Source organism: Pseudoxanthobacter sp. M-2 (genome assembly GCF_046156265.1).
In the GTDB taxonomy this organism is placed as follows: Bacteria; Pseudomonadota; Alphaproteobacteria; order Rhizobiales; family Segnochrobactraceae; genus CAMDHY01.
This window is the reverse complement of sequence record NZ_JAWDIR010000043.1, coordinates 1-56,442: the sequence shown is the minus strand read 5'-3', so window position 1 is coordinate 56,442 and position 56,442 is coordinate 1. Positions and strand designations below refer to the sequence as shown.

Annotated in this window: 55 protein-coding genes and 1 tRNA gene (1 of these 56 only partly in view); 35 read left to right on the top strand and 21 right to left on the bottom strand. The window is 69.1% G+C overall.

The features are described 5' to 3' along the window. Positions 1-295 carry the 5' end (the start) of a dihydrolipoyl dehydrogenase family protein gene (locus RUR49_RS17920; RefSeq protein ID WP_409147769.1) on the bottom strand. It extends 1,142 nt beyond the left edge of the window, so 295 of the gene's 1,437 nt are visible here — the first part of the coding sequence; its start codon is at positions 293-295; its stop codon lies off the left edge, out of view. A 134-nt stretch (positions 296-429) separates the two neighbouring features. Here RUR49_RS17920 and RUR49_RS17915 point away from each other — a divergent pair, with 134 nt between their 5' ends. The 19 genes from RUR49_RS17915 (at position 430) to RUR49_RS17825 (ending at position 21,105) form a co-directional block, all read left to right on the top strand. Then, positions 430-1,071: a TetR/AcrR family transcriptional regulator gene (locus tag RUR49_RS17915; protein WP_409147768.1), complete on the top strand. Its 642-nt coding sequence runs from the start codon at positions 430-432 to the stop codon at positions 1,069-1,071. Positions 1,072-1,135: 64 nt separating this feature from the next. Then, entirely contained in the window at positions 1,136-2,254 is a 1,119-nt protein-coding gene (locus RUR49_RS17910) for an FAD-dependent oxidoreductase (protein WP_409147767.1), read from the top strand. A 35-nt stretch (positions 2,255-2,289) separates the two neighbouring features. Beyond that, positions 2,290-3,516, top strand: a complete 1,227-nt coding sequence (locus tag RUR49_RS17905) for an ABC transporter substrate-binding protein (protein WP_409148125.1) — start codon at positions 2,290-2,292, stop codon at positions 3,514-3,516. Between the two features lie 149 nt (positions 3,517-3,665). Continuing rightward, positions 3,666-5,324, top strand: coding sequence for an ABC transporter permease (locus tag RUR49_RS17900; protein ID WP_409148124.1), 1,659 nt, complete (start codon positions 3,666-3,668; stop codon positions 5,322-5,324). Beyond that, on the top strand, positions 5,321-5,980 hold the full coding sequence (locus RUR49_RS17895) for an ATP-binding cassette domain-containing protein (protein ID WP_409147766.1): 660 nt from the start codon (positions 5,321-5,323) through the stop codon (positions 5,978-5,980). The genes RUR49_RS17900 and RUR49_RS17895 overlap by 4 nt, the downstream gene beginning before the upstream one ends. A gap of 626 nt (positions 5,981-6,606) precedes the next feature. Next, positions 6,607-8,277, top strand: coding sequence for an aromatic/alkene/methane monooxygenase hydroxylase/oxygenase subunit alpha (locus RUR49_RS17890; RefSeq protein ID WP_409147765.1), 1,671 nt, complete (start codon positions 6,607-6,609; stop codon positions 8,275-8,277). Between the two features lie 136 nt (positions 8,278-8,413). Further along, on the top strand, positions 8,414-9,451 hold the full coding sequence (locus RUR49_RS17885) for an FAD-binding oxidoreductase (protein ID WP_409147764.1): 1,038 nt from the start codon (positions 8,414-8,416) through the stop codon (positions 9,449-9,451). Positions 9,452-9,520: 69 nt separating this feature from the next. Further along, a complete protein-coding gene (locus RUR49_RS17880; protein WP_409147763.1) occupies positions 9,521-10,591 on the top strand; it encodes an aromatic/alkene monooxygenase hydroxylase subunit beta in 1,071 nt (356 codons plus the stop codon). Between the two features lie 6 nt (positions 10,592-10,597). Beyond that, positions 10,598-10,969: an MmoB/DmpM family protein gene (locus RUR49_RS17875; protein ID WP_409147762.1), complete on the top strand. Its 372-nt coding sequence runs from the start codon at positions 10,598-10,600 to the stop codon at positions 10,967-10,969. Between the two features lie 158 nt (positions 10,970-11,127). Then, the gene (locus RUR49_RS17870; RefSeq protein WP_409147761.1) at positions 11,128-12,150 is read left to right on the top strand and encodes an amidohydrolase family protein; all 1,023 of its coding nucleotides are present in this window, start codon (positions 11,128-11,130) and stop codon (positions 12,148-12,150) included. A 5-nt stretch (positions 12,151-12,155) separates the two neighbouring features. Continuing rightward, positions 12,156-12,980 carry a metal-sulfur cluster assembly factor gene (locus RUR49_RS17865; RefSeq protein WP_409147760.1) on the top strand — a complete coding sequence of 275 codons (825 nt, stop codon included), beginning with the start codon at positions 12,156-12,158 and terminating at the stop codon, positions 12,978-12,980. A gap of 133 nt (positions 12,981-13,113) precedes the next feature. Further along, a complete protein-coding gene (locus RUR49_RS17860; RefSeq protein WP_409147759.1) occupies positions 13,114-14,745 on the top strand; it encodes a molecular chaperone GroEL in 1,632 nt (543 codons plus the stop codon). A gap of 200 nt (positions 14,746-14,945) precedes the next feature. Further along, positions 14,946-15,386, top strand: coding sequence for a hypothetical protein (locus RUR49_RS17855; protein ID WP_409147758.1), 441 nt, complete (start codon positions 14,946-14,948; stop codon positions 15,384-15,386). 122 nt (positions 15,387-15,508) lie between these two features. Then, on the top strand, positions 15,509-17,614 hold the full coding sequence (locus tag RUR49_RS17850; RefSeq protein WP_409147757.1) for a sigma-54-dependent Fis family transcriptional regulator: 2,106 nt from the start codon (positions 15,509-15,511) through the stop codon (positions 17,612-17,614). A gap of 39 nt (positions 17,615-17,653) precedes the next feature. Next, on the top strand, positions 17,654-18,136 hold the full coding sequence (locus RUR49_RS17845; RefSeq protein WP_409147756.1) for a hypothetical protein: 483 nt from the start codon (positions 17,654-17,656) through the stop codon (positions 18,134-18,136). Positions 18,137-18,166: 30 nt separating this feature from the next. After that, positions 18,167-18,466: a hypothetical protein gene (locus tag RUR49_RS17840; protein ID WP_409147755.1), complete on the top strand. Its 300-nt coding sequence runs from the start codon at positions 18,167-18,169 to the stop codon at positions 18,464-18,466. A 58-nt stretch (positions 18,467-18,524) separates the two neighbouring features. After that, positions 18,525-19,646: a WD40 repeat domain-containing protein gene (locus RUR49_RS17835; protein ID WP_409147754.1), complete on the top strand. Its 1,122-nt coding sequence runs from the start codon at positions 18,525-18,527 to the stop codon at positions 19,644-19,646. A gap of 73 nt (positions 19,647-19,719) precedes the next feature. Then, positions 19,720-19,902, top strand: coding sequence for a hypothetical protein (locus tag RUR49_RS17830; RefSeq protein WP_409147753.1), 183 nt, complete (start codon positions 19,720-19,722; stop codon positions 19,900-19,902). A gap of 150 nt (positions 19,903-20,052) precedes the next feature. Continuing rightward, positions 20,053-21,105: an NAD(P)-dependent alcohol dehydrogenase gene (locus RUR49_RS17825; protein ID WP_409147752.1), complete on the top strand. Its 1,053-nt coding sequence runs from the start codon at positions 20,053-20,055 to the stop codon at positions 21,103-21,105. A gap of 43 nt (positions 21,106-21,148) precedes the next feature. On the opposite strand, the gene RUR49_RS17820 is transcribed toward RUR49_RS17825, so the two are convergent. The 4 genes from RUR49_RS17820 to RUR49_RS17805 are packed head-to-tail and all read right to left on the bottom strand — an operon-like array spanning position 21,149 to position 24,479. Continuing rightward, entirely contained in the window at positions 21,149-21,952 is an 804-nt protein-coding gene (locus tag RUR49_RS17820; protein WP_409147751.1) for an ABC transporter permease, read from the bottom strand. Beyond that, entirely contained in the window at positions 21,949-22,743 is a 795-nt protein-coding gene (locus RUR49_RS17815) for an ABC transporter ATP-binding protein (RefSeq protein WP_409147750.1), read from the bottom strand. Before RUR49_RS17815 ends, RUR49_RS17820 begins: the two co-directional genes overlap by 4 nt. A 13-nt stretch (positions 22,744-22,756) precedes the next feature. Beyond that, a complete protein-coding gene (locus RUR49_RS17810) occupies positions 22,757-23,473 on the bottom strand; it encodes a M24 family metallopeptidase (protein ID WP_409147749.1) in 717 nt (238 codons plus the stop codon). Between the two features lie 7 nt (positions 23,474-23,480). Further along, on the bottom strand, positions 23,481-24,479 hold the full coding sequence (locus tag RUR49_RS17805) for an ABC transporter substrate-binding protein (RefSeq protein WP_409147748.1): 999 nt from the start codon (positions 24,477-24,479) through the stop codon (positions 23,481-23,483). Between the two features lie 230 nt (positions 24,480-24,709). On the opposite strand from RUR49_RS17805, the gene RUR49_RS17800 reads away from it, so the two are divergent. The 8 genes from RUR49_RS17800 to RUR49_RS17765 all read left to right on the top strand — a co-directional run bounded on the left by RUR49_RS17800 (position 24,710) and on the right by RUR49_RS17765 (position 34,580). Further along, positions 24,710-25,318, top strand: coding sequence for a cupin domain-containing protein (locus tag RUR49_RS17800; RefSeq protein ID WP_409147747.1), 609 nt, complete (start codon positions 24,710-24,712; stop codon positions 25,316-25,318). Positions 25,319-25,361: 43 nt separating this feature from the next. Beyond that, entirely contained in the window at positions 25,362-26,246 is an 885-nt protein-coding gene (locus RUR49_RS17795; RefSeq protein ID WP_409147746.1) for a nitrilase family protein, read from the top strand. A 113-nt stretch (positions 26,247-26,359) separates the two neighbouring features. Next, positions 26,360-26,758, top strand: a complete 399-nt coding sequence (locus tag RUR49_RS17790; RefSeq protein WP_409147745.1) for a cupin domain-containing protein — start codon at positions 26,360-26,362, stop codon at positions 26,756-26,758. 218 nt (positions 26,759-26,976) lie between these two features. Next, complete coding sequence (locus RUR49_RS17785; protein ID WP_409147744.1) at positions 26,977-28,500, top strand: glucan biosynthesis protein; 1,524 nt, start codon at positions 26,977-26,979, stop codon at positions 28,498-28,500. After that, the gene (gene mdoH, locus RUR49_RS17780) at positions 28,488-30,686 is read left to right on the top strand and encodes a glucans biosynthesis glucosyltransferase MdoH (protein ID WP_409147743.1); all 2,199 of its coding nucleotides are present in this window, start codon (positions 28,488-28,490) and stop codon (positions 30,684-30,686) included. The genes RUR49_RS17785 and mdoH overlap by 13 nt, the downstream gene beginning before the upstream one ends. A 339-nt stretch (positions 30,687-31,025) precedes the next feature. After that, entirely contained in the window at positions 31,026-31,799 is a 774-nt protein-coding gene (locus RUR49_RS17775; RefSeq protein ID WP_409148123.1) for a crotonase/enoyl-CoA hydratase family protein, read from the top strand. A 103-nt stretch (positions 31,800-31,902) separates the two neighbouring features. Then, positions 31,903-33,678 carry an AMP-binding protein gene (locus RUR49_RS17770; RefSeq protein ID WP_409147742.1) on the top strand — a complete coding sequence of 592 codons (1,776 nt, stop codon included), beginning with the start codon at positions 31,903-31,905 and terminating at the stop codon, positions 33,676-33,678. 20 nt (positions 33,679-33,698) lie between these two features. After that, positions 33,699-34,580 (top strand): amidohydrolase family protein, encoded by an 882-nt coding sequence (locus RUR49_RS17765; protein WP_409147741.1) that lies wholly within the window; start codon positions 33,699-33,701, stop codon positions 34,578-34,580. Positions 34,581-34,599: 19 nt separating this feature from the next. On the opposite strand, the gene RUR49_RS17760 is transcribed toward RUR49_RS17765, so the two are convergent. The 4 genes from RUR49_RS17760 to RUR49_RS17745 all read right to left on the bottom strand — a co-directional run bounded on the left by RUR49_RS17760 (position 34,600) and on the right by RUR49_RS17745 (position 38,042). After that, entirely contained in the window at positions 34,600-35,070 is a 471-nt protein-coding gene (locus RUR49_RS17760; RefSeq protein WP_409147740.1) for a MarR family winged helix-turn-helix transcriptional regulator, read from the bottom strand. Between the two features lie 19 nt (positions 35,071-35,089). Continuing rightward, positions 35,090-36,403: a TRAP transporter large permease gene (locus RUR49_RS17755; protein ID WP_409147739.1), complete on the bottom strand. Its 1,314-nt coding sequence runs from the start codon at positions 36,401-36,403 to the stop codon at positions 35,090-35,092. Then, positions 36,400-36,924 (bottom strand): TRAP transporter small permease, encoded by a 525-nt coding sequence (locus RUR49_RS17750; RefSeq protein WP_409147738.1) that lies wholly within the window; start codon positions 36,922-36,924, stop codon positions 36,400-36,402. Before RUR49_RS17750 ends, RUR49_RS17755 begins: the two co-directional genes overlap by 4 nt. A 62-nt stretch (positions 36,925-36,986) precedes the next feature. Continuing rightward, positions 36,987-38,042: a TRAP transporter substrate-binding protein gene (locus RUR49_RS17745; protein ID WP_409147737.1), complete on the bottom strand. Its 1,056-nt coding sequence runs from the start codon at positions 38,040-38,042 to the stop codon at positions 36,987-36,989. A 377-nt stretch (positions 38,043-38,419) separates the two neighbouring features. On the opposite strand from RUR49_RS17745, the gene RUR49_RS17740 reads away from it, so the two are divergent. Next, positions 38,420-38,800: a TIGR02300 family protein gene (locus RUR49_RS17740; RefSeq protein ID WP_409147736.1), complete on the top strand. Its 381-nt coding sequence runs from the start codon at positions 38,420-38,422 to the stop codon at positions 38,798-38,800. A 125-nt stretch (positions 38,801-38,925) separates the two neighbouring features. Here the strand turns inward: RUR49_RS17740 and RUR49_RS17735 are convergent, their stop codons facing one another. Both RUR49_RS17735 and RUR49_RS17730 read right to left on the bottom strand, forming a co-directional pair. Next, on the bottom strand, positions 38,926-39,654 hold the full coding sequence (locus tag RUR49_RS17735) for a phosphatase PAP2 family protein (protein WP_409147735.1): 729 nt from the start codon (positions 39,652-39,654) through the stop codon (positions 38,926-38,928). Then, on the bottom strand, positions 39,651-40,154 hold the full coding sequence (locus RUR49_RS17730) for a GreA/GreB family elongation factor (protein WP_409147734.1): 504 nt from the start codon (positions 40,152-40,154) through the stop codon (positions 39,651-39,653). Before RUR49_RS17730 ends, RUR49_RS17735 begins: the two co-directional genes overlap by 4 nt. Before the next feature lie 138 nt (positions 40,155-40,292). Between RUR49_RS17730 and RUR49_RS17725 the strand changes: the two genes are divergently transcribed. Continuing rightward, positions 40,293-40,369, top strand: a tRNA-Arg gene (locus RUR49_RS17725). A 212-nt stretch (positions 40,370-40,581) separates the two neighbouring features. Here RUR49_RS17725 and RUR49_RS17720 read toward each other — a convergent pair. The 4 genes from RUR49_RS17720 to RUR49_RS17705 all read right to left on the bottom strand — a co-directional run bounded on the left by RUR49_RS17720 (position 40,582) and on the right by RUR49_RS17705 (position 44,786). Further along, positions 40,582-40,962, bottom strand: coding sequence for a PRC-barrel domain-containing protein (locus RUR49_RS17720; protein WP_409147733.1), 381 nt, complete (start codon positions 40,960-40,962; stop codon positions 40,582-40,584). A 241-nt stretch (positions 40,963-41,203) separates the two neighbouring features. Next, positions 41,204-42,121 carry a hypothetical protein gene (locus tag RUR49_RS17715; RefSeq protein WP_409147732.1) on the bottom strand — a complete coding sequence of 306 codons (918 nt, stop codon included), beginning with the start codon at positions 42,119-42,121 and terminating at the stop codon, positions 41,204-41,206. Positions 42,122-42,459: 338 nt separating this feature from the next. Then, a complete protein-coding gene (locus tag RUR49_RS17710; RefSeq protein ID WP_409147731.1) occupies positions 42,460-43,464 on the bottom strand; it encodes a serine hydrolase in 1,005 nt (334 codons plus the stop codon). 215 nt (positions 43,465-43,679) lie between these two features. Further along, positions 43,680-44,786, bottom strand: a complete 1,107-nt coding sequence (locus RUR49_RS17705) for a serine hydrolase domain-containing protein (protein WP_409147730.1) — start codon at positions 44,784-44,786, stop codon at positions 43,680-43,682. Positions 44,787-45,001: 215 nt separating this feature from the next. Here RUR49_RS17705 and RUR49_RS17700 point away from each other — a divergent pair, with 215 nt between their 5' ends. After that, the gene (locus RUR49_RS17700) at positions 45,002-46,090 is read left to right on the top strand and encodes a carbon-nitrogen hydrolase family protein (protein WP_409147729.1); all 1,089 of its coding nucleotides are present in this window, start codon (positions 45,002-45,004) and stop codon (positions 46,088-46,090) included. Positions 46,091-46,153: 63 nt separating this feature from the next. Here the strand turns inward: RUR49_RS17700 and RUR49_RS17695 are convergent, their stop codons facing one another. From RUR49_RS17695 to RUR49_RS17685, 3 genes are all read right to left on the bottom strand, one after another. Further along, positions 46,154-47,446, bottom strand: a complete 1,293-nt coding sequence (locus tag RUR49_RS17695) for an MFS transporter (protein ID WP_409147728.1) — start codon at positions 47,444-47,446, stop codon at positions 46,154-46,156. Positions 47,447-47,470: 24 nt separating this feature from the next. Beyond that, a complete protein-coding gene (locus RUR49_RS17690; protein WP_409147727.1) occupies positions 47,471-47,992 on the bottom strand; it encodes a flavin reductase family protein in 522 nt (173 codons plus the stop codon). A gap of 167 nt (positions 47,993-48,159) precedes the next feature. Next, the gene (locus RUR49_RS17685) at positions 48,160-49,530 is read right to left on the bottom strand and encodes an NtaA/DmoA family FMN-dependent monooxygenase (protein ID WP_409147726.1); all 1,371 of its coding nucleotides are present in this window, start codon (positions 49,528-49,530) and stop codon (positions 48,160-48,162) included. Between the two features lie 272 nt (positions 49,531-49,802). Here RUR49_RS17685 and RUR49_RS17680 point away from each other — a divergent pair, with 272 nt between their 5' ends. The 3 genes from RUR49_RS17680 (at position 49,803) to RUR49_RS17670 (ending at position 52,691) form a co-directional block, all read left to right on the top strand. Next, on the top strand, positions 49,803-50,408 hold the full coding sequence (locus RUR49_RS17680; RefSeq protein WP_409147725.1) for a peroxidase-related enzyme: 606 nt from the start codon (positions 49,803-49,805) through the stop codon (positions 50,406-50,408). Positions 50,409-50,436: 28 nt separating this feature from the next. Then, positions 50,437-51,393 carry a LysR substrate-binding domain-containing protein gene (locus RUR49_RS17675; protein WP_409147724.1) on the top strand — a complete coding sequence of 319 codons (957 nt, stop codon included), beginning with the start codon at positions 50,437-50,439 and terminating at the stop codon, positions 51,391-51,393. A gap of 353 nt (positions 51,394-51,746) precedes the next feature. Beyond that, entirely contained in the window at positions 51,747-52,691 is a 945-nt protein-coding gene (locus RUR49_RS17670) for an alpha/beta fold hydrolase (protein ID WP_409147723.1), read from the top strand. 117 nt (positions 52,692-52,808) lie between these two features. On the opposite strand, the gene RUR49_RS17665 is transcribed toward RUR49_RS17670, so the two are convergent. Further along, entirely contained in the window at positions 52,809-53,300 is a 492-nt protein-coding gene (locus RUR49_RS17665; RefSeq protein WP_409147722.1) for a ferritin-like domain-containing protein, read from the bottom strand. A gap of 291 nt (positions 53,301-53,591) precedes the next feature. On the opposite strand from RUR49_RS17665, the gene RUR49_RS17660 reads away from it, so the two are divergent. Continuing rightward, positions 53,592-54,779 carry an alpha/beta hydrolase family esterase gene (locus RUR49_RS17660; RefSeq protein WP_409147721.1) on the top strand — a complete coding sequence of 396 codons (1,188 nt, stop codon included), beginning with the start codon at positions 53,592-53,594 and terminating at the stop codon, positions 54,777-54,779. 119 nt (positions 54,780-54,898) lie between these two features. Beyond that, positions 54,899-55,231 carry a hypothetical protein gene (locus RUR49_RS17655; protein ID WP_409147720.1) on the top strand — a complete coding sequence of 111 codons (333 nt, stop codon included), beginning with the start codon at positions 54,899-54,901 and terminating at the stop codon, positions 55,229-55,231. Positions 55,232-55,329: 98 nt separating this feature from the next. Here the strand turns inward: RUR49_RS17655 and RUR49_RS17650 are convergent, their stop codons facing one another. Both RUR49_RS17650 and RUR49_RS17645 read right to left on the bottom strand, forming a co-directional pair. Then, positions 55,330-55,791: a hypothetical protein gene (locus RUR49_RS17650; protein WP_409147719.1), complete on the bottom strand. Its 462-nt coding sequence runs from the start codon at positions 55,789-55,791 to the stop codon at positions 55,330-55,332. Positions 55,792-55,993: 202 nt separating this feature from the next. Next, positions 55,994-56,442: hypothetical protein (locus tag RUR49_RS17645; protein ID WP_409147718.1), on the bottom strand; the 449-nt coding region annotated here is incomplete at its 5' end.

Sequence of the window (56,442 nt, the reverse complement as noted above, 5' to 3'; positions counted from 1 at the left end):
GCGGTGCGATCGTCGCGATGGTACCGCGGATGTGGGCGTTGACGGCGGCGCGGTCGGTGACGAAGGCGTGCGGCGGCACGCCGGCGAGCGTCGGGTGGCGATGCGCGTGCATCAGCTTGGCCGCCGCCAGCAGCGCCTTCGACGGCACGCAGCCGGTGTTGAGGCAGTCGCCCCCCATGCGGCCGGCCTCGACCAGCACCGTCGAGAGCCCGAGCTGCGCGACGCCGGCGGCGACGGACAGACCAGCCGAGCCGGCGCCGATGATGCAGACGTCACACTTCCGCTCGCCGCCCATCCCGATCTTCCGGCTCGCCCCACGCCGCAGAGACATCCGCATCTGGAGCTTGGATTTTGCAGCACTCGTTCTAGAATAACAATGGCCTGTCGGCAGCGGCGTCGACGATGAGGTCGCCACGGGATTGTCCGGAGATGGGACGTAACAAGAGCTTCGACGAAACCGAAGTGCTGGACAGGGTGGTCCAGCGCTTCTGGACCCGTGGCTACAAGGCGACGTCGGTGCGCGATCTCGAACAGGCGACGGGTCTGACGACCGCCAGCCTCTACAACGCCTTCGGCGACAAGAAATCGCTCTTTCGCAGCGCCCTGCAGCGCTATCTCGACCTCTCGACCCGGCGGCGCATCGCGGCGCTGGAAACGAGCCCGCAGCCGCTGGCCGCAATCGAGACGTTCCTGCGCTCGGTGGTCGAGCTGTCGGCGTCGAGCAGCGATGGCTGCTTCCTGGTCAACTCCGCCGTCGAGGTGGCGGCGCACGACGTCGACATCGGCGCGGACGTCGCGGCGGCGCTCCGCGACGTCGAGGCCGCGCTGCTGGTTGCGATCCGCCGCGGCCAGGCGGACGGTTCGATCACGGCCGACGTGGAGGCGAGCCGGCTCGCGACCTCGGTGATGGGGACAATCGTCGCCATCCGCGTCATGTCCCGCCTGCCGGTCGAGCGACACACACTCGAGGTGCTGGCGGAGAATCAGTTGGCTTCCCTGCACAGCGGCGCGGGTGCACCGCTCGCCGCGGGCGGCGACGCTCCGGTGGCGGCCGCGCGGCCGTCTCGGTGATCCCGGCCGGCGCACGGGCGTATGGTGTCGGGACGTGGCGGCGGGTGCCGGCATGAGGACGAGGATGCTGCTCGTGGGCGGAGGGCACAGTCACATCGAGGTCGTCCGCCGCTTCGGCCTGACGCCGCCGGCCGGCATCGACCTCACCCTCGTGTCGCGCGAGGCGACGGCGCCGTATTCGGGCATGCTGCCGGGCCACGTCGCCGGTCTCTACCCGCTCGATGCGATCGGCATCGACCTCGCCGCGCTCTGCCGGATGGCGGCGGCGCGGGGCGCCGCGGTGCGCTTCGAAGCCGCTGCCGTCGAGCGGATCGACCCCGACGCGAAGACCGTTCGCACCGCCGACGGCCGGACCCTCGCCTACGACATCCTGTCTCTCAACCTCGGCTCCACCCCGAGCCGGCCCGGCGCCGTCGGGCTGGCGGTGAAGCCGATCCCGGACTTCCTCGTCGCGCTGGAGGCGCTGCGGGAGCGCGTCGCTGCTGCCTCGCGTCCGCTCCGGCTCGCCGTCGTGGGGGCCGGCCCGGCCGGCGTCGAGCTCGCCCTGGGGCTGCAGCATCGCCTCGCCAAGATGCCGGCTGGCGACGGCGCGGCGGTACAGATCACGCTGGTGGCGGCGTCTCCGGAGCTGCTGCCGGGACGGAGCGCGCGGACGCGCCGCCTGATCGACGCCACCCTGCGCCGCCGGGGCATCGACGTGGAGCTGTCGTTCGAGGTTGCCGCCTTCCGCGACGGAGCCCTCGTCGACGCCGATGGTCACAGCCTGCTGGCCGACGAGGTCGTCTGGGCCACCAACGCCACGGCACCGAAATGGCTTCGGGAGACCGGCCTCGCTCTCGACGAGCACGGCTTCGTGCGCGTCGACGCGACACTCCGCTCCCTATCGCATCCGTCGGTATTCGCCGCCGGCGATGTCGCCTCGCCTCCGGGCCGCGTGTCGAAGGCCGGCGTCTTCGCCGTGCGTCAGGGGCCGGTGCTCGCCCACAATCTCAGGCGGGCGGCGACGGGCGGACGGCTTCGCCGCTACCGGCCGCAGCGCCATTGGCTCGCCCTGATCTCGACGGCCGACGGCCGGGCGGTCGCCGACAAGTTCGGGCTGTCGGTGAGCGGCCGGTGGGTCTGGCACTGGAAGGACTGGAGCGACCGTCGCTTCGTCCGGCGCTACGGCGCCGGGCGTCCGTGACGGCGCCCGAGGAAGGAACCGTGATGTTCGGATCGATCGGAAGGCGTGCCGTTGCTCTCGCCGCATCCTCGCTGCTCATCGCCGGGATCATCGGCCCCGTCACGGCGGCCGACCCGGACCCGGCGGACTGGCCGGCAGTGCTCGCGGCCGCGCAGGGCCAGCATGTCTACTTCCACGCCTGGGGTGGCTCGCAGTCGGTCAACGACTACATCGCCTGGGTCGGCAGCCAGACCGAGGCGCGCTTCGGCGTCACCCTCAGCCACGTCAAGCTCGCCGACACGGCGGACGCCGTCGCGACCGTGGTGGCGGAGAAGGCGGCGGGCCGCGACGCCGGCGGCGCCGTCGACCTCATCTGGATCAACGGCGAGAACTTCGCCTCGATGAAGGACCGGGGCCTGCTGCTGACGCCGGGCTTTGCGACCAGGCTGCCGAACTGGCGCTATGTCGATACCGACAACCCGAGCGTCACCGTCGATTTCACCGTCCCGACCGACGGTCAGGAATCCCCCTGGGGCGGTGCGAAGCTCGTCTTCTTTGCCGACACCGCGCGCACCGGCGACATCGCGGCGATGCCGAAGTCCGCGACCGAGCTGCTCGCGTGGGCGAAGGCCAATCCCGGCCGCTTCACCTATCCGGCGCCGCCGGACTTCACCGGCTCGAGCTTCCTGAAGCAGGTGCTGATCGAGACGATCGCGGATCCCGAGATCCTCTCCAGCTCTGTCGACGAAACGACGTTCATGGAGGTCACCGCGCCGCTGTGGGCCTGGCTCGACGAGATCCAGCCGTTGCTGTGGCGGCAGGGGCGCGACTTCCCGAAGTCCTACCCGCAGATGAAGCAGATGCTCGCCGACGGCGAGCTCGGCATCATCTTCGCCTTCAATCCGGCCGAAGCCTCGGCGGCGATCGCCACCGGCGAGCTGCCGGACACCGTCAGGTCGTTCGTGTTCTCCGGCGGCACGCTCGGCAACACGCACTTCGTCGCCATCCCCTACAACGCCGCCAACAAGGCCGGCGCGATGGTGGTGGCCGACTTCCTGATCTCGCCGGAGGCGCAGCTGCGCAAGGAGAACCCGGCCGTGTGGGGCGATCCCACCGTGCTGGCGATGGACAGGCTGGCACCGGACGAGCGCGCCGCCTTCGCGGCCGTGGACCGCGGCGTCGCCACGCTGCCGCCCTCAGAGCTCGGCCCGGTGCTGGCGGAGCCGGATGCGTCGTGGATGACGCGCATCGAGACGGAGTGGCGGGCGCGCTACGGCAGCTGACCGCCCTGCCCCGCCGCACGCCCGTGCCGACCACCCCTGCCGCCACGCCAGCGCCGTCCACAGGCCCAGGCCCGGCGGTCCGCCTCCTTTCGCCCGGTCCGGCGCGGTCGGCGGCACTGGTGCCCTGGGCGATCGCCGTCCTCCTGGCGATGCCGGTCGCGGTCGGCCTCGCTGGCGCGGCCCTGCCGGCCTTCGGCTACCTGCCGGCGCTGGGCGGCACCGATCCGTCGCTGGAGCCGTTCCGACGCCTCTTGGCCGAGCCGGGCATCGCCGGCTCGCTCGCGCTCTCCGTCGCGGCCGGACTGGTGACGACGGCGTTCTCGCTCGGCAGCGTCGTGCTGTTCGTTGCCGCCTTCGCCGGAACCCGCGCCTTCGCGCTGGCGCGCCACGGGCTCGGGCCGCTGCTCGCGGTGCCGCACGCGGCCGCCGCCTTCGGCTTCGCCTTCCTGATCGCGCCCTCGGGGCTGCTCTTCCGCTTCGCCGCGCAAGCCTCGGGGGAGACGCTACCGCCAGACCTCCTCGTCATCGGTGACCCGCTCGGCCTCGCGATGATGGCCGGGCTCGTCGTCAAGGAGATCCCGTTCCTCCTCCTCGTCGTCTTCGCGGCGCTGCCGCAGGCCGACGGTGCGCGCCGACTGCAGCTCGCCCGGTCACTCGGCTACGGCCGCATCGCCGGCTTCGCTCTCGGCGTCTGGCCGGCGGTCTACCGGCAGATTCGCCTGCCGGTGCTGGCCGTCGCCGCCTATGCCTCGTCGGTCGTCGACGTCGCCCTGATCCTCGGGCCGTCGATGCCCGCGCCGCTCGCCGTGCGGGTGGTGGAATGGGCGGGCGACCCCGACCTGACGGTGCGCTTTCTCGCCTCGGCGGGGGCGATCCTGCAGGTGGGCGTGACCCTCGTCGTCCTCGCCGCCTGGATCGGCCTCGAGCGGATCGGCCACGGACTCTGCCGGACGCTCGCTGCGGGTGGGTGGCGCTTCCAGTCCGATGCCGCGCTGCGGGCGGTGGCGCCGATCGGCGTGATGGTCGCCGGCGTCGCCGTTTTCGCCGGCCTCGCCATGCTGGCACTGTGGTCGGTCTCCGGCCTCTGGAGCTTCCCGGCGGTCCTGCCGTCGAGCTTGGAGCTCTCGACGTGGCAGCGCGCGCTGGCGGGCACCGCCGGGGCGATGACGACGACCCTCATCGTCGCGGCGGCGGCCGCCGCTGTCGCTTGCCTCGCCGTCGTCGCCCTGCTCGAGGGCCGTCGCCGCTCGGCCGGTGGCGGGAGGTCAAGCGACCGCGTGCGGTTGCAGCCGGCGATCGCCGGCCTCCTCTATGTGCCGCTGATCGTGCCGCAGGTCTCCTTCGTGTTCGGCCTGCAGGTTCTGATCCTGTCGGTCGGGCTGTCGCCGTCGCTGTGGCTCCTGACCGCCGCCCACCTCGTCTTCGTCGCCCCCTACGTAGCGCTTGCGCTGGCCGACCCGTGGTTCGCCCTCGACCCGCGCTATGAGCGCATGGCAGCGAGCCTCGGCCACGCCCGTGTCGCAACCTTCCTCCGGGTCCGCGTGCGAATGCTGACGGGGCCGATCCTGATCGCCGTCGCCATCGGCTTCGCGACGTCCGTCGGCCTCTATCTGCCGACCCTGTTGATTGGCGCCGGCCGATTGCCGACGATCACCACCGAAGCCGTGGCGCTCGCCTCGGGCGGCAACAACCGGACGATCGGGGCCTATGCGCTGCTGCAGACCGCCTTGCCGTTCCTAGCGTTCGCGCTCGCGAGCCTCGTGCCGGCCCTTCTCGCCCGCAATCGCCGCGCCATGAGGCCCGGATGAACGACGGAACGGGGCTGCGGCTCGATACGATCGCCATCCGCCACGGCCAACGGCACCTGCTCGCCGTCGATGCGCACGTCCGCCCCGGCGAGGTCCTCACCGTCATGGGGCCCTCCGGCTCGGGCAAGTCGACCTTGCTCGCGCTGGTCGCCGGCTTTCTCGACCCAGCCTTCGCCGCGACCGGCCGTGTCGTCCTCAACGGGCGGGACCTGTCCGGCCTCAGGCCGGAACAGCGGCGCATCGGCCTCCTGTTTCAGGACGCCCTGCTCTATCCGCATCTCTCGGTCGGCGGGAACCTGCTGTTCGGCCTCGTGGCCGACGTGTGCGGCCGCGCCCTTCGCCGTCGCACGGCAGAAGAAGCGCTGCGTGAAGTCGGCCTGGAGGGCTGCTTCGACCGCGACCCGGCGACCCTCTCCGGTGGCGAGCAGGCGCGCGTCGCGTTGGCGCGAACCCTGCTGTCGCGCCCGGAGGCACTGTTGCTCGACGAGCCGTTCTCGCGCCTCGACGCCGACCGGAGGCAGGCCGTCCGGACGCTGGTGTTCGGTCTCGTGCGCGAGCGGGGAGTTCCCGCCATGCTGGTGACGCACGACCGGGCCGACGCAGACGCTGCCGGAGGGCCGGTGATCGAGATCGGCGCCATGACGCCGTTGCCTTGAGATCGAGGCCGTGCCCGCGGCGGCGCGGCCGGCGGTGCGTCTTTCAGCCGTAAGCAGTGCACCACACAATCGACGTAGCAGCAGGACGTCGTGATACGTCAGAACTACTGACATAAGTCGTTCATGAGCATTCGCTGTCGTGCGGCGGCGTCACCCGAGCAGAACGCGCCCGGACAATCTCATTTTGCATCACTGTCGCATTTTGCGTCTGACAGATCGTCCCGCAGCAACTTGCCAACGCGCGCTCCTGCAGTGATCCCAGCGATTGCGCACGGTTTCTGAACTGGCACACCGCTTGCAACGAGTATCGTCAGAATAATGATGACTGGTCCATGCGGACGAGCCACGACAAGAACGAAGGGGGAGGTCCTGGAAACGCCGCGTCTTCGTAAGGCGCGCGGCCAGTGGATTGGGGCGGGCGAGAGCCATCCCAGGCGTTCGAATCCACGACGCTGCGCAGGTTTCGGCGCTTCCTGAACATCCACAACCTTTGCCGATGCCAAACGCCGGTCGTCACGCGATCGGCGCTTGACCGTCGCCTCGCATCACCGCGGCCGAGCGACCGCTGGGGATGTCTGCAGCGCGGAAATCGAAGTGGGCTCCGACTCCAGAAGAGGATCGAATACATGGCTAGCACACTGACGCTCAACAAGATAACGGCGCAGAAGGGGATCGCCGTCGGCGATGCGGCACGCAAGATCGCCGATCTCGGCTGGAACCCGTCCTACGTCCAGGAAGCGATGACGTTCCCGACCGACTACAAGATCGTGAAGACGCCGAAGGATCCGATGAAGCAGGTCCTGCGGTCGTACTTCCCGATGCAGGAAGAGAAGGACAACCGCGTCTACGGTGCGCTTGACGCGGCGCTTCGCGGCGACATGTTCCGCAATGTGGAGCCGCGCTGGGTCGAGTGGATGAAGCTGTTCCTGGCGATCATCCCCTTCCCGGAGATCTCGGCGGCCCGCTCGATGGCGATGGTCGCCCGCCTGACCCCCGGCGAGGAGCTGCGCACCGGCTTCACGATGCAGATGGTGGACGAGTTCCGGCACTCGACCATCCAGATGAATCTGAAGAAGTGGTACATGGAGAACTACATCGATCCCGCCGGGTTCGACATCACCGAAGAAGCGTTCGGCAAGTGCTACGCCACCACCATCGGCCGCCAGTTCGGTGAAGGCTTCCTCACCGGCGACGCGATCACCGCGGCGAGCATCTACCTGACGATCGTCGCCGAGACGGCGTTCACCAACACGCTGTTCGTGGCGATGCCGTCGGAAGCCGCCCGCAACGGCGACTACGCCCTGCCGACCGTGTTTCTCTCGGTGCAGTCCGACGAGAGCCGTCACATCGGCAACGGCCACTCGATGCTGATGTCGATGCTGAAGGAGCCGGAGAACCATCTCCTGCTCGAGCGCGACATGCGCTACGCCTTCTGGCAGAACCACGGCATCGTCGACGCCGCGATCGGCACCTTCATCGAGTACGGCACCACCAACCGCGACAAGAACAAAGAGTCCTACGCGGAGATGTGGCATCGCTGGATCTTCGAGGACTACTATCGCACCTACATGCTGCCGCTTGAGAAGTACGGCATCAAGATCCACCACGATGACGTGCAGGAAGCCTGGAACCGCCTGACAAAGAAGTTCTACGTGCACAAGGTCGGGCAGTTCTTCGCCGTCGGCTGGCCGTTCAACTTCTGGCGGATCGAAGCCCAGACGGACAAGGACTTCGAGTGGTTCGAGCACAAGTATCCGGGCTGGTATGCCGAGTTCGGCGACTTCTGGAAGTGGTACGAGAAGCTGTCGCACCGTGGCCAGACGGTCATCCCGTTCAACGCCGACGTCGGCTACGTCTATCCGCACCGCTGCTGGTCGACGCTGGTGCCCTGCCTGATCCGCGAGGACATCGTCACCGACGAGATCGACGGCCAGATCCACACCTTCTCGCACGAGATCGATCGGTGGACGGCTGTCGAGGCGTTCGCCGGCGAGTACCAGGGCCGTCCGACGCCGGCCATGGGCCGGTTCAGCGGCCGTCGCGAATGGGAAGGCTGCTACCACGACTGGGATCTGGTCGACTGCCTGAAGGACCTGAACTTCATCCGGTCCGACGGCAAGACGCTGGTGCCGCAGCCGCACCTGCGCTTCGAGCAGGACGAGATGTGGACGGTGGACGACATCCGCGGCCACACGATCAAGAGCCCGCTGCAGATCCTGCGTGGCATGTCCCCGGCCGAGCGCGAGAAGCACCTCGCCGAGTACCGCGCCGGCTTCAAGATCAACCCCTGCAACTGAGCTGCAGCGGTTGAGCTGAACGACACGTGACCGGAGGGACGGGGCCGATCGATCTCGGCTCCGCCCCTCCACCCCGGCGAGATCCCGCCGGCGGGTACTGCCCCTTCATCCTTCGTCGTTCCAGGAGCCACGCCCAATGAGCGGGACGTTCACCGTTCGCCTGCAGCCGGTCGGCGTCGAATTCGAAGTCGAGGAGAACGAGACCGTTCTCAACGCCGCCTTTCGCCAGGGCATCGCGCTGCCGCACGGCTGCAAGGAGGGTCAATGCGCCGCCTGCAAGAGCGTGCTGACTGAAGGCGAGATCGAACTCATGAAGTATTCGACCTTCGCGCTGAACGAGATGGAGCGCGGCCAGGACCACATTCTCCTGTGCCGGACGCTCGCGCTCTCGGACATCGAAGTCGAGCTGCTGAACTATGACGAGGAACTGCTCGCCAAGGCCATCCCGGTCAAGCAGTTCGAGGGCACCGTCACCGGCGTGACCGAGCTGACGCACGACATCCGCCGCCTCGACGTCGCGCTCGAGCAACCGTTGAAGTTCTGGGCAGGGCAGTATGTCGACATCACGCTCCCGGGGGCGGAGGCGATTACTCGCTCGTTTTCCATGGCAAATACGCCGGGCGAAGCCAAAAACCTCTCGTTCATCATCAAGAAATACCCCAATGGACGCTTCTCCTCCCGCCTCGACGGAGACTTGCCCGTCGGAACCACCGTCGGAGTCAAAGGACCCTACGGCACCTGCTTCCGACGGGAAGACCGGGACGGTGCCGTGATCATGGTGGGGGGCGGCTCAGGCATGTCGCCGCTTTGGTCGATCCTGCACGACCACGTCGCCAGCGGCGAGGAGCGTCCGGTCTACTTCTTCTACGGCGCGCGAACGCGCAACGACCTGTTCTATCTCGACGCATTCGCCCGGATATCTTCGGAGACCGAGAACTTCACCTTCGTGCCGGTGCTGTCGCATGCGGGCGACGATGCCGAATGGGGGGGCGAGCGCGGCTTCGTCCACGAAGTCGTCGGCGCTCACCTGCGCCGGCTCGGGCTCGGCGAGGCCGTCGACGTCTACGCCTGCGGGCCCGCACCGATGATCGAGGCGCTGACGCCGATCCTCTACATGAACAACATCGAGTCCGATCGCGTGTACTTCGACAAGTTCACGCCGGCCAGCAACTGACGTGGGCGGCCGCTCCGGCCCGCCATCGCGCCAGGATACTTTGCAGAACAATCAGTGGGAGGAAAAACAATGGCACTGGCAGAGAACGTGGCGGTGAAATCGGGAGCGGCGGGATCCGCTATCTTTCCGGGCTCCGACAGCCGTCACTACAACTACTTCGATCCGAAGGGAAAGCGTGCCACGCACTACGAGGACGTGACGGTCGATGTGCAGCCGGACCCGGAGCGGTATCTGCTGCAGAACTGGATCATCGCATTCCCGGATGGCCGCGGTGCCTACTTCAAGGACGCGACGGCGGCGCTGAGCTCCAACTGGCATGCCTTCCGTGCGCCCGACCAGGAGTGGGAGCGCACCCACTACCAGCGCCAGTCGAAGATCGAGGCGATGGTGCAGAACGTCATCATCAACGGCCGAAAGGCCGGTGCCCCGAAGGCCTTCGACAAGGCGTGGGTGAAGGTCCTGCAGAACCATCTCGGGGCGTGGAAACATGCCGAGTTCGGCCTCGGCACGTCGCTGATGCAGGCGCAGCGCTACGGCTACACCCAGATGATCAACAACGCGACGCTGACGAACTCCTCGTACAAGCTTCGCCTGGCCCAGGACCTGACGCTCTACCTCGCCGAAATCGGCATGGACATCCCGGGCTTCGACGACGAGGCGGGCAAGCGCGCCTGGGTCGGTGATCCGATCTGGCAGGGGACGCGCGAGGCGGTCGAGTCGATCATGGGCGCGACGGACTATCTCGAGCAGTACTTCGCCACCAACATCGTGTTCGAGCCGCTGGTCGGCGAGTTGTTTCGCTCCGGATTCATGATGCAGTCCGCCGCTGCCAACGGCGACTTCATCACACCATCCGTGGTGTCGGCAGCCGAGGCAGACTACGAGCGTAACCTCGCCAACGCCATCGACCTGTTCCACCTGCTGGTGAGCGACCCGCACCACGGCGTCCACAACGCCGCGCTGTTCCAGGGCTGGGTGCGCAAGCACGCCGCGCTGGGGGCGAAGGCCGCTGCCGGCCTGCAGCCGATCTGGTCGCAGGCGCACTCCAAGCCCGTGCAGTTCGCCGACGCCAAGGCGCATTCGATCGAGCGGATCACCAAGATCCTCGGCGAACTCGGCCTGAACCTTCCCAAGGAGTGAGTGGACATGTCCGTCGCATCGAGAACTGCCGAGCACCAGAACATCTTCCACAAGATGAGCGACATCGTCTTCGACCAGACGATCTCGCATCAGTGCGGCGTCACCATGAACGACAGCGTCGAGGCTCGCGCCATCGCCGAGTTCATGGGAACGAAGCCGAACGTCACCATCACCTATCAGCCCGCACTCATCCGCATCGACGGCGAGGGCGAGCTCGTCTTCAAGATGGACGAGATCAGCGAGATCCTCGGCAAGGACATGACCGCCGAGACCTTCGAGGTGAATACGTCCACGCACTACGGGCGGATGGTCCGCGTCGACGACAACACGGTGACGTTGTTCGGCGACATGGATGCCATGCGCAAGTACATCGAGTAATCGCGCGCCGGTCGATGGTTCGGCACGGGACGGCGCGTCTTCGCGATCGGCTCCCGTGCCGACCTTTCGGGCGGACGGTGCAACGCCGCGTGCTGGGACACGGGCTGGGCAAACGGAAGCGGACCGCTTCGGGTCGCGCAACGGATCGGGGACTCCACATGTTCAAGACACCCTCGGGCGAAGAAATCTTCGTCGTCGACGGCCACACCCACTTCTGGGACGGCAGCCCGGAGAACCAGAGTAACATCCACGGCAAGCAGTTCATCGACTGCTTCTACGCCTACCACTCGGCCCTGAGTCCGAAGGACAATCTCTGGCCAAAGGCGAAATTCGAAAAATACAGTGCTGAAGACATGTACCACGACCTGTTTGTCGACGGCCCCGACGACGTGGCGATCGTGCAGTCGACATATCTCCTGGACTTCTACAAGAACGGCTTCAATACCATTGAGCGGAACGCCGAGATGGCGAAGCGGTACAAGAACCGCTTCATCCTGAACGGCTCGTTCGACCCGCGTGACGGCGAGAAGGCGATCGAATACATCCACTATCTGAAGGAGACTTTCGGCGTGAAGGGCGTCAAGCTCTACACGGCCGAGTGGAACGGCGCCTCGCGCGGCTGGAAGCTCACGGATCCGGCAGCCTATCGCTGCCTCGAACTCTGCCAGAGCCTCGGCATCACCAACATCCACGTCCACAAGGGGCCGACGATCGTCCCGCTCGACAAGGACGCGTTCGACGTCCACGACGTCGACCACGCCGCGACCGACTTCCAGGGGCTCAACTTCATCGTCGAGCACTGCGGGCTGCCGCGCCTCGACGACTTCTGCTGGATCGCCGTTCAGGAGACGAACGTCTATGGCGGTCTGGCGGTGGCGCTGCCGTTCATCCACAGCCGGCCCCGTTACTTCGCCGAAGTGATCAGCGAGCTCCTGTTCTGGGTCGGCGAGGACAAGATCCTGTTCGGGAGCGACTACGCCATCTGGACGCCGCGCTGGCTCGTGGAGAAGTTCTGGAACTTCGAGATCCCGGAGGACATCAAGGCCGAGCACGGCGTCGACCTGACACCGGACGCCAAGCGCAAGATCCTCGGCCTCAACGCAGCACGGCTCTACGGCATCGACATCGAGGCGCAGCGGGCGAAGCTGCGCAACGAGGCCGTTGCCGAGGCGGCGGAGTGACCGCGATGGGCACGGCAGCACCGCGCGCTTCCACGGTCGGGCCCTCCGGTGACGACCGCGAGCGGATCGACGAGGTGTGGGCGCGCCTCGCCCACGTCACCGATCCGGAGCTCGACGAGCCGATGACCGAGCTCGGCTTCATCGAGGGCGTCGAGCTCGACGCCGGCGGCGGGGTGGACGTAACCTTCCGCCTGCCGACCTACTGGTGCTCGCCGAACTTCGCCTACCTGATGGCCGACGACATCGGCCGGGCGGTTCGCGCCCTGCCGTGGGTGGTCGACGTCCGCCCGCAGCTCCAGGACCACATGAGTGCGGAGGAGGTGAACGAGGGCATTCGGCACGGCCTGCCGTTCGCCGAGGCGTTCAAGGCGTTCGAGGTGAAGGGGACGCTCGACGAGCTGCGGGAGAACTTCCGCCGCAAGGCGTTCCAGCGGCGACAGGAGGCGGTGCTCGTCGCTCTGCGTGCCGCCGGCTTCGATCCGGCCACGATTGTCGCGATGGATCTCGCCTGCTTCGACCGCACCATCATCCTCGACGACGAGGGCGCGCGGCAGAAGCCGCGCTATCGGGAGATCCTCGTCGAACGCGGCCTCGCGGCGGGCCCGCGCGACCTCGCCTTCGTCACGCTCGAGGGCCAGCCGATCGAGGCGGACGCGCTCGCGGCGCACGTGCGCGGGCTGCGCTCAGTCCGCATCAACATGGAAGCGAACGGAGCGATCTGCAGAGGCCTTCTGCAGGCGCGCTACCGGGAGTTCGATCCGGCGACCGACGAGCCGACGCTCGCCGACTTCATGCTCGACCGGGTGCCACCGCCCCGCCCGGTCGCCTGAGATCGCGGCCGCGACGGGAGCGGACGCGCCGAGCGAAGACAGGACGCGCCCGTCAAGAGGCGTGCCGGACACCAACGTGCCGAACACCAAGAGGCGGGAACCGCCAGGCCGAAACCGGGAGTGAGTGCCCACCATGGCAAAGCAGATCATCCACGATGCGGAAGCGAGGCGGGCACTTGCGCGCGGCGTCGGCAAGCTCGCTGCAGCGGTTGAAGCCACCCTGGGTCCGCGCGGCATGAACGCGATGGTCGACCGACCGATCGGCACGCCGATCGTGTCGCGCGACGGCGTCACCATCGCCAGCGAGATCGAGCTCTTCGATCGCTTCGAGAACATGGGCGCGCAGGTCGTCCGAGAGGTCTCGATGCAGACCAACGAGGTGGCCGGCGACGGCACCACCACCGCGATGGTGCTCGCCAACGGCCTGATCCAGAACGGCATCGCCGCGCTCGAGCGCGGCGTGAAGCCCGTCGACCTCTGCCGCGGCATCGACCAGGCCGTTGAGGTCGTCGTCGACGCCCTGAAGGCATCGGCGATACCGGCAAAGGACCGCCGCGCTCTGGAGGCTGTAGCGACAATCGCCGCCACCTGTCCCCGCCTCGGCGGCCTGGTCGCCCAGGCGCTGGAACAGGTGGGCGTCAACGGCATCGTCAGCTCCCAGTACGGTCTCACCATCGAGACGACCCTCGACGTCGTCGAGGGCATGTCGTTCGACCGCGGCTACATCTCCCATCACATGGTGACCGACGTCGAGAAGATGGAAGTCGTGCTCGACGAGCCGCTGATCCTGCTCACGGACCTGAAGATCCGCCAGCCGGAGGAGCTGGCGTCGATTCGCGCCGCAGTCGCGAAGACCGGGCGGCCGCTGGTCATCGTCGCCGAGGAAATCTCGCCGGAAGTGGTCGTGACGCTTCTCGGCGACGGCAACCGCGGCCGGGTGCTGGTGGTCCATCCGCCGGAATACGGCCATTGGCGCAAGGCGATGATGGACGACCTCGGCATCATCACCGGCGGCCGCGTGATCGCCCGCGATCTCGGCGGCCGGCTGGATGACGTCACCCTCGACGATCTCGGAAGCGCTCGCCAGGTTCGCACCAGCGCCCGCGAGACCGTCGTCATCCGCGGCGCCGGCGACCCGGTCGAGATCGCCGCGCGTCGCGCGCAGGTCGCCCGCCAGTATGACCTCGCCCCGCCGAACATCGAGCAGGACAAGCTGAAGGAGCGGCTGGCGAAGCTGTCCGGCGGCACCGCGGTGATCTACGCCGGCGGCGTCACGCCGGTCGAACAGAAACGCACCATCCAGTTGATCGACGACGCTCTGAACGCGACGCGGGCGGCGGCCGAAGAAGGCGTCGTCCCAGGCGGCGGCACGGCCCTCGCGCATTGCACCTCTGTCGTCAGGGCGAAGCTCGGAAACATCAACGGCGACATCGGCGAGGGCATTCGCCTGGTGCGCGAGACGCTGACGCGGCCGGCGGCCTTCATCGCTCGCAACGCCGGCTACGATCCCGACCGCATCGTCGGCGAGTTGCTCGAGGCCACCGCCGGCACCGGCTTCGACGCGGCGAAGGGCGAGATGACCGACATGGTTACGGCAGGCATCGTCGACCCGGTGCGGGTCACCTACACGGCGCTGCGCAACGCCGCCTCGGTCGCGACACTCGTTCTCACCACCAACACCCTGATCGCCGACATGCCCGTCGACTTCGATCCGACGGCTGGTCCGGCTCTCGGAGGCGGCGCCGAGAAGCTCGGGCGGGCGTAGTCGTCATGCTCCGCCAGTGACAAATCAGTGACCGTTGATCTCATTGTTGATACAGTTCCAGAAAAGTCGCTGACCGACAGATTTCCATAGCTGAAGTATGGCTGGGAACAAATCGTCGGAACAGTTGCGGGAGGGAAAACGTGGTTCACATCATCTCAAAGCGAGACGGACCCCGACGTGAAGACGTCGAGGCAAGACGATTGATCCAGCAGAACCGCGGGACGATCGAGAAGCTCGCGAACCATTTGAGCGCCGGGCGTTTCGGCGAGATGCGTCGGGCTGCGCAACAGCCCGCCGCACCGGATGTCTTCGAGAAGTCTTCGCAGTCCGGCTATACGCCGGGAAGCCAGGCGGTCGAATTGCGTCCCTACGTACGCATCAGCCCCAACAACCGCGTCGTCGTCGCCGATTTGGTGTCCGGCCGACAGCTGCACTATCTGGGCGAGCTTCGCGGACCACGCAGCGCCCGGCGGTTCAGGCTGGCGACCCGTGAGAACGGCTTCTACGTCCCGCTGGAAAGCGATCTCGTCGAGCGTCTCGCAGACCTCGATGGCCGCGACATGGCGGCAGACGATGCCGACGACCTGCTGAAGCGCGACATCGCGGATCGCCTCGACATCGACCACGACGACGACCGCTGACGCACGCACGCGAGCTTCCGAGTGACGGACGGTCGGGCGGACATCGCCCGTGACGGCCCCGACCCGCCGGCCATCGCCGGCACGCACGATCGGTAGGTTCCCAGATGCAGACGGATGCGCCGATGCCCAAGTCGTCCGATCCGTTCGATCCGCCGCCCGGCTTCCGCTCGCTGGCATCGGCCGAGGGCGATCGCGACGACCTCGACCGCTACGACGAGCGCGCCACCCGCATGGCGTGGGAGCGGTTCGTCACCTCCGGCGCCGCAGCCGCCTCGCCTTCGCGGGCGCTGGTGCGACGCGTCATCGAGCGGTCGTGGATGCGCAGCATCGAGGTGGGGGTCGACGCGCGTGGCCGCGGGAGTCCCGAGAGCGCGCCTCCCGACCTCCTGCACGAGTTGCGGCAGCGAAATCGCGGCCTTCTGTCGGCGACGCGCCCCACCTTCGAGCGCATCGGCGAGATTCTCGGCGAAACGGCGACGATGGTGGTGATCACCGACGACACCGGTGTGATCCTCGATGTCGGCGGCGACCGCGCCACCATAGATGCGGGCCACGACATCCGCCTCGAAGTCGGCGCGAGCTGGGGCGAATCCGTCACCGGCACCAACGGGATCGGAACCGCCCTCGTCACCGGCCAGCCCGTCTACGTGCATGCAGCCGAGCACTTCTGCGAAGGCGTGAAGGCGTGGACCTGTGTCGGCGCGCCGATCCGCAGCCCGATCGACGGCAGCATCGTCGGCATCATCGACTTCTCCGGCCCGGAGGACATCTTCCATCGCCACAACATCGCCCTCGGCATGGTGGCGGCCAACCACATCGAACTGGCGCTCGCCGAGCAGGCGCGCATCGAGCGGATGAGGCTCCTCGAGGCGTGTCTCTCGAAAGTGCGCAGCTTCTCCGGTGGCGACGGGCTCATCGTGCTCGACGGCTTCGGTCGCATCATCCATCTGAGCGACACGGCGCCGATGCGATGGCGATCGCTCGATCAGGCGACGGAGTTGCAGGTCGGCCGCCAGATCATCGATTTCGGTCCGGACGGCGTCCGGGGCGACCTCGCCGGTCACCTGCCGGAGGCGCTGCGCGGCCAGAGCCTCGAACCGCTCGTCGTCGACGGGACCGTCTCTGGCGCCGTTCTCGTGCTCGGGCCTCGGCCGCGCCCGGCCGTCTCGGCCAGCCGCAGCGCGCTCATGCCGGTGCCGGTCGCGGTGGATGCTCTGACGGCGGCGAAACTGGCCATCGTCGGACAGAGCGCGCCGCTGCTGGACGCGATCGATCGTGCCGAGCGGGCCGCGAACGGCAAGTGCGCGATCCTGCTCGAAGGAGAGACCGGGGTCGGCAAGGAATTGTTCGCCCGGCTCATCCACGCGGCCGGGATGCAGACCGGCAAGGAACCGTTCGTCGCCTTCAACTGCGGCGCTGTCTCCAAGGATTTGATCGGCGGCGAACTGTTCGGCCACGCCGCCGGCGCCTTCACGGGGGCCACACGCGATGGCCGCCAGGGCCGCTTCGAGACTGCCCAGGGCGGCGTGCTCAGCCTCGACGAGATCGGCGAGATGCCGCTCGACCTGCAGCCCTACCTGCTGCGCGTGCTGGAAGAGCGGATGGTCTACCGTCTCGGCGACAGCAAGCCGAGGCCGGTCGACGTTCATCTCATCGCCTCGACCAACCGCAACCTGCGCAAGGACGTCGCCGAGGGACGCTTCCGCAAGGATCTCTATTTCCGGATCGGCGCCGTCAGGATCACCATTCCACCCTTACGCGACCGGCAAGGCGACGTGGAGCTGCTCGTCTATCACTTCAACCGCCAGATATCCGAAACATACGGCATGGAACCGCTGCGCTTCCGCGACAGCGTCATCGATCTTCTTCAGACTTACGACTGGCCGGGCAATGTGCGCGAGCTGCGCAATCTGATCGAGAACCTGGCGTTGATGTCGACGAGCCGGGTCGTCGGTGTCGAGGATTTCCCGGAAGATTTCGTCGAGGACCTCAAGCCGCGCCGGGATGCGGCACATCCCGAGCCCGAGCGCGCCGCCCTCGGCAAGTCGGTGCAATTCGGCGCCTCGACCGGTCCCGACGAAATCTCGCGTCTGGACGAGACCGAGCGCCGCGTCATCCAGCAGGCGGTCGCGGCATCCGGCGGCAACATGTCCGTCGCCGCCGAGAGGCTCGGCGTTTCGCGGAGCACGCTCTACCGAAAGCTGCAGCACTACAAGGCGGAAGACTGAGCGGGCCCACTCCGGGTCGGGAAGGAAGAGGAACGCGCCGTGGCGAATTTCGCGCCTGAAGGTCGGGGCGTCGGTGGAGCACCATCCAGCGCGACGACTGTCGCCTCGGCGATGCTCGAGCACGCCGACCGCGACATCGCGTTCGTCATGCGCTTCGTCGGCGAAAGCCAATACTTGCTGAACCGGCATTTCCAGCAGGTGATCGAAGCCGAGCTTGGCCGGCGGACCGTCGTCTACGGGGACCACCCCTTTCTGCGCATCTTCGTCGAGACGCACGCGCGCGAGCTGACCGACTTCGTGCTGAGCAACGTCGCCCTGAAGCACCAGTTCGGATTGCAGGCGTTCGAGCGGCTGGCGGGCGATCCAATGCGGCTGCTGCGCGCCGACGTCTGGGACACGCTGCGCTCGACGATCGAGAGCGCGGAGGCGCACTTCGTCTCCAACCTCGGCGGGCTCGGCGAGATCCTGGCCGAAGTGGCGATAGCGCGGGCTTCACCGTCGGAGGGGTTCCGCGATGGCTGAGACCACGAGCAATCGGCAGGGAGCTCTCCGGTGACGAACGCCTCCCCCGCCATCCACGAGCTGTTCATGCTGCGCATGCAGATCGTCCAGGAGATCTCCCGCCTGAATTCGCGGCATCTCTACGACCGGCAGGTGTTCGGTGGCTGCGAAATGGAGGTGTTGCGCTGCGAGCGCGACGCGTCGCCGGACGGGTCGTTCGCCGCCGAGGCGCTCGCCACCGCGCGCGAGCGCTTCGAGACGGCACGTCTGGCGCTGCGGGTCTGCGACGAGGAACTGGCGGACTGGCACGCACGCCTGGACGAACTGGATAGCAGGATCGCCGGAAGCTGAGGCCGGCGCTCGGGCGCGGTGTCGCCAGGCAGGTCTCCGTGGGAGAGGATTGAGGATCATGGCCGTCGCAGAAGCGCAAGCGCCGTCGCTGTTCGGGCTGATCGGCCGGCAATGGGCCGCGGGCGCCGCGGTCGAGAGGTGTGCCTACGACGCCTCCGGCGCCGCGGCCGCCTTCGCGCTCGCCAACGGTTCGGTCGCCCTCGCGCCGATCGCGGACGCGGAATCGACGGTGAGCCGGTTCCGCGTCTCGGTCGAGAGTGGTCGAGCGACGATCAGCCCGCGGGCCAAGCCCGTGCCGCCGATGGTGCAGGTCCCGATCGGCGACGCCCCCGTGCGGATCGCGGCCTTCGGTGCGAGCGGCTTCGTCGCCGGCAGCGCCTGTGGGCGGCTCGTGCGCATCACGCCGACCGGCTTCCTCCTGCCGATGGCGGCCGATGGCGACGGACCCGTCGAAGCTATCGCCGCTCTGGCGGACGGCGGCGTCCTCGTCGCCTCTGGTGGCGCCGTCGCCCACCATGCGGCTGACGGCGCGCCGGCGCAGCACCTCTTCGAGACGGGGGCCGCGACCACTGCCCTCGCCGTTGCACGCGACGGCCGCCAGATCGCCGGCGCGACCGCCACCCGCCTGACGGTGCGGGACACCGACGCACCCGGCGCAGCAGTGCTCACGATCGAGCTCGCCGGCATCAACCGACTCGCCTGGAGCCCAGACGGCGCACACGTCGCCGCCGCACTGTCATCGGGCGGCATCGCGCTCGTCGACAGCGAGACGGGTGCCGTGGTTCGCCATGCGGACTATCCGGCGCCGGTGGGTTCGCTCTCGTGGAGCCGCGACGGCCGCCGGCTCGTGACCTCCGGTGCCTTTCGCGTCGTCGCCTGGCCGGTGGGGGATGGGCACGACGCGGACGGCGGCCGGCGCAGCGTCGAGACCGGCCGTCCGAGCCTCGTTGCCGTGTCCGCCGTCGACGTCCGGGGCGACCGGCCGCTCGTCGCCGCCGGCTACGAGAACGGCATGGTGCTGGTGAGCGAGATCGGTCGCCGTGACGAGCTGCTGGTGAAGGCCTCCGGCGACGGTGCCGTCCAGGATCTGCGCTGGTCGCGCGACGGCCGCCACCTTGCCTTCGGCACCAGTGCCGGCACTGCCGCGCTCGTCGAGTTTCCGCCGCACCTGTTCAAGTAGCCGGGCCCCCTGCCCCGCGCCGGCTCCGGCAGGCTCGTCCGATCGATCCGTCAAAGTCACGACAGGAGTTCCCATGGAAGCCAAGCTCACCCCCGAAGAAGAGAGCAAGGATCGCTTCTTCCAGGAGATCGCTGCCCTGTCGGCGCGCATGGTGCAGGCGCACGGCAAGGACTTCTCGATGGGCGCGCTCGTGCTGGCGGCGCGCTTCATCGCCGAGAACAAGCCGTTCGCTGCGGCGGCCAAGGTCGACCACTGAACGATCCGTAGCGCCACCCTCCGGTGGCGAATGCGGTGTTGACGCGACCGGCGCTCATCCGCGCCGGCCGCGAAGGCGGACGTGTGTGAATTGCAACGGTGCGCTCCGGGACGACGCGAAAGACGTCCGGCGACAACGAGGGAGAGACGTATGAAGGCCCAGGTGCTGCGGCGCTACGACGAGAGCCTGACCGGAAGCGGATGGGTGAGCGAAGAAGAGGTGCCCGATCCCAGGATCACGAAGTCGACCGACGTCATCGTCCGCATCGGCGGCGCCGGGGTCTGCCGGACAGACCTGCACATCATTGAGGGGGTGTGGAAGCCGCACATCGACCCGACCGGTGACAAGCTGCTGCCGCTCATCATGGGTCACGAGAATGCCGGCTGGGTGGAGGAGGTCGGCAAGGAGGTCGAGGGCATCAAGGTCGGCGATCCGGTCATCGTCCACCCGAAGATCACCGGCGGCACCTGCCTCGCCTGCCGGCGCGGCTTCGACATGCACGGTCCGGGCAAGTTTCCCGGTCTCGACTGCAACGGCGGCTATGCCGAGTTCCTCTGCACCTCGGAGCGCAACATCGTGGCGCTGCCGCGCACGCTGGCACCGAAGGACGTCGCCCCTTACGCCGACGCCGGCCTCACCGCCTACCGGGCCGTCAAGAAGGCGACACGCCACCTCCTGCCGGGCGAGAGCTGCGTGGTGATCGGCGCCGGTGGTCTCGGCCACATCGGCATCCAGTGCCTGAAGGCGATGTGCGCCGCCGACATCATAGTCGTCGACAAGTCCGACGCCTCGCTGGCGCTCGCCAAGAAGAGCGGCGCGGACCACCTCGTCAAGGCCGATGGCGACGAGGTCGAGGCCGTGCTCGCGCTCACCGGCGGCGCCGGCGCCGAAGCGGTGATCGACTTCGTCGGCGAGAAGGGCACCACCGGAAAGGGCCTCGCCATGACGCGCGGCATGGGCAGCTACTACGTCGTCGGCTACGGCGAAGACATCCGCGTGCCAACCGTCGACCTCGTCATCACCGAGAAGAACATCATCGGCAATCTGGTCGGCACCTGGGCGGAGCTCAACGAGTTGATGGCGCTCGCCGACCGCGGCCTGGTCGATCTCGCCGTCGTCGAGTACCCGCTCGCCAAGGCCGACCAGGCGCTGCACGACCTCCACCACGGCAAGATCCACGGCAGAGCCGTGCTGATCCCGTAGGGTCCCTGAGGCGACCGACGGCCCCGCGCAGCCCCTCCCGCCGCTATCCGCGCCAGTAGGCGCGCGACCAGCGGCGGGCGGTGGAGGAGGTGCGCCACGGCGTCAGAAGGCGCTCGGTCAGCACGACGAGCAGGAAGGCGACGACGCCGAGGGCCGCGAGGAAGGCGATGGCCGCGAAGGTGCCGGAGGTGTTGAGGCGCGAGTTCGCCTGCAGCAGGTAGGCGCCGATGCCGCCACTGGTCGAGGCCGTCCACTCGGCGATCACCGCGCCGGTGACGCTGAACGTCGCCGACAGCTTGAGCGCCGAGAACAGCGGCGAGTAGGTCGCCGGCAGCTTGACGTGTCGGAACACCTGCAGCTTCGAGGCGCCCATGGCGCGGACGAGCTTCAGGAGGTCGGCGTCCACCGAGGCGAGACCGTCGAGGACGTTGACGACGACGGGAAAGAACACCACCAGCGCGACGATGACGAGCTTCGGCGCCAGCCCGAAGCCGAGCCAGATCGTCAGGGCGGCGGCGATCGCAACGATCGGGATCGCCTGGCTGACGATCAGGATCGGATAGAGGATGCCGCGCACCGGCTGCGCCGCGTCCATCAGCACGGCGAAGACGAAGCCCGCGCCCGCCCCGAGCACGAACCCGAGCAGGAACTCGATGAAGGTGACGCCGAATCCCTTCATCAGCGCCGGCCAGTCGTCGGCGATGTGGAGCGCGACGTCGTGCGGCGCTGGGAGCACGTAGCGCGGGATCTGGTAGTAGGCGACGGCGAGGTGCCAGACCACGATCACCAGCAGTAGCGCCAGCAGCGGATAGACGACCTTGAGGACGAGTGCGCCGCGGCCGTTCATGCGCCGGTCTCCTGCGGCACGCCTTCGATCGTCGGCGGCGCCTCGTAGATGATGTCGAGGATCTCGCGCTTGATCGCCGCGAACTCCGGCGTCGTCAGGCACGACACCGGCCGCGGTCGCGGGATCGGCACCTCGAGGATCCGCCGGATGCGGCCCGGCCGCGGCGACATCACCACCACCCGGTCCGACAGGAACACCGACTCGTCGATGTCGTGGGTGACGAAGACGATGGTGCGCCCTTCCCGCTCCCAGACGCTGAGCAGCCACTGCTGCATGGCAAAGCGCGTCTGCGAATCGAGCGCGCCGAACGGCTCGTCGAGCAGAAGCACGTCGCGGTGCATGGCGAGCGTGCGCATCAGGGCGACGCGCTGGCGCATGCCGCCCGACAGCGCCGCCGGATAGTGGTTGACGAAATCGCCGAGGCCGTAGCGGCGGGCGAGCGCCACACCCTCCTCGCGCTCCTTGCGGCTCGCCCCGCCCTTTAGCGTGGCGCCGAGCACGATGTTCTCGAGCACCGTGCGCCAGGGCAGCAAGAGGTCCTTCTGCAGCATGTAGCCGACCTCGCCAGCCCGGCCGGTGACGTCCCGGCCGTCGACGGAGACGCGACCGCCGGTCGGCGACAGCACGCCGGCGATGATGTTGAACATCGTGCTCTTGCCGCAGCCCGACGGGCCGACGACCGAGACGAACTCGCCCGGCGCAATGGTGAGATCCGTCGGCGCCAGCGCGACGGTCTCGCCGAAGCGGTGGGAGACGCCGGAGAGCGCGAGCTTGGCGGGTGCGGTGGTCACGGCAGCGGCCGGCTCAGAGGACGGTGCAGGCGTCACGGCCGAACCAGACGAGGTCTTCCACCTTCACGGCGACGTCGCCGCGCGCCGCGAAAGGCTCGATCGCCCAGGCGCCCCACATCGGCGTGGCGTTGCCGGCGTCGATGAAGTTGTGGAGGTAAGCCGCTCCGGCCGTTAAGGAATGCCCGATATTGCCGAGCAGGTCGAGGAGCTCGAAGCCCTCGGCGATCAGACGCCGCTGCGATTCTCCGAACAGCTCCTGCGCCGGCATTCCCGGCCGGCAGAGCGCGAGGGTATCGCGGTGGATGCGCTCGAGGTCGGCCAGCGCCTCGGTCGCCTCCGGCCAGTCGCCGATGACGCGGCAGCGGGTGCAGTCGCCCCACGAGCCGTCGGCGGTGATCGGGTGGACGTCGATCATCGCGACATCGCGCTCGGCGGCGGCGAGCGTCGTCGGCGGGTTGGTCGGGAAGCAGACGCGGGTGTTGGCGCCGACGCCGACATTGGTGATCGTCCAGACGTGCGCGACGCCGGCGCCCGCCAGGTACGCCGAGACGGCGCGCTCGATGTCCTGCTCGGTGGCCCCGGCGACCGCGGCCGCGACACCGGCAGCGGCCGCGCCCTTTGCAATCTTCTGCGCCGCCACCAGGCCGGGTGGCGGGGCGAAGGCGACGTCCGGCCCGGGACGATAGTCCCAGGCCGGCGCGATGCGTGTCACGGAGTGCTGAGCCGTCATCGGCCCGTCACTGCGCGAGGTAGGCGTTGGTGAAGTAGCTGTCGGGCGCCTCGACGGAGTTCACCACATTGAACTTGACGAGCGCGTCCAGGAGCTCCGCCCACGGGGCCGGGTCGTTGACCATCAGGTCGTCGGACATCGCGCCGAACAGCGGGATGGTGTCCTTCCACTGCTGGGTGATGAACTTCTCGTCGTAGGCCTTGGCATAGAGCTCCTGGAAGGCGGCGATGCCCTCGTCCGGGTGCTCGGTGGCGTAGCCGATGCTCTTGCGCGTCGCGCGCAGGAAGGCCTTGGCGAGGTCGGGATTGGCCTTCAGCCATTCCTCGTTGCCGGCGAGCATGAAGATCGGCGTGTTCGGCACGCCGTGTTCGATCGCCGGCAGGAACTCCGGCGTCTGGCCGCCGGTGGTCGCCATGCCGGTGCCCTCGGCGTTGGTGATGCCGGTGATGGCGTCGACGCGCTCCTGCAGCAGAAGCGGCACGGTGTCGTCGGCGGCGGCAACCATCTCGACGTCATCGAGCGTCAGCTGCGCGTCGGCGAGCATCATCTCGAGCTGCGCCTTCGTCCACGCGTCGTTGTAGATGCCGATGCGCTTGCCCTTCAGCTCCGCCACCGTCAGCGGCTTGCCCTCGGCCGACAGGATGCCCCAGTTGTTGGCGCGGCCGTAGCGGGCGATGGCCACCACCGGCGCCTGCTCGCCGCGGGCGAAGATCACGTCCATCACCGTCGTGAAGGCGACGTCGGCGCGGCCGGTGCCGAGGAACTTCATGGTGTCGGCCACCGTCGGCGGTACGACGATCTCGATCTCGATACCCTCCTCCGCATAGAAGCCCTTCTTCGAGCCGAGGATCCAGGGGATCCAGAAGCCATCCGGAACCGGCCATTCCTGCACGAAGGTGATCTTTTTCAGCTCCGCCGCCGCCGCGGGTGCGGGCAGCATCGGGGCGATCAGGCAGGTCGCGGCGGCGAGGCCTGCGAGAAGGGTGCGGCGCGTCAGGTCGAGCATCGGGTTCCGTCCTCTGGTTCTGCGTGTCGGGGCGTGTGGTCGAGTGGGGATGCGGTGCGGCGCCCGCCGTCAGCCGGCGGAGGCGTTCGCCTCGGCAGGCCCCCCGTGCGGTCGCACGCCACGCCGCGATGGCCAGCACTTTTCAAGAGACTTGAATGGATGTCAATGTTATTGAAGAGTCCTGTCGACACCGGTGCGGATCGCCGCCCGGGCGTGGGCCGAGGAGCGCGATGGCCGTCGTGAAGCAGCCGAAGACGAGCGAGGACGCGGCCGCCGCGGCAGCGAGCCGTCTCGGCACGCGGCTGAAGCTCGCCCGGCAGACGCGCGGACTGACGCTGAAGGCGCTCGCCGATCACGCCGCCTGCTCGGAAAGCCTCTTGTCGAAGATCGAGAACGGCAAGGCCTCCCCGTCCCTGCCGATGCTGCACCGCCTCGTCGAGGTGCTGCAGACCAACATCGGCTGGATGTTCGAGGAGGTCGACGGCGAGGAGGGCATCATCTTCCGCCAGGGAGCCCGGCCGCTGATCGCCCTCGATTCGCTCCGCCGCGGCGACCGCATCACGCTGGAGCGGGTGATCCCCTACTCCGCCGGCCATCTCCTGCAGTGCAACATCCACCACATCGACAAGGGCGGCGAGAGCGCCGGCCCGATCCGCCACGTCGGCGAGGAGGTCGGCTACGTCATCGCGGGCGAGGTCGATCTGACGGTCGGCGAGCGCACCTTCCGGCTCGGCGCCGGCGACGCCTTCGTCTTCGATTCCGACATCCCGCACCACTACCGCAATCCCGGCAGCGAGCGCGCCAGCATCTTCTGGGTGAACACGCCGCCGACATTCTGATCACTCGGTGCGTGCCCGCCGGGTCGCGCGGAAGGGAGAGGCCGTGACTGACGCAGAGCGCAAGCCCGAGGCGGCCGTGACGGTCGCGAGCATCCAGATGGAGCCGCGCATCGGCGAGGTCGAGCGCAACCTCGCCCGCTCGATCGCCCTCATCGAGGAGGCCGCCGGCCGGGGCGCCGAGCTCGTCGTGCTGCCGGAGCTCTGCAACACCGGCTACGTCTTCGAGAGCCGCCAGGAGGCGCGGTCCCTCGCCGAGGAGATCCCCGATGGCCCGTCGACGCGCCGCTGGCTCGAGGCAGCCGCCCGCCTCGGCGTCCACATCGTCGCCGGCATCACCGAGCGTGACGGCGATCGCCTCTACAACTCCGCCGTCATCCTCGGGCCGCAGGGCTTCATCGGGCGCTTCCGCAAGGTGCACCTGTGGGCCGACGAGGCGCTCTACTTCACCCCCGGCGACCTCGGCTTCCCCGTCTTCGACACGCCGCTCGGCCGGCTCGGCTGCCACATCTGCTACGACTGCTGGTTCCCCGAGAGCTTCCGCCTCGCCGCCCTGCAGGGCGCGGAGGTCGTCTGCGTGCCGACCAACTGGGTGCCGATCCCCGGCCAGGACCCGAGCCGCGAGGCGATGGCGAACATCGTCGTGATGGGCGCCGCCCACTGCAACTCGGTCTTCGTCGTCTGCGCCGACCGCGTCGGCACCGAGCGCGGCCAGCCCTTCATCGGCCAGAGCCTGATCGTCTCGCAGACCGGCTGGCCCGTCGCTGGCCCCGCGAGCTACGACCGCGAGGAGGTTCTGGTGGCGACGCTCAATCTCGCCGACGCCCGCCGCAAGCGGAACTGGAACGACTTCAACCAGCCTTTGCGAGACCGCCGCGACGACGTCTACGGCACCATGCTCGGCAGCACCGCCAAGCCCGGCTGGCGCTGAGGCGGCGGGCGGACGCCTCCCCCCCTGTCCGCCCGCCGCAGCGCCGCCCTGCCCGATTTCCCGCCGCCGTGGTGGTGATAGGGTGCCGCCGGGACGATCCCGGAGGAATCACGATGGACCTGAAACGAAACGGCTCGCGGCCCTCGGCCCGGGCATCGAACGAGTACTTCACCGGCACGGTGTGGCGCGACAACCCCTTCGACGCCCCCGATCCCGCCCGCGTCTCCGGCTCGACCGTCACCTTCGAGCCCGGCGCCCGCACCCACTGGCACACGCATCCGCTCGGCCAGACCCTCGTCGTCACCGCCGGCCTCGGCTGGGCGCAGCGGGAGGGCGGCGAGCGGATGGAGATCCGGCCGGGCGACGTCGTCTGGTTCGCCCCCGGCGAGCGCCACTGGCACGGCGGTACCGCCACCACCAGCGTCACCCACGTCGCCATCGCCGAGCGCCTCGACGGCCGCCACATCGACTGGGCCGAGCCGGTGGCGGAGAAGGACTACCTCGGCGGCTGACCGCCGCCAGCCCCTCGGGCCGGAACCCGGACCGGCCTGAGGGGTTGTCCCCCGCGCTCGGCCGCTGGCCACGCGCTCTCGTCTGCCCGTTCGCGGCGCGGCCCACGCCACCGCGACCAACGGCTTAGTCCCGTCTCTGGAACTCCGCCCGCTCTCGAACATTGAGAGCGAGGCGCGGGCCTCCTGCCCGCTGTGGTGGCGCGGGAGCCGAGGGGACAATGCGAAGGCGCGATTTCATCGGGCTCGTGGGCGGCATGGCCGTTGCGGGGCTGCCGGCCTGGGCGCTGACGAGGGGCGCGGCGACGGCCCAGGACGACAGCATCCCGTTCGACGCTGCGAGCGTCCGCACGCTGGCGCGCGAGCTGGCGGGGAAGGACTACGTCGTCCCCGACCGAAGCCTGCCGCCGCAGCTCGACAAGCTCTCCTACGACGACTACCGCAACATCCGCTTCAACCGGGACCGTGCGCTCTGGCACGGCACCGGCTCGCGCTTCGAGATGCAGCTGTTCTCGCGCGGCTTCCTGTTCCGCGACCGGGTCGACGTCTACATCGTCAGCAACGGCCGCTCCCGGGCCCTCGCCTACGATCCGGAGATGTTCCGCTACGAGAACGGCGTCGCCGCGCCCGATCCGCGCCTCGACCTCGCCTTCTCCGGCCTGCGGCTGCATGGGCCGATGAACCGGGCCGACACGTTCGACGAGATCGCCGCCTTCCAGGGCGCGAGCTATTTCCGCGGCATCGGCCGCGACCAGATCTACGGCACCTCGGCCCGCGGCCTGGCGATCGACACCGCCGCTCCGGGCGGCGAGGAGTTTCCGCTCTTCAAGGCATTCTGGGTGGAGGAGCCGCGCGAGGGGGCGGAGACGATCGTCGTACACGCGCTCTTGGACAGCCCGAGTTGCACCGGCGCCTACCGCTTCACCATCCGCCCCGGTGAGAGCACCAACATGGCGGTGGAGATGACGCTCTACCCGCGCCGCGACATCGAGAAGCCGGGCCTCGCCCCCCTCACCAGCATGTTCATGTTCGGGCCGAACGACCGTGACGGCATCGACGACTACCGGCCCGCCGCCGGTGACGCCGACGGCCTCGCTATCGCCACCGCGCGCGACGAGATCATTTGGCGCCCCCTCGTCAATCCGCGGGAACTGCAGATCAGCGTCTTCAGCGACGCCGGTCCCCGCGGCTTCGGGCTGATGCAGCGGCGACGGTCCTTCTTCGACTACCAGGACCTGGAGGCCCGCTACGAGCGCCGCCCGAGCGTCTGGGTGGAACCGATCGGCGACTGGGGGCCGGGCGCCGTCCATCTCGTCGAGATTCCGACGACGGAGGAGATCCACGACAACATCGTCGCCTTCTGGCGCCCGCGCGAGACGCTTTCTCGGGGTGGCGAATACTCCTACACCTACCGCCTCCACTGGGGCTGGGACCGGCCCGGCGACAAGCCGGCGATCGTCGTCGGACAGACGCGGGTCGGCAACCGCCAGGGCACCCGCCACTTCGTCCTCGATCTCATCGGCGAAGGCGCGCGGCCGGATGCGCTGGAGGGCCTGACGGCCGACGTCAGCGCCAGCGCCGGCGAGATACGCAACCTCGTACTCTATCCCAATCCCGAGATCGGCGGGCTCCGGCTCGCCTTCGACCTGGCGGTCGATGGGGTGGCCCTCTCGGAGCTGCGCGCCACGGTGATGCGCGGCGACCGCCGAGTGTCCGAAGTCTGGCTTTACCGATGGACGCCGTAGCGCTCCACCGGCTCGAGCCGAGCCCCTCTGATCCGGCGCCGTCGCTGCCGCCGGAGGCGCCTCTGGTCATGCCGGTGCAGTCGCTGGCGAGCGCACCGGGTGGCACCGGCCGGCCCCAGACCTCGCCCCTCAGCATGCCGGTGCGGCGGGCGCTCCTGCTCGTCACCGCCATCGGCCTGACCGCGGCCTTCGCCTACGAGATGTACCGGGTGCTCGACGTCGGCGGGCTGACCGGCCTCGAGATCACGGTCCTCGTCCTGTTCGTGGCTCTTTCCGGCTGGATCGCCTTCTCGTTCACCAGCGCGCTCGCCGGCATTCCAGGGCTGCTGCGGCACGGGCGCGGCGTGACGCTCGGCATCGACCCGCGCGGCCCATTGCCCGATGTTTCGATCCGGACGGCGCTGCTGCTGCCGACCTACAACGAAGACCCCCGACGCGTCTTCGCCGGCCTTGCCGCGACCCTGCGCTCCCTCGAGGTGACAGGACGCGGAGGCCGGTTCGACGCCTTCATCCTCAGTGACACCACCAACGCCGACGTCTGGATCGCGGAGGCGGATGCATACCGGCAGCTGCTGCGGGAAGCAGGCTTCAGTGGCGGGCTCTACTATCGGCGACGCCTGCACAACATCGACCGCAAGGCCGGCAACATCGCCGAATGGGTCTGCCGCTTCGGCGGCGCCTACGAGGCGATGATCGTGCTCGATGCCGACAGCGTGATGCGCGGCGAGGCGATGGTGCGGATGGCTGCGGCGATGGAGGCGCACTCCCGCGTCGGGCTGATCCAGACGTTGCCGGCGATCGTGCGCGGTCGCACGCTGTTCGCCCGCACCCAGCAGTTCGCCGCCGCTCTCTACGGGCCGCTGCTCGCCCACGGGCTCGCCGCCTGGCACGGCAGCGAGAGCAACTACTGGGGCCACAACGCCATCATCCGCACCCGCGCCTTCGCCGACGCGGCGGGCCTCCCTCACCTGCCCGGCCCCCCGCCCTTCGGCGGTCACATCCTCAGCCACGACTTCATCGAGGCGGCGCTGTTGCGGCGAGCCGGCTGGGCCGTCCATCTCGTGCCCTCGCTCGCCGGCAGCTACGAGGAGGGTCCGTCCTCGGCCGCGGACCTCGTGGTGCGGGACCGGCGCTGGTGTCAGGGCAACCTCCAGCACGCCGGTGTCCTGCCGGCGCGAGGCCTGCACTGGGTGAGCCGCCTGCACCTCCTCATCGGCATCGGCAGCTACATCACCGCACCCCTGTGGCTGATGATGCTCGTCGCCGGCCTGCTGGTGGCGCTGCAGGCGCGCTTTGTGCCGCCGGACTATTTCCCCGGCGGCTTCTCGCTGTTCCCCGACTGGCCAGCGCAGGACCCGATCCGCGCCGCCTGGGTGTTCATCGCCACGATGGGGGCGCTGCTCGCACCGAAGCTCATCGCGCTCGCGGCCCTCCTCTTCGATACCAACCGGCGCCGGGGCTTCGGGGGGCTCTTCGCGGCGACCGGCGGGGTGCTGCTCGAGACGCTGATCACCGGCCTGATGGCGCCGGTGATGATGGTGCTGCAGACGGCGTGCGTCGCCGACGTGCTACGCGGCCGCGACGGCGGCTGGAGCGCCCAGCGTCGCGACGACGGTCGCGTTCCCTTCGGGGAGTTCGTTCGCCTCTACGGGCCGGCGACGCTGCTGGGCCTCATTCTCGGAGCTGCCGCCTGGGCGATCTCGCTGCCGCTGCTTCTGTGGATGAGCCCGGTGGTCGCCGGGCTGCTGCTCGCCATCCCGCTCGCCATGGTGACGTCGTCGCGCGCCGCCGGCGTCGGCCTCGGACGCATCGGGCTGCTCGCGACGCCGGAAGAGCGGGCTCCGCCGGAGGAGCTCGCTAGCCTCGCCACCCTGCTCGCGGCCCCGGCGAGCGCACCGGACCTCGAGGCCGTTCAGGCGCTGGCGGCGGATGACGACCTTCTGGCGCTGCACCGCGCCATGCTCCCCGAGGGCGGACGCCGCAGGCGCGGCGACGTCGCACCCGAGCGGCTCGTCGCCCGCGCCAAGGTCGACGATGCCGCCACCCTGGCCGAGGCCCTCGACACCCTCAGCCCGCGCGAGAAGGCCGCCGCCCTCGCTGATCGCGAGGCGCTCGACCGGCTGATCGCGCTCGCCGCGCAGGACGCGGCCACCGCTCACCACCAGGAGCCGGCGCTCTTCCGCTGACGGGCGATGTCCGAGACGCCGGACTGGCGCATCTAATCGCAGACCCTGCACTGAAGACTAACGGCCCCGTGCGGGTGTCCGCCGGCAGCGAGCACAATCACCCGCCCCCTTATCGCGACCGCACCCCTCGAGCTCCCGCTTGCATGGGATCGCGCGTCATGTATTGTTATGATCAATAACAGTTATGGGAGGCCGGATGCGACGGTCCACATCCTCGGCGGTGACGAGACGGTCCGCGGCAGGCGCCCGGACGTCGCCCTCTCGCTCCGCCCTGCCCTCGCATTGTCCCATACCTTCTCGCTTCCGGAAGACGGACCGGATGGGCGACGGTTGCTGACGATGGCAGACCCCGACCGCCCCCTCGCCATCACCGTCGACGGCCCCATCGCCACCCTGACGATGAGCCGTCCGGAGAAGCGCAACGCCATGTGCGACGCGCTGCTCGCCACCATCGACGGCTTCTATTCCCGCCCCCCCGAAGGCGTCCGCGTCGTCGTGCTGACCGGCAGCGGCGGCCATTTCTGCTCGGGCCTCGACCTGTCGGAGCACGTCGCCCGCGACGCCGAGACGACGATGCGCCATTCCCGCAACTGGCATCGCGTCATGGAGACGGTGCAGTTCGGCGGCCTCGTCACCGTCTCGGCGATGGAAGGCGCGGTGATCGGCGGTGGCCTCGAACTCGCGGCGGCGACGCACGTGCGCATCGCCGAGCCGTCGGTGATCTTCCAGCTGCCCGAAGGCCGGCGCGGCATCTTCGTCGGCGGCGGCGCCTCGGTCCGCATCGGCCGCATCCTCGGCGCCGACCGGATGATCGAGATGATGCTGACCGGCCGGAAATACGGCGCCGACGAGGGCCTGCGTCTCGGCCTCGCCCACTATTCCGTCGGCGCCGGCGAGGCGATGCCGCTCGCCCGCGAGCTGGCGGCCAAGATCGCCGGCAACGCGCCGCTGTCGAACTACATCATGGTGCAGGCGCTCTCGCGCATCTCGGACATGGCCACCGCCGACGGCCTGTTCACCGAGAGCCTGTGCGCCGCCATCACCCAGACGAGCCCCGACGCCGTCGAGGGCCTGCGGGCGTTCCTGGAGAAGCGCGCGCCGACCTTCCGCTGAGCCGGGAGGCTTCAGCGACACCAACCACAAGAACCGTGAACAATGGGAGGGGGCCGTGCACCGTCGCGGCGGATTGAACGAGGCAAGGTTTCGCCCTCAGCAGGTGAACGTCGAACGTCGCCCGGACGGCACGCTGATCCTGCGCGCGCCACATGAGATCGGCGCGGTCGCCGGAAGCGTCGGCGCCTGGCTCGATCACTGGGCGGCGGCCGCGCCGGACCGCGTCGCCGTCGCCGAGCGCTCCGGCGCCGGCTGGCGCACCGTCACCTATGCCGAGTTGCTGCAGGAGGTGCGTGCGGTCGGCGCCGCCCTCCTCGGCCGCGGTCTTGGCGCCGGCGGTCGCATCGCCTTCCTCTCCGGCAACGGCGTCGACCACCTGATCCTGTCGCTCGCCGCGCAGTATGTCGGCGCCGTCGCCGTGCCGATCGCCGAACAGTACGGCCGCATGCCCGAGGCCGCCGATCGCCTCGCCGGCGTCCTCGCCAAGGTGCGCCCGCAGATGGCCTTCGTCGGGAAGGCCGCACCCTTCGCCCAGGCGCTGGCGACGCCGGAACTCGCCGGCGTCGAGATCGTCGCCGTCGACGGCGACGGCGCCGGCCGGCCGGTGACGGCTTTCGACAGGCTGCTCGCCGGCGACGCGGCCGCCGATGTCGACGCCGCCCACGCTGCCGTCGGGCACGACACGGTGGCGAAGATCCTCTTCACCTCCGGCTCGTCCTCCGCCCCGAAGGGCGTCGTCACCACCCATGGCATGATGTGCGTCAACCAGGCGCAGATCGCCGCCGCCTGGCCCTTCCTCGCCGACCGGCCGCCGCGCCTGCTCGACTGGCTGCCGTGGAACCACGTCTTCGGCGGCAGCAAGAACGTCAACCTCGTTCTCTCGCACGGCGGCAGCCTCTACATCGACGACGGCAAGCCGACACCCGCCGGCTTCGCGCGAACCTGCGAGAACATCCTCGCCCACGCCGGCACCCTCTCGTTCAACGTGCCCGTCGCCTATGCGCTGCTGGTGGCAGCGGCGGAGAAGGACAAGGCGCTGCGCCGGCGCTTCTTCGGCGACCTCGACCTGCTGTTCTACGCGGGTGCCTCGATGGCGGCGCCGATCTGGGAGAAGCTCGAGCAGTACTGTCTCGAGGAGAGCGGTCGCCTGCCGCTGATGGCCTCGAGCTGGGGCATGACCGAGACGGCACCGTCTTGCGTGATGGTGCAGGAGCCCGTCGGACGCTCCGGCATCATCGGCGTGCCGCTGCCGGGCGTCGAGGTGAAGCTCGTCCCCGACGCCGACATGCGCTGCGAGATGCGCGTGCGCGGGCCGAACGTCATGCGCGGCTATCTCGACGATCCCGAGCGCTCCGCGAGCGCCTTCGACGAGGACGGCTTCCTGTTCACCGGCGACGCCGTCCGCTTTGCCGATCCGCAGGACGCGGCGCGCGGCCTCGTCTTCGACGGCCGCGTCGGCGAGGACTTCAAGCTCTCAACCGGCACCTGGGTCCACGTCGGACGCCTCCGTCTCGACGCGATGCGCGAGCTGCGCGGCGTCGCCGCCGACGTCGTCGTCTGCGGCCACGACCGGTCGGAGATCGGCCTTCTCGTCTTCCCGGATCGCGCCCTGGCGGAAGGCCTCGTGGCGACCGACGGCGCGATCGTCGACGCCGCCCTGCAGCAGGCCGTCGCCGAGCGCCTCATCCTGATCAACGCCGAAGCGACGGGCTCGTCGCGCCGCATCGCTCGCGCGCTGATCCTCTCCGAGCCGCCGTCGGTCGCCGGCCACGAGATTACCGACAAGGGCTCGCTCAATGTCGCCAACGTGCTGAAACGGCGGGCGGCGCTGCTCGACCGCCTCTACGACGACGCCGATCCGGCCGTCGTCCGCGGCTGACGCACCCGAAGGAGACGGCCATGGTCGATTTTGCGGCGGTCCGCGCCATCGACTTCCACACCCACGCCGAGGAGCCGTGCGGCCACCATGCCGACGACGGCTACGACGACCTGCAGACGGCGATGGCAAAGTACTTCGGCGCGCCCTGGGCCCATCCGCCGACCATCGACGAGACGGCCGCCCACTACCGCGCCCAGAACATCGCCGCGGTGATATTCCCCGTCGATGCCGAGCGCGAGACCGGCTACCGGCGCTACCGCAACGAGGAAGTGGCGGAGGCCGCCGCCCGCCACGCCGACATCCTGATCCCTTTCGCCTCGATCGACCCGCACAAGGGCAAGCTCGGGGCGTGGGAGGCGCGCACCCTGGTGCGCGACCACGGCATCCAGGGCTTCAAGTTCCACCCGACGATGCAGGGCTTCTTCCCGAACGACCGCATGGCCTGGCCGCTCTACGAGGCGATCGCCGAGACTGGCAAGCCCGCGCTCTTCCACACCGGCCAGACCGGCGTCGGTGCCGGCATGCCCGGCGGCAACGGCATGCGGCTCAAGTATTCGAACCCGATGTACATCGACGACGTCGCCGTCGACTTTCCCGACATGCCGATCATCCTCGCCCACCCCTCCTTCCCCTGGCAGGAGGAGGCGCTCGCGGTGGCGACCCACAAGCCGAACGTCTACATCGACCTGTCGGGCTGGTCGCCGAAATACTTCCCCGAAATTCTCGTCCGTTACGCCAACACCATCCTCAAGAAGAAGATGCTGTTCGGCTCCGATTGGCCGATGATCGCCCCGGAGAAGTGGCTCGACGCCTTCGACAAGGCGCCGTTCCGCGACGAGGTGCGGCCGCTCATCCTGAAGGAAAACGCGCTGCGACTGCTCGGCGCCATCGGGGCCGCCTGAGCGCCGGCACGCTCCGCGTTCAGACGGCCGCCGACTTCAGGCTCGACAGGGCCCCCCGCAGCACGGCGTGCTCCTCCGCCGAGAGAGTGCCGAAGAGCCTCGCCTCATGCTCCGCCACCGCGCGTCTCGCCTTCTCCGCCAGACGCTGGCCGGCGAGCGTCGCCCGCAGCGCATAGGCGCGGCGATTGCGCGGCACCGGGTTGCGGTTGAGGAGGCCCGCCTCTTCGAGTGCGTCGAGCACCACGACGATGTTCGAACGCTCGACCGACAGCGCCTGGGCGAGCTGCGTCTGGGTGATGTCGGGATTGTCGATCACCACGATCAGCGTCGAGAACGACAGCATCCTGAGCCCGAACGGCTCGAGCACGCGGGCGAGGTCCGACTGCACGACGTTGAAGGCGCGCTTCATCAGATAGCCGGTGAACTGCTCGAGGCGGGCGTCGGACACGGTGCCGTCCTGCGTGCCCTTCTCCCCCGGTGGATCGGCCATCGCCCCCTTCATCGCTCCCTCACGTCAGCAGGAACAGCGTGATCGACGGAAAGGCCGCAAGGATCGCGACCCGCACGATGTCCGTTCCGACGAAGAACATCACCGCCTGGTAGGTCTCCCGGATCGGCGTATTGCGGTCCATCGCATTGATGACAAACAGGTTGAGCCCGACCGGTGGCGTGATCAGCCCGACCTCGACGACGATCAGCACGAGGATGCCGAACCAGATCGCCATGTGCTCCTGGCTCATGCCGAAGTCGAGGCTCGTCATCATCGGGAAGAAGATCGGCACGGTCAGCAGGATCATCGACAGGCTGTCCATCACGCATCCGAGCACGAGGTACAGCAGAAGGATGATCGTCAGGACCAGCCACGGCCCGTAGCCCTGCTCGATGACGAAGGTCGAGATCAGCTGCGGCACCTGGGTGAGCGCCAGGAAGGCGTTGAAGAAGGCGGCGCCCAGAACGATGAAGAAGATCATTGCCGTGCCGACGGCCGTCGCCATGATCGCCTGCCAGAACTTCGCCCAGGTGAGTTCGCCGGACACGAAGGCGATGATGCCGGTACCGAGAGCGCCGACCGAAGCGCCTTCCGTCGGCGTGAAGACGCCCGTGTAGATGCCGCCGACCACCGCGACGAAGACCAGCATCACCGGCCACACCGCCGCGAGCGCCCGCCAGCGCTCCGGAAAGGCCATGCGTGGCTGGCGGCCGGCGCTCTCCGGATAGAGCCGGACGTAGAGCGCGATGACGAGCACGTAGCCGAGGGCGGCCAGGATGCCGGGGATGAAGGCGGCGAGGAACAGTTTGGCGATGTTCTGCTCGGTCAGCGTCGCATAGACGACGAGGATCACCGAGGGTGGGATGAGGATGCCCAGCGTTCCGCCGGCCGCGAGCGTCGCCGTCGAGAGGCCACCGGCGTAACCGGCGCGGCGGAGCTCCGGCAGCGCCACCTGCGCCATCGTCGCTGCGGTCGCGAGCGACGATCCGCAGATCGAGCCGAAGCCGGCGCAGGCGCCGACGGCCGCCATGGCGGTGCCGCCGCGGTAGTGCCCGAGAAAGGCCTCCGCCGCCTTGAACAGCGCCCGGCTCATGCCGCCGATGCCCGCGAGGTGGCCCATCAGCAGGAAAATCGGGACGATCGACAGGGAGTAGCTCGAGAAGGTCGAGTAGGTCTCCGTCTTCAGCTTGGCGAGCACGATGTTCGGGCTGCCGGTGACCAGCCACATGCCGCCGATGCCGCAGAGCAGCATGGCGAGCCCGATCGGGGCGCGCAGGAAGATGATGAGGAGGAGGACGGGGAACGACCAGAGGCCGATCTCGACGGCGCTCAATGGGCCGACTCCGCGCTGATCGGACGGGTGTCGCGTCCGGTGAAGGCGGCCCGCACCCGGTCGGCGGCGGACCAGGCGGCGACGATCACCGCCACGACGGCCGGGACCATGCAGGCGGCGTAGGCCCACCAGACGGGGAACTGCAGGAGAAACGTCGTCTCGCCGTTGCCGAACTTCTGGACGAGGCCGGCGCCGAGCCGCCAGGCGATGAGAGCGAGGACGGCGGCCGCCACCGTCTCCCAGAGGGCGATGAGGACGCGGTTGGTGCCGGCCGACATCACGCTCGTGAAGACGTCGACGGTGGCGTGCCCGGCCCGCAACTGGCAGAGCGGCAGGAAGGCGAAGACGGCGAAGGCGATGCCGGCCTCGAGCAGCTCGAAGTCGCCAGGCACCGGCCCGAGGCCGAGGCCGATCAGCGCCCGCCCGCTGATGCTGACGCAGGTCATCACCACGAGGGCGACGAGAACGACGCCCCCCGCGGCCGCCGCGGCCAGCGCCAGTCGGTCGACGAACCGCCGCATCGCCCGTCCCCACTCCTCTCGGGGCGCCGTCACCGGCGCCCCACGCGCTTGCGACGCAGGGTTCAGTTGCCGGCGGCGATGGCGGCGCGCGCCTCGTCGAGGAGCGCCTGTCCATCGATGCCCTTGTCCGACATCTCCTTGACCCAGGTGTCGATCGTCGGCTGCGCCGCCGTCTTCCACTCGGCGATCTGCTCGGGCGTCAGCTCGATGATGGTGTTGCCGAGATTGACCGCCAGCTGGCGGGCTCCGTCGTCAGCCGCCTGGCTGACGCGCCCGGCCTCCGCCGAGAACTCGAGGCCGGAGTTGGCGTCGATCACCGCCTTGAGGTCTGCCGGCAGGCCCTCGTAGACGTCCTTGTTCATCGCCAGGATGAAGGTCGCCGTGTAGAGCGGCGCGCCGGGGAACTCGGTGTGGTTCTTCACGAGCTCGGACGACTTGATCGACGCCGTGACTTCCCACGGCAGGATGGTGGCGTCGATGACGCCCTTCGACAGCGCCTCCGGCACCGCCGGCACCGGCATGCCGACCGGCGTCGCGCCGAGCGAGGTCGCCATCATGTTGGTGACGCGGGTCGGCGCGCGCAGCTTCACGCCCTTCAGGTCCGCGACGGTGGTGATCGGCGTCTTCGAGTGGATCAGGCCCGGCCCGTGCGTCCACAGGCCAATGATCTTCACGTCCTTGAAGTCCGTGTCGAACATGTGCTTCTCGCCGAGCTGCCAGTAGGCGCGGGAAGCTCCCTCGGCATCCTTGATCATGAACGGCAGCTCGAAGACCTCGCTCTGCGGGAATCGGCCCGGCGTGTAGCCCGGCAGCGTCCAAACGACATCGGCGACGCCGTCCACGACCTGGTCGTAGAGCTCGCCGGGCTTCCCGCCGAGCTGCATCGCCGGATAGTGCTCGAACTTGATGCGGCCGTCGGATTCCTTCTCGATCGCCTCCATCCACGGCACCAGCACGCCGGCCGGAACCGGCGCCTGGGCGGGCAGGAACTGGTGAAGCTTGAGCGTCACGTCCTGGGCGGCCGCGCCACCGACGCCGAGGGCGAGAGACAGCGCGGCGGCCCCGAGGCCGAGCACGGTCGACTTGAGAATCGCACGGGTGCTGAAGATCGTCGTCATCCTGTCGCTCCTCCTCTGGCGGCCCCCGTCCTCGGGGGCGGCGGGCGGATCGCCCCGCGCCTCGGCGCGGCGGACGTCCTCGCATTCCGGAACATCCGGTGCGGCCCGCGGTCTTTGGGCTAGACTATAATTGTTATTGCCAATGTCAATCGGTCGCGACGCTCGATGACCGCCTCTCGGCGCTGTCGTGAGAACCGCTTACGATGCGGCGTTTTCCGCTGTTCGGGCGGCGCGGCGGCCCGGGGCGCCGCGTGCGCGAAAGCCGCCGGAGTGGCGGCATTTCGGCCCCGTCGGTGCCGTTCCGCATTCCGCTTTGACAAAGCCGCCCGCCCGCCTGTATGGGGACCCCGCTTTCATGACACCGCGAGGCGCGCGACGTGGCAAAACCGGAACTTGGGGTGAAGCGGCTCTGCCCCAGCTGCGGCACCAAGTACTACGACCTCAATCGCAGCCCGATCCTGTGCCCGAAGTGCGGCACGACGTTCGACGCCGGGCAGCCGGCGGTGCGCCCGGAGAAGCTTGCCAAGGTGGTCGTCCCGATCGAGGAGGTCGAAGTCGACGAGGTGGTCGGTGACGTCGAGCTCGTCAGCCTCGAAGAGGCCGACGCCGAAGCGAGCGGCGGAGAGGTCGTCGACGACATCGATCCGGAGGAGATCGCCGAGATCGACCCCGGCGAGGACGAGTTCCTCGAAGAGGAAGAAGGCGACGACGACGTCGCCGACATCATCGGCGACGTCGAGGACGAAGAAGAGCGCTGATTGCTCCCCCACCCGCCGGCCGTTGCCGGCGGGAACGGCCCGACAACCGCCCGTCCGCCGGTGGGCTCCGCGATAGAACGGCCGACCTCAGCCGGCCGACCCGTCTCCCGACAGACCGCCCCCGCTCAGCCGGCCGGCCCCTCGCCGGGCGGCGCCGGACGACTGCGCCGGGCCACCACAAGGGCGATCCCTGACCAGGCGAGCGCCCAGGCGGCGCCGATCGCCCAGCCCGCGAGCACGTCGGTCGGCCAGTGGACGCCGAGATAGACGCGGCTGACGCCGACCAGGATCGTCAGCACCACCGCCATCGACAGAATGTAGATCTTGATGCGGCGGCTCGGCTGCGACCACGACAGCAGCCCGCCGAGCGTCAGGAACACCACCGCCGCCCCGAGGGCGTGCCCACTCGGGAAGCTCGCGGTGTAGACCTCGACCCCATGTGGAACGAGGTCCGGGCGCGGCCGGGCATAGCCGAGCTTCAGGAGCGTCGACAGCAGCGTGCCGCCGCCGACGGAGGCGATCACCAGCATCGCCGTGCGCGGCTTGCCGTCGGCGAGCAGGAAGCCGATCGCGCCCAGCGTGATCAGTGCCAGTACCGTGACGCCACCGAGCGCCGTGATGTCCCCGGCCGCCTGCTCGAGCCAGCGTGGGCCGAGCGGGTCGTGGGTATCCGTCGACGTCCGCAGCGCCAGCAGCAACGCCTCGTCGAACGCGCCGGTCTCGCCCTCCATCACCTCGTCGGCGAGCCCCAGGAACGCGAGGAGCGCCAGCGCGATGGCGAAGACGATCGACAGCACGCCGATTTCGCGTCGCGCGAAGGCGACCAGGTGGGCGGGATGGAAGTCGAACTTCAAGCAAGGTCTCCTGTGGACGGCTCCGGAAGCTGCTCCGCGGCAGTGTCGATGGCGGCGACCTCCGCCGCTCCCGCCGGCAGCACGACCTCGTCACCGACGCCGAGCCCGATCAGCAGACCGGCGACCGGTGAGGTCCAGGCGATGCGTCCGTGGGATGGGTCGGCCTCGTCTTCGCCGACGATGCGCCACGTGACCCTGCGCCCACCGGAAAGCACCAGCGTCACGGCGCAACCGAAGGTCACCGTCGGATCGTGGTCACCCTCACCGTGCGGCGCCACCGGCTCGGCGCTGGCGAGCCGCCGCGCGATGTAGCGGCGATCGCGCGCAACGCGGGCGCGTTCGGCGGAGTCGTCTGCCTCGGGGCGCGCCAGAACGGCGTCGAGGCGTTCGAGTTCGGCCTGCAGAAGCGTGAGGCCGCGCGGAGTGACGAGATTACGGTGCGGGCTGACCGGCGTCTCGGCCGGAGGCTCAGGGGGCGTATCGCCGTCGGGCTCGCGCACGAAGGCCCGACTCATGGCCGAACTCCCCATCGCATGCGACGCCTCCTCCCCCTCGATCGCCTCGGCCTGACTACCATGCCGGCACCGACGCACGAACCCCGGTGATCGCCGCCGCGTTCCATGCTAAACGGCGCATGGGACCCCGTAGCTCAGCAGGATAGAGCATCAGATTCCTAATCTGAGGGTCACGCGTTCGAATCGCGTCGGGGTCACCAACGATTTCAACTCGTCGCGGAAGGTCTGACTTGTCGGGCCCCGCCGTCCATTTCCCCTGTCGGGTGTCCGGGGTAACGGGCCTTCATGTGTAGCCGGACGAGAGAAGGCCCGACACACGCGTGCCGGGCCTTGCTGGTCACCAATCCCCACGGAAGAGGCGGCGTGGCCCGAAGGCCCTGCCGCCGCCCCGTCACGAGGGCGCCGTCGCCGATCAGTCGGCCCAGGCCGGCAGGTTCTCGACTTCCGCCTTCGACATGTCGAGCACGACGCTGTCGCCGTTCTTGCGCAGGCGGTTGATGTCGACGATCACATCCTTCTCGCCGATGCCGAGAAAGCCGCCCGCCTCGACGACCACCGCGACCGGCTGGCCATCGGCGTTGCCGAGCACCTCGTCGACCTCGCCGATGGTGTTGCCGGCGGCATCGACCACCGTGATGTCCTCGACCTCGTCGACGCGCATGGCGAGGCCCGGGACCATGATGTCGTCCTGCTCGATCTCCATCATCTGCGGGATCTGGCCGGTGGTCGTGCCCTGCGCGAAGGCGGGCACGGCGGCGACGGACAGAGCGAGGGCGAGTACGGCGGTCTTCATGTCGGATACTCCAGTCAACAAGGGATCGGAGAACCCCCGGGGCGTGCCTTCGTTCCCGGTGCCGGACCGAAAATCCGGCGCGACGCCGTCACTTACCGCCACGCGGTGATCCTCGAGGGTCGGGAGCGAGGGCTCCCGTGGCCCGCGCGGGAGCCAAACGAAAGCAGCCCCGCGCGAGCGGGGCTGCAAGGATCGCCGGAGTGCGATCAGGCGGCGACGAAGACCGTCGCCACGACGAGGCTCAGTACGTGTCGCGCTGACGACCGCCGAGGGCGCCGGCGGCGCTCGCGACGAACGCGCCGATGATGAACGACAGCACCGTCATGAAGGCGAGCATCATGCCCGCCTGCCGCGCCTGGTCCGCCGTCTCGCGGGCCTGTGTCGCCGCCGCATCGATGCGGCCGAGCACCTCGTTCACACGCTCCTCGGCCTCCGCCTGCGTCAGCCCGGTGCGCGCCGAGACAAGCTGGGCGAGACGCGTCCGGTCCGGTGCCGCCACCTCGCCGCTCGCGGCGCTGGTGACGAGGATGCGGACGGCCTCGCTGCGTCCGTCGGCGGCGTTCTCTGGCGAACCGGTCACGGCGCCCGTGGGCGTCGTCCCGGCACTACCCGGCCGGAACAGCACGTCGACGAAGTAGTCGGTCGGCGATGCGCCGCTGTCGCCGAGCTCGGTCGAAGCAGCCTGCGCGGTCCCCTGTGCCGCACCAGCCGCGACCGAGCCGATCGCCGACGCTCCGCCGCTGACGGCGGAGGAAAGCGCCGAGCTCAGCAGCCAGGTCACGAACAGGGTCGCCACCGCCCACGCCATGAAGCCGTGCGCCGTGTCGCGGAAGAACGATTCGTCGGAGTTGAGTCCGCTCCACTTCGTCCGCAGGCGGCCGGCGAGATAGCCGCCGACGCCCGACGACAGCCACTGCATGACGACGAGCCAGATCGCCGTCGACACCGCGAACGTCGTTGCGGAGGCGCCCTCCCATTCCCAGGGCGACACCATCGTCAGCCCGAGCCCGGTGCCGAGGATGAAGAGGACGAGCGACAACGCGGCGGCCGCGAAGGCGCCGACGAAGATGGCCGCCCACGAGACGGCGGACGGGGATGCGCTGGACGACGTTGCGACCGCGACGGCCGGGACGACATCGACCGGTGTGACATGAGCCATGGGGCGCCTCACCGGAAGAAGAGTGCGAGGAGGATGATGATCGGGATCGGCACGCCCAGCATCCAAAGCAAGATTCCGCGACCCATGACTTCACTCCTGCGGCAGCCGTCGACGATCCTGTCCCGGCAGGGCAAGCCCGCCGGGTCAGATCGATGCCGGTGTTTCTGAAACGACGCATCGCGACGGAAGTCCGATGCACCTATCCAATCGCCGAAGAGGCTTTCAGTTCCGGGGGATGTCGCAGCGCGGCGCCGTCAGCGTGAACGGGCGCGGTCCGGCGAGACGCAGGACCGCGTCCGCCGCAGTGTCGATCACGTCCGGGCGCGAGCCGGATCGGCTCAGCCGAACGCCTTGGCCGTGGCCGCGAGCGTGTCGCGGATCGCCGAGGCGAACTGGTCGCCGACGCCGGGAATGGTGCTCGGCTTGCCCTTCCAGTTGACGACGAACGAGAAGGTCACCGGCAGCGTGCCGCCGATCAGCATCTGGCCGGGCAGGCAGAGGGCGTTGAAGTTATCCCACTCGATGCTGCCGCCCTTGCCGAAGATCGGGGTGTTCTCCGGCCCGACGGACCAGAAGATCGCCGGCATCGACGAGATGCGGCGAAACTCCCGCTGCATCGCCTCGGTCCGGATGAGATCGCCACCGCGGATCTGCTCGTAGTAGCTGACGAAGTCCTCGGCAGAGCCCTGCATCGTCTCGCGCCTGTTCATCGGCGATCGCAGGGGACCAAAATCCTCGCCCCTCGCGATCCGCTTCATCCCCGCCCACCCCTCGTCGACACCGAAGGGGGCGCCGGCGAGATAGCAGAACAGCAGCCGGGTCGAGGTCGCGATCCTGACCGACGAGAGACCGGCGTTCTCGATGAACGTGCGAACCCGCCCGGCGCCGACCTGACGCAGCGCGATGTCGGTGGCCGTGTTGTCGGAGTGCGTGATCATCGCCTCCAGCACGGACGTCGCCGGCGTCGTCCCGGTCAGGTCGAGGAACACCGGGCTCGAGAGCGAGCGGACGGCGTTGTTGACCTTGAGCTGCTCCGTCAGGCTCAGCCGCCCGTTCTCGACGTCCCTGAGGTAGCGCGCCAGGATGAAGGTCTTGACGGAGCTGCCGACGAAGAGCCTGTCGCCTGCCCGCTGTCCAGCGGTGAAGCGCCTGCCGCCGCGGCCGACGTTGATCCGGTAGGCGACGTCGCCCGGCAGCTTGTCGAAACCACGCAGGGCCTTCTTGATGTCGCCCGTATCGGGGGCAGCCTCGGCTTCCGACGAGAGGATGGCGGGTGCCGCGAGTGCGGCCCCGGCGGCTGCGGTCAAGCCGAACAGCGCGCGACGGTCGATGCCGTTTGCCATTGAAGTTCCCTTCCCAGGCGGCTTGGACGCGCGCTCTGCGCAGGGATCAGCCGCTTCCAACTTGAACAAGGTTTAGCGTGCTCATCCGCCTTCGGCGAGGCTCGAAGGTTGTGAATGGCCGACGAAGCGGCCGCGAATATCCCGCTCCCGAGCACGACATGCGTGCGGGCTTTCGCCGCCGGCCGGCTGTTCGGAGACGGGAAGCCGCTCGGCCCTCAGGGCGCCGGATCGCCCTGATCCATCGGCGGCGAGGGGACCGGCGGCGTAGCGGACTGCGCCCCCTCCGCCGCTCCCGGTTTAGCCGGTGCGTCGGCCGCCACCGCCGTGATGATCTCGCCGGCGAGCGCGTGCAGGGCGTCGCGGTGGCCGGTGCGGCCGGCGGGGGCGGTATCGTCCGACGTCATCACCATCGTCAGGCCGAGGCTGGGCACGACGTAGAGCATCTGGCCGCCGTAGCCCCAGGCGTAGCGCACCGGCTCGCCGGCGATGTCGCGCAGGAACCAGCCGTAGCCGTAACCGTCGCCGGTGAAGCGGGAGTTGGTGCGCTGCCGCCAGGACGTCTCGATCCACTCGGCCGACACCACCTGCGTGCCGTCGGGGGCGCGACCGCCGGTGCGGTAGAGCTCGCCGAAGGCAAGCAGCGAGCGCGGGCTCATCGCCATCTGGTTGCCGCCGAGATAGATGCCCTGCGGATCGCGGTCCCAGGCGGAAATCGCGAAGTCGTCGACCGGGGCGAGCCATTCGCGCGCCAGCGAAAGCGTCGACTGGCCGGTCTTGCGCGTCAGGATCGCCGACAGGAGATGCGTCGAGCCGGTCGAATAGAGCATCTCGGCGCCGGGCTCGGCGACGAAGGGCTGGGCGAGCGCCGCTCGCACCCAGTTGCCGCTCGACACCCACCGCCCGTAGTTCGCCCCCGAGGTGCGCTCGAGCCCGGCCTGCATGGACAGCAGGTTGCCGATCGTCACGGTGGCGAGCCGTGGGTCCGCGTTCGCCGGCAGGTCGCGCGCGAGCAAGGGCGCGATCGGCTGGTCCGGCCCTTCCAGCACGCCGCGGTCGATGGCAATGCCGACGAGGAGCGAGATCACCGACTTGGAGGCCGACTTGATGTTGGTCGGCGCGGTGACGCGGTGGCCGCGATAGCCACGCTCGGCCACCCTCTCCCCGTCGACGGCGACGACGACGGTTTCGAGCGGCGTGATGGCGGTGGCGCGGTCGAGCACTGCCTCGAGGCCGGCGCCGGCGCCCTCAGGCGTCTCAGTCGTCGCCCGGGCGGGCACGGCGGCGAGAGCGAGGGCGAGGATCAGGAGCGAGCGGATGATCATCCCCAGTCCCTAGGGGGGCTCCATGGCGAGAAACGGGCAGCCCGGCGGGGAATGCTACCCCAAGATGAGCGGCACCGAGGCCATCCGCACCGTCGACACGTGCGCCGACCTGTATACATTGCGCCGGTCGCGGCATTCGCGGCAGAGTGCAGGACAGAACAAGTCGGGAGAGGCCGTGCCCTGGGTGGCCGGCCCGAAGCGCAGGAGGCTCCAAGGTGGGTGACGTCTATCCGGTCGTGCGTGTGGCCGCCGTGCAGGCGGCGTCGGTGTTCCTCGATCGCGAAGCCTGCGTCGAGAAGGCCTGCCGGCTGATCCTCGAGGCTGCCGACAACGGTGCGAAGTTCATCGTCTTCCCGGAAGGCTTCATTCCTACTCATCCGGTTTGGTATCACCATCACCCGGCCACCGGCGCGATCGCGAACCGGCTTGCCACCGAGCTCTTCAAGAATTCGATCGAGATCCCCGGCCCGGAGACGCGCGCCATCGGCGCAGCCGCCCGCGCCGCCGGTGCCTATGTCGTCATGGGCGCCTGCGAGAAGCTGCCGAACACAACCGGCACGATGTTCAACTCGCAGATCTATTTCGGCCCGGACGGGTCGATCATCCGCAAGCATCAGAAAATCATGCCGACGGTCGGCGAGCGCCTCGTCCACATGGGCGGCCACGGCGACACCTTCGGCGCCTTCGACACCGCCTTCGGCCCGATGAGCGGCCTGATCTGCGGCGAGAACTCCAATCCCCTCGCCGTCTTCGCCCTGATCGCCGAGGGCACCCGCATCCACGCGATGAGCTGGCCGAACCACTTCCCGACCAGCGGCGACCCGATGCGCAACCGCGTGCTGGTCGACTCGCAGGCCTTCGCGCAGATGAGCAAGGCCTTCGTCGTCTCCGCCTGCGGCACGGTCGACGAGGACATGATCGCCCGCATGAAGCTCTCCCCGGAGGGCGAGGCGTTCATGCGCAGCCACGACTGCTGCGGCGGCAGCGTCATCGTCGGGCCGAACAGCCGGGTGATCGCCGGGCCGATGGGGGCGGAGGAAGGCATCCTCTACGGCGACTGCGACCTCGAGCTGTGCGTGCAGATGAAGCTCCGCCACGACTTCGCCGGCCACTACAACCGCCCGGACATCTTCCAGGTGCAGGTGAACCGGTCGGCGCCGCAGCTCTACCAGCCGAGCGGGCCCGCCGGCGAGACGAACCCGGCCCTGCCGCGTCCGGCCCGCGAGGAGCGCCGCGAGCGCCTGCCGGCGCAGCCGCCGCGACAGCTGTCGGGGCCGCGATCGGACGGCGACGCCACGGACTGACAGTACGGTCCCGCGGCACGGTCGAGGCGCTCGCCGCCGGCCGTGCCGCGGAGCGACGCGCGACTAAACCGCCTTCACCGGCGTCGGCGGCCGTGCCGCCAGCAGGAACAGCACCGAGGCGATCCCGGTCAGCACCGCCAGCGTCATCAGCGCCGGACGGTAGGCGCCGGTCGTCTCGACGATCAGGCCGAACAGGATCGGCGACAGGATCGCCGTCGGAGCGGCCAGCGTCTGGGCGAGGCCGGCGATCTTGCCGAACGAGGCGCGGCCGAAATAGTCGCCCTGCAGCGAGTTCGCCACCGCGGTGCGGATGCCCCAGCTCGTCCCGTAGAGCGCGGCGTAGACGAGCAGCAGCACCAGCCCGTCGGCGACGACGAGCAGCGCCAGGCCGAGCGTTGCCGCCACCATGTTGACCGCCATGATCATGTGCTTGCGGAAGCGGTCGCCGAGCACACCGCCGACGAGGCGGCCGAGAAGGTTGAACACGTTCAGCACCGACAGCACCAGCGCCGCCGTCTCCCGCGTCAGCAGGTCCTCGAGATAGGGGAACTGGTGGACGACGATCGCCGCCAGCGCCATCTGGGCGAGCGCGTTCCCGATCGTCAGCAGCCAGAAGGCGCGGGTGCGCACCGCTTGGCGGGTGGTGAAGTCGACGAGGCCGCCGCCCCGCCCGGTCTTGAGAATGCCGGCGAGGTCCTCCGGCCGGTCGCCGTCCGGCAGCAGGCCGCAGCGCTCCGGCGAGTTGCGCATCAGGAACACGATCGGCAGCCCGAGCACCAGCATCGCCGCCGCCGTCGCCAGCGCCGCCTCGCGCCAGCCGAACAGCCCCTGCACGAAGACGAGCGCCGGCAGGAAGACGATGCCGGCGGCGGCAAACCCCATCACCGCGATGCCCATCGCCGTCGTGCGCTTGCGGCGGAACCAGTGGTTCAGGGTGTAGGAGACGATCAGCAGGCCGACGAGGCTGTTCGCCACCGCCATCATCACGCAGGCGGCGTAGTAGCCCCACAGGCTGCTCATCTGGCTGAAGACGACGAACGACACCGCATAGAGCACGATGCCGGCGCTCATCAGCGCCCGCGGACCGAAGCGGTCGACCAGCCAGCCGGTGAGCGGGCCAAGGAAGCTGTCCGCCTGCTGGAAGGAGCGTCCCGCCGCCGTCTGGCTGAGGCTCCAGCCGAACTCGCGCTGCAGCGGCGCGACATAGGTCGACAGGCCCTGGATTGAGATGCTCGTCATCGCCTGCGCGACGAAGCAGGCGGCGACGATCACCCAGCCATAGAAGAAGCGCCCCGACACGGCGGCGACGACGCGATCGCCGGCGACCGGGTCCGGCGTTGCCGGCTGCTCGTTCATCGCGCCCTCTCGCGCCGGGTCACGTCAGGGCAACGGGCCGGCGAAGGTGCCGTAGCGCCCGTCGCCGTAGAGGAGGGCCGCGCCGCTGCCGAGCGTGATCGCCGAGACGCGGCCGAGGAGCAGCGCATGGCTGTGGCGCTCGAACGCCTCCTCGAGCTCGCAGTCGATCGCTGCCAGCGCACCCTCGAGCGCCAGCGCCCCCGTGGCGAGTGGCGCCCACACGTCCTCGCCGTAGCGGTGCATGCCCCTGAGCCCGCCACGGCCTGCGAAGCGGTCCGCCACCGCCTGCTGGTCGTCGCGCAGCACGTTGATGCAGAAGTGGCCGTATCGCTGCACGGCGAGCCACGTCGACGACGACCGGTTGAGGCTCACCATCATCGTCGGCGGCGCCATCGAGAACGAGGCGACTGACGTCACCGTGGCGCCGGTGCGATCGTCGCCGACGCCGGCGGTGACGACCGCGACCGCTGCCGGCAACGTGCGCATGGCGCGCTTCAGGGCGTCGGCATCGACGCCCGACACCGGGTCTCGCGGACTGTCGATCATGCGGCGGGAGGGCTCCGGCCATCGCGCGGGCCGCGCGGCGGCGATTCCGATCAGTTGAGCTGATGTCGACACGCCGTATCGCAGACCCTGAGCCGCTGTTCAACGCCTGGTCGGGGACACGGACCGTCGTCGCCGAGGGGGGAAGTCGGCGACGACGGCCCGGCCCCTCACCGTGCGCTCACGCGCATGATCGGCCCGCCATAGTCCGCGTCTGAAAAGCCCACGGGCGGGCGCTTGAGCCCGAGGGTGTCGCGCAGCGTCGTCCCCGGATACTCCGTGCGGAACAGCCCGCGCTTCTGCAGGATCGGCACGACCGCCTCGACGAAGGCCTTCGCCCCCGTCGGCAGCGCCGCCGGCATGATGTTGAAGCCGTCGCAGGCGCCCGCCCGGAACCACTCCTCCATCAGGTCGGCCACCTGCTCGGGGGCGCCGACGGCGGTGACGTGGGTCATGCCGCCGCCCTGGCGGGCGAGGATCTGCCGCACCGTCAGCTTCTCGCGCTTCGCCGTGGCGACGAGGGTCGCGAAGTGGCCCTGCTGGCTGCCGCCATGGCCGTCGGCGGGAACGAGGTCCCACGGCAGTTCCTTGTTGAGGTCGAGCGACTCCACCGGCACACCTATCAGGAGCGCCAGCGCGTTGATCGCGTAGTGCTCCCGGTGCAGCTCCTGCAGCTCGCGCTCCTCACGCAGCGCCTCGGCCTCCGTGCCGGCGACGATGTTGATGAGCCCCGGCAGGACACGGAGGGTGTTCGGGTCGCGCCCCCAGGCGACGGCGCGATCGCGCACCTTGCGGCGGAAGTCCATGCACGAATCCAGGGTGTGCTGGACGCTGTAGACGATGTCGGCGAAACGCGAGGCGAGCGCGATGCCGTCATCCGACGAACCGGCCTGCACGAGCACCGGATGGCCCTGCGGGCAGCGCGGCAGGTTGAGCGGCCCCTTCACCTTGATGTGCTCGCCGACATAGTCGACGTGCCGGATGCGCTTGTCGTCGACGAACACGCCGGATGCCTTGTCGGCCACCCAGGCATCATCGGCCCAGCTGTCCCAGAGCTGCAGCGACGCCTCGACGAACTCGTGAGCCCGCTTGTAGCGCGCGTCATGGTCGAGCGACTGCTCCATGCCGAAGTTCATCGCCGCGTCATCCCCGGCGGTGGCGACGATGTTCCAGCCGGCGCGGCCGCCCGAGATGTGGTCGAGCGTCGACATCCGCCGCGACAGGTTGAAGACCGAGTTGTAGGAGGTCGACCCCGTCGCGATCAGGCCGAGATGCGTGGTGTGCTGCGCCACCGCCGACAGCGCCATCGTCGGGTCGAGGCCGCGGAACGGCCGGAACTCGCCCTTGAAGCGCCAGGTCGGCATGTCGGCGACGAAGATCGCGTCGAGCTTGCCGGCCTCGGCGATCTTCGCGCACTCGATGTAGTGGGGAAGGCTGGAGAAGTGATGGGCGTCCTCGCCGCTCGCCCGCCAGGCGCCGGGGAACACGCCGCCGGGCACGAGGTTGAGGTTGAGCGCCATCGTCCGGGCCGTTGCGGCCATTATCTGCTCCCGCCGTTTCCGCCGTCTGGTCGCAGGGGACCGGCGGCACGGCCGAACGCTAGCGCGCGGCTCGGGAGCGCAGAAGCCGCGGAAATCGTACCGAGCGTTGCGCCTGCGGAACGTCATGGTTCGCGGCGACCAGCGTGCCGACGGCGTCCGGCGGAGCGGGCGACTGCTTCCGCCGGCGGCGAATTGCGCTAGCCTCTCGCCCGCCGGCCGATGCGCGATCATCGCGGCCGCGCCCGTCCGTCACCGAGCGAGAGGCCCATCCGATGTCCGAACCCGCCTCCCGCCCGATCAGCCGCTTCCCCGTCCCCGCCGTGGAGACGCTGCCCGACGACGTGCGCGAGAGGATCCTCGCCGTGCAGGAGAAGGCCGGCTTCGTGCCCAACGTCTTCCTGGCGCTGGCCTTCCGACCCGACGAGTTTCGCGCCTTCGTCGCCTACCACGATGCCTTGATGGAGAAGCCGGGCGGGCTCACGAAGGCCGAGCGGGAGATGATCGTCGTCGCCACCAGCGGTGCCAACCAGTGCCAATACTGCGTCGTCGCCCACGGCGCGATCCTGCGCATCCGCGCCAAGGACCCGCTGATCGCCGACCAGGTCGCCATCAACTACCGCAAGGCCGACATCACGCCCCGACAGCGCGCCATGCTCGACTTCGCGATGCAGGTCTCGCGCGCCGCCGAGACGGTCGAGGAGGCCGACCGCGCGGCCCTGTCGGCCCACGGCTTCACCGACGACGACATCTGGGACATCGGCGCGATCAGCGCCTTCTTCGCCATGTCGAACCGCCTCGCCAACGCAATCTCACTGCGCCCCAACGACGAGTTCCACCTGATGGGTCGCGTTGCGCGCCCACCAGCCGACGGCCGATAGCCGAACAACAACAGAAACATGAGGCATCATGCTGCCGGATAGCTTCAATGTCCTGAGCGACATGTACTACTTCGCCAAGGTGGCGGAGTACGGCAGTTACTCGCTGGCCGAGCGGGCGCTCGGCGTGCCGAAGTCGCGGCTGTCACGCCGCGTGGCCCAGCTCGAGCGGCGCCTCGGCGTCCGCCTGATCGAGCGCTCGCCGCGCCACTTCGCCCTGAGCGAGGCCGGCGACCTCTTCCTCGAGCACTGCCAGCGCGTCGTCGCGGAGGCCGAGCGTGGCATGCAGGCGGTCTCCGTCCTGCAGGAGGCGCCCCGCGGCATGGTCCGGGTCGCCTGCATGGTGAACGCCAACCGCGTGCTGCTCGCGCCGATCGTGCCGGGCTTCCTCACCGACAATCCCGGCGTCGGCCTGCACATCATCGCCACCAACCGCGCCGTCGACCTCTATGGCGACGGCGTCGACGTGGCGCTGCGGGTCGGACCGGAGATCGACGAGTCCGACAGCGTCATGGTCCGCAAGGTCATCGACACCCGGCAGTACCTGGTGGCGGCGCCGTCGCTCCTGGCGGAGCTCGGCCCCTGCACGACGCTCGAGGAACTGCGCGCCTTCCCCACCCTCGACATCTCCACCCCCGGCGGCCGCCACACCTGGCTGCTGCACGCTACCGACGGCCGCTCCGTCGCCTTCAACCACCAGCCGCGCCTGATCTCCGACGACATCGAGACGCTCCGCCGCGCCGCCCACGCCGGAGCCGGCGTCGTGCGCCTGTCCGAACGGATGATCCACGACGACTTCGAGGTCGGCCGCCTCGTCCCCGTGCTGCCGGACTGGTCGCTGCGTCCGAACCAGGTCTATCTCGCCTTCCTCGCCTCCAAGGGCCTCACCCCGTCCGTCCGGGCCTTCGTCGAATATGTCTGCGCCACCCTGCCCGAGGCACTCCGGCGCGCCAGCGGGGGCGCCACGCCAGGTGCCACCTCGATCTAGGCACTGCGCCTCACAGACCCGAGCCCACCGCCACCGGTTGTTTTTGCGTTTCCCCTTGACTTCCGGACGCGGGGGGTCCAACTAGGCTGTGTTCAAGCGTGATCGCTGAGAACGGCGCGCCCTGCGACGGTAGGCCGGTTGTTCTCGCCAGACCGCTGATAGCTTTGACCACGGATGTACTGGCAGAGCGTGTTGGGCCCCGCGACTGGTTTTCCAGACGCGGGGTTTTTCATGTCCGCTCGGGCGTTATCTTGGCCCCCACGGGCGGTGTCACCGTCGAGCGCCCCTCGCCCGCCCTTCGCCCCCTCGCGTCGGAGCGCCCCGATGGCGACGCCAGCCGGACTGTCCCGCCCATGAAGATCGCCCTCGTCATCGTCGCCGTCCTCTGCATCGGCCTCATCGCCCTCGGCTTCTGGCTGTGGACGCCGGATCGGCCGCGCGCCGAGCTCGAGGCGAAGTACCTCGCCTCCCCCGGCGACATGATCGAGGTCGCGGGCACCCGGCTGCACGTGCGCGACACCGGCCCGAAGGACGCGCCGGCCGTCGTCATGCTGCACGGCTTCGGCGCCAGCCTCCACACTTTCGAGCCGTGGGCAGAGGCGCTGTCTGCGGACCACCGCGTCATCCGCTTCGACCTGCCCGGCGCCGGACTGTCCGAGCCGGACCCGACCGGCCTCTACACCGACGCGCGCTCCATGGAGATCCTGCTCGCCCTCCTCGACCGCCTCGGCGTCGACCGCGCGAGCCTCGTCGGCCATTCGATCGGCGGCCGTCTCGCCTGGAGCGTCGCCGCCGCCCATCCCGACCGCGTCGACAAGCTGGTTCTGATCGCCCCCGACGGCTTCGCCAGCCCGGGATTCGAGTACGGCAAGGCGCCGGAGACCTCTGTGCTGGTCAAGTCGATGCGCTACGTGCTGCCAAAGCCGATGTTGCGCGCGAGCCTGGCGCCGGCCTACGGCGATCCGAAGGTCATGACGGATGCGACCGTCGACCGCTACTACGACCTGATGCTGGCGCCCGGTGTCCGCGACGCGATGATCGCCCGCATGGAGCAGACCGTGCGCCACGACCCGCGCCCAACCCTGCGCACCATCAGCGCCCCGGTCCTGCTCGTCTGGGGCAGCGACGACGGCATGATCCCGGCGATCAACGCGCAGGACTATCTCCGCGAAATCCCGCAGGCCCGGCTCGCGAGCTTTCCGGGCCTCGGCCACGTTCCGCACGAGGAGGCCCCGGACACGACGCTCGTGCCGGTGAAGGCCTTCCTCGACGACGCCTCGGCCGCGCCGCCCTCCTGATCCGCCCAGGCCTGTTCCGCACGGCCTGCCGCATGCAAGAACGGCCCCGGCGGGGTGCGCCGGAGCCGTCCTTGTCTCGTTCGGCCGCCGCGAGCCGGCAGCGGAACCGCTTCGGCGTCAGGCCGCCTTGGCGTTGACCGGGGAGCGGGCGAGGCCCGACAGCAGCTTGTCGGTCTTCATCTCCTCCTGCAGGGTCGCGTCCAGAAGGGCGACCGCGTCCTTCATGCCGAGCTGGCCGGCCCAGGCCTTCAAGGTGCCGTAGCGCGCGATTTCGTAGTGCTCCACCGCCTGGGCGGCACCGACGATGCCGGCGTCGAGGGCGGGCGAACCGGCGAAGTCCTCCATGATCTCCTTGCCTTCCTCGATCAGGCCGAGGATGGCGTCGCAGGTCTTGCCGCGCGCCGGCTTGTCCAGCATCTCGAAGATCTGCTGCAGCCGCTCGATCTGGCCCTCGGTCTCCTGCTTGTGCGCCTCGAACGCCTGCTTCAGCTCGGAGGACTGTGCGTTCTTCGCCATCTTCGGCAAGGCACGCAGTATCTGCTTCTCGGCGTAGTAGATGTCCTTCAGCGTCTCGAGAAACAGATCGTCGAGTTTCTTTTCCGTCGCCATGATTTTGAATCCTTTATCGGGGTTCTGCTTGAACCCGGACGCATCCGTCACAGCTTCACGCCGTGCCGGTCGTGGCGCGGAAACGCACCGCCGCTCGGACAGGTTCCGTCCTCCTCGACGAACCCGCGGTGTCGGCCCCCTCCTTCGGCCGCGGCCCATCGCAGGTCCGGTCCGCTTGACGCTCCCGCACGGCGATGCTGCAGTGCAGCAACCATTCTCGCCGGGTGGCGTTCCTGATGCCCCGGTCCAAGACCGCCATGCGACAACGCCTCAGCGCAAAGGAACCCCGACATGAGACCTCTGTCGGACACGCTCGCCCGACTGGCCCGCCTGCGCGCGGCTGGTGCTGGCGTCGGAGGCGCGGGCGCAAGCGAGCCCGACCATCTGCCGCCCGGCATCGCGTTCGGCGCCAATCCCGGCGCCCTCGACGCCCGCCTCTATGCCCCCGCCGGCCTGCCGGGCGGTGCGCCCCTCGTGGTCGTACTGCACGGCTGCAAGCAGACGGCCGCCGGCTACGATCGCGGCACCGGCTGGACGAAGCTCGCCGATCGCCACGGCTTTGCCGTGCTCTATGCCGAGCAGCGGCGTGGCAACAACGCCAATCTCTGCTTCAACTGGTTCCAGCCGGGCGACATCGCCCGCGACGCCGGTGAGGCCCTGTCGATCCGCCAGATGGTGGGACATGCCGCAGACCACCTGCGCACCGATCCGCGGCGCGTCTACGTCACCGGCCTGTCGGCCGGCGGCGCGATGACCGCCGTCATGCTGGCGACTTATCCCGATGTCTTCGCCGGCGGCGCGGTGATCGCCGGCCTGCCCTATGGCGTGGCAGCGACGATTCCGGAGGCCTTCGACCGCATGCGCGGCCAGGGCCTCGGATCCGATGCCAGGCTGGTGGAGCGCGTCCGCTCCGCCACCCGCCACGGCGGTCCGTGGCCGACCCTGTCCGTCTGGCACGGCAGCGCCGACCAGACGGTGGTGCCGTCGAACGGCGAGGCCCTGCTCACCCAATGGCGCGGCCTCCATGACCTCGGCATCGCACCGACGCAGATCGAGACGGTCGATGGCCAGCGGCGCCGGGTCTGGCGTGACGGCGAGGGCCGCGCTGTGCTGGAGGCCTACACGATCGCCGGCCTCGGCCACGGCACGCCGGTCGACGCGGGCTCTCCCGACGGCATCGGCGCGAGCGGCGCCTTCATTCTCGATGCGGGCATCTCCTCGACCCACCACATCGCCCGCTTCTGGGGGATCACGGAGGTGGCGGACGGCAAGCGGTCAGCGGAGAAGCCGACGCAGACGGAGCGCGCCCCGGTTCTGACGCTGGAGCATGCCGCCGCGCCCTCGGACCAGGCGCAGCGTCCCCGCGCCAACATCCCGCCGCCCGGCGGTCACGAGCCGGAGGGCCGCCAGCGCACCCCCGTCAGCGGGGTGCAGAAGGTCATCGAAGACGCGCTTCGAGCGGCCGGCTTGATGAAGTAGCGGTACACGGCGGACACCGTCCCGCGGCGCTTGGCGTCACATCTGCGGGCCGTGTCGCGACCTCCGCGGGTCGTGCTAGCGTCCCCCTCCGCCGCAGCGCGCGGCCGAGGGGGAGCGCCATGAGAGCCATCACTGCCGTCGTCGTGCACGCCTTCGTCGTGCGGGCCTTAACGGGCGCTGTCGTCCTCGGCGGCATCGCCGCACCTGCGCTCGCAGCCAATGCGCCCTATGAGGGCGTCTGGGACTGCAGCGGCTACGGCGAGCTCACGATCTCCGACGACACCTACGACTTCGGCGAGCGAGCGGAGATCGCCGAGGTGACCCGCGACGGCCCCGCCTACATCCTGACGATGACGGACGGATACACGGTGGCAGTCGCCGTCGAGGGCCGGACGCTGAACTGGTTCTCGCCGGAATCCGGCGACAGCTTCGACTGCACGCGCACGAAGTGAGTGCTCGCAGCCGCCAGAAACGCCGCGGGCGGTGAATGCCACCACCCGCGGCTCTCGGTGGCCGGAGCCGCACGTCCAGCGGGCAGCCGGCGCGCTGCTTATTCGATCGTGCCGTCGACCGAACAGAACGAGCTCGATGGCGCCCCGCCCGTCGCATACAGCACACTCAGCGTCACACCCGCGGGCACTGTGAAGGGATGTTGCAGGATGGACATAGCATAGTCCGATCCTCCATTGTCGCTGTGAGAGTTGACCGGAACGATGTAGCGAGGCTCACCGTCGAAGAAAACGAACGCGTAGAGACCTTCGCCGCCCGCCACGACGACGCCGCATGTGAGGATTTTTATCGTCCTGGCCTTGTTCCCCTTCTTGCCGAAATTGTGGACGCATCCCCCAAGGTCGCATTCACCACTGAGGCCGGCGAAGTACGGCTTCGGACCCTTGGCGGTCGGGGTGACGACCTCCACGGCGGTGGGCTTGGTCAGCTTATCCGCGAAGGCGGGCCCTGCGACTAGAGTCAACGCAATCATCGCGGCACCGATATTCTGAATGTACTTCATTGTCTGTCTCCCACTAAAGAATGTCGTTTAACTCAATACGCAGTGAATACACTTCACCTGAATTAATCGCCTCGCGTATCTTTCGCACCTTGTTATGATCGAAAGACGCACGTCGAGGAGGATCAACCTGATGCGGCCGTGCTCATCCTTGCCGAGGCACTCGATCGGGGTGCGTGGCGGCATAGGCGGCAAGATGCTGCGCCTACAGCAGCGAGCCTGTCGCGGTGCATGCGGCGAGAGTGGGGTCGCCATCCGCCTGCATCCGCACTTGCATCCGGACGCCTGCGGGAATCTCGAACTCAAAGTCCGAAGTGAAGGTGCCGATCGTGCCCGCCATCAGCGGCGCGACGGATGCGACGGGAACGTAGAATTGAATTTCGCTCTCGAAGAAGACTGCGGCGATCTGCGGAGCCTCGGGTCCGATCATGACGCAGCTGATGAGCCGGACCTTTCGCGCCTTCGCCTTCTTGCCGAAGCTGGCAGCGCAGACCGTGTTCGCACACTCGGCTTCCGCAGTAGCCTGATAGGGCTTGGCACCGCCTTTTGCGGCCGGCCCGATCGTCTCCGTCGACGTCATCGCGTTCTTTCCGAGCAGCTCGGCCGTCGCCGGCCCAGCCGCCAACAGCGCCGTACCGATCAGGCAGGCGCCTA

Excerpts from the sequence above, each read along its gene's own strand:
- RUR49_RS17915 (WP_409147768.1), top strand. The coding sequence starts at position 430 with ATGGGACGTAACAAGAGCTTCGACGAAACCGAAGTGCTGGACAGGGTG.
- RUR49_RS17910 (WP_409147767.1), top strand. The coding sequence starts at position 1,136 with ATGCTGCTCGTGGGCGGAGGGCACAGTCACATCGAGGTCGTCCGCCGC.
- RUR49_RS17900 (WP_409148124.1), top strand. The coding sequence starts at position 3,666 with ATGCCGGTCGCGGTCGGCCTCGCTGGCGCGGCCCTGCCGGCCTTCGGC.
- RUR49_RS17895 (WP_409147766.1), top strand. The coding sequence starts at position 5,321 with ATGAACGACGGAACGGGGCTGCGGCTCGATACGATCGCCATCCGCCAC.
- RUR49_RS17890 (WP_409147765.1), top strand. The coding sequence starts at position 6,607 with ATGGCTAGCACACTGACGCTCAACAAGATAACGGCGCAGAAGGGGATC.
- RUR49_RS17885 (WP_409147764.1), top strand. The coding sequence starts at position 8,414 with ATGAGCGGGACGTTCACCGTTCGCCTGCAGCCGGTCGGCGTCGAATTC.
- RUR49_RS17880 (WP_409147763.1), top strand. The coding sequence starts at position 9,521 with ATGGCACTGGCAGAGAACGTGGCGGTGAAATCGGGAGCGGCGGGATCC.
- RUR49_RS17875 (WP_409147762.1), top strand. The coding sequence starts at position 10,598 with ATGTCCGTCGCATCGAGAACTGCCGAGCACCAGAACATCTTCCACAAG.
- RUR49_RS17870 (WP_409147761.1), top strand. The coding sequence starts at position 11,128 with ATGTTCAAGACACCCTCGGGCGAAGAAATCTTCGTCGTCGACGGCCAC.
- RUR49_RS17865 (WP_409147760.1), top strand. The coding sequence starts at position 12,156 with ATGGGCACGGCAGCACCGCGCGCTTCCACGGTCGGGCCCTCCGGTGAC.
- RUR49_RS17860 (WP_409147759.1), top strand. The coding sequence starts at position 13,114 with ATGGCAAAGCAGATCATCCACGATGCGGAAGCGAGGCGGGCACTTGCG.
- RUR49_RS17850 (WP_409147757.1), top strand. The coding sequence starts at position 15,509 with ATGCCCAAGTCGTCCGATCCGTTCGATCCGCCGCCCGGCTTCCGCTCG.
- RUR49_RS17835 (WP_409147754.1), top strand. The coding sequence starts at position 18,525 with ATGGCCGTCGCAGAAGCGCAAGCGCCGTCGCTGTTCGGGCTGATCGGC.
- RUR49_RS17830 (WP_409147753.1), top strand. The coding sequence starts at position 19,720 with ATGGAAGCCAAGCTCACCCCCGAAGAAGAGAGCAAGGATCGCTTCTTC.
- RUR49_RS17825 (WP_409147752.1), top strand. The coding sequence starts at position 20,053 with ATGAAGGCCCAGGTGCTGCGGCGCTACGACGAGAGCCTGACCGGAAGC.
- RUR49_RS17820 (WP_409147751.1), bottom strand. The coding sequence starts at position 21,952 with ATGAACGGCCGCGGCGCACTCGTCCTCAAGGTCGTCTATCCGCTGCTG.
- RUR49_RS17810 (WP_409147749.1), bottom strand. The coding sequence starts at position 23,473 with ATGACGGCTCAGCACTCCGTGACACGCATCGCGCCGGCCTGGGACTAT.
- RUR49_RS17805 (WP_409147748.1), bottom strand. The coding sequence starts at position 24,479 with ATGCTCGACCTGACGCGCCGCACCCTTCTCGCAGGCCTCGCCGCCGCG.
- RUR49_RS17800 (WP_409147747.1), top strand. The coding sequence starts at position 24,710 with ATGGCCGTCGTGAAGCAGCCGAAGACGAGCGAGGACGCGGCCGCCGCG.
- RUR49_RS17790 (WP_409147745.1), top strand. The coding sequence starts at position 26,360 with ATGGACCTGAAACGAAACGGCTCGCGGCCCTCGGCCCGGGCATCGAAC.
- RUR49_RS17785 (WP_409147744.1), top strand. The coding sequence starts at position 26,977 with ATGCGAAGGCGCGATTTCATCGGGCTCGTGGGCGGCATGGCCGTTGCG.
- mdoH (WP_409147743.1), top strand. The coding sequence starts at position 28,488 with ATGGACGCCGTAGCGCTCCACCGGCTCGAGCCGAGCCCCTCTGATCCG.
- RUR49_RS17775 (WP_409148123.1), top strand. The coding sequence starts at position 31,026 with ATGGCAGACCCCGACCGCCCCCTCGCCATCACCGTCGACGGCCCCATC.
- RUR49_RS17765 (WP_409147741.1), top strand. The coding sequence starts at position 33,699 with ATGGTCGATTTTGCGGCGGTCCGCGCCATCGACTTCCACACCCACGCC.
- RUR49_RS17760 (WP_409147740.1), bottom strand. The coding sequence starts at position 35,070 with ATGGCCGATCCACCGGGGGAGAAGGGCACGCAGGACGGCACCGTGTCC.
- RUR49_RS17750 (WP_409147738.1), bottom strand. The coding sequence starts at position 36,924 with ATGCGGCGGTTCGTCGACCGACTGGCGCTGGCCGCGGCGGCCGCGGGG.
- RUR49_RS17745 (WP_409147737.1), bottom strand. The coding sequence starts at position 38,042 with ATGACGACGATCTTCAGCACCCGTGCGATTCTCAAGTCGACCGTGCTC.
- RUR49_RS17720 (WP_409147733.1), bottom strand. The coding sequence starts at position 40,962 with ATGAAGACCGCCGTACTCGCCCTCGCTCTGTCCGTCGCCGCCGTGCCC.
- RUR49_RS17715 (WP_409147732.1), bottom strand. The coding sequence starts at position 42,121 with ATGGCTCATGTCACACCGGTCGATGTCGTCCCGGCCGTCGCGGTCGCA.
- RUR49_RS17710 (WP_409147731.1), bottom strand. The coding sequence starts at position 43,464 with ATGGCAAACGGCATCGACCGTCGCGCGCTGTTCGGCTTGACCGCAGCC.
- RUR49_RS17705 (WP_409147730.1), bottom strand. The coding sequence starts at position 44,786 with ATGATCATCCGCTCGCTCCTGATCCTCGCCCTCGCTCTCGCCGCCGTG.
- RUR49_RS17695 (WP_409147728.1), bottom strand. The coding sequence starts at position 47,446 with ATGAACGAGCAGCCGGCAACGCCGGACCCGGTCGCCGGCGATCGCGTC.
- RUR49_RS17690 (WP_409147727.1), bottom strand. The coding sequence starts at position 47,992 with ATGATCGACAGTCCGCGAGACCCGGTGTCGGGCGTCGATGCCGACGCC.
- RUR49_RS17685 (WP_409147726.1), bottom strand. The coding sequence starts at position 49,530 with ATGGCCGCAACGGCCCGGACGATGGCGCTCAACCTCAACCTCGTGCCC.
- RUR49_RS17680 (WP_409147725.1), top strand. The coding sequence starts at position 49,803 with ATGTCCGAACCCGCCTCCCGCCCGATCAGCCGCTTCCCCGTCCCCGCC.
- RUR49_RS17675 (WP_409147724.1), top strand. The coding sequence starts at position 50,437 with ATGCTGCCGGATAGCTTCAATGTCCTGAGCGACATGTACTACTTCGCC.
- RUR49_RS17670 (WP_409147723.1), top strand. The coding sequence starts at position 51,747 with ATGAAGATCGCCCTCGTCATCGTCGCCGTCCTCTGCATCGGCCTCATC.
- RUR49_RS17665 (WP_409147722.1), bottom strand. The coding sequence starts at position 53,300 with ATGGCGACGGAAAAGAAACTCGACGATCTGTTTCTCGAGACGCTGAAG.
- RUR49_RS17660 (WP_409147721.1), top strand. The coding sequence starts at position 53,592 with ATGAGACCTCTGTCGGACACGCTCGCCCGACTGGCCCGCCTGCGCGCG.
- RUR49_RS17655 (WP_409147720.1), top strand. The coding sequence starts at position 54,899 with ATGAGAGCCATCACTGCCGTCGTCGTGCACGCCTTCGTCGTGCGGGCC.
- RUR49_RS17650 (WP_409147719.1), bottom strand. The coding sequence starts at position 55,791 with ATGAAGTACATTCAGAATATCGGTGCCGCGATGATTGCGTTGACTCTA.